Raw genomic sequence first — 57,252 nt, forward strand, 5'->3', positions numbered from 1 at the left:
CTGCTTTATCAAACATTAGGTCTTTAATAAAGCAGTCACTAACCATGGGCTTTGAATACATTCTTAATTAGGGAACACTTATGACATCTTTAACCAACGCAAAAGCATTATCTACCTTTGCTGTTTTAGGCTTATTTGCACTACCTACAGTCGCCATGGCAGATATGACAGAAGGGCTATATGGCACGGCACAACTGGGCTATAGTATTGCGGACACTGATTCAAAAGCTTACGGTAATAACATTGCAACCGATGACGATTTTCCAAGTTCATTTGAAGCTGATAATAGTATGGTCGGCGGTATAGGATTGGGTTATCAGTTTAACCGGAACCTACGTATAGAAGGTCGATTGGCAAAACGTAGCTTTGATATTGATGACTCACGCTACGGTACAGGCGCTCGTGATGGCGAGCAATACATTTTAGACGGTGAGTTTGAAAGCTTAACGATGACTCTTGAAGGGTTTTATGATTTCCCTATTAGTGCCTCATTTACCCCTTACGCTAAGGCAGGTATTGGACTCTCAAAAAATGACTATTCTGCTCGTTTGGGCGGAACTGGCGTAGCAGGGTTTGACGCATTTGATAGCAAAGCAGATGGCTATTATGACAACTACGCTGATGGCGACTCTAGCGAATTTACATGGAATATCGGAGCAGGTGCGAGCTATGCATTGACCCCAAGTACCCATTTATATGGAGAGTATCAATACATCGATTTTGGCGGCGACGTACAAACAGGGCAAGACGGCTTCAGCGATGGCTTTGAGATCAACGACGCTTCTGCTCATGAATTTAACTTAGGCTTACGCTATCAGTTTTAAGGTTTTGTAATTTATTAACTTATCTTAGGGCGTGTCCTCAATTCAAACGAGTGTCCTCTAAATGGGCTAAAAACAGCTAAATTTTGCCAAGCATCGTCAAATAGTTGGTCAATATCTCGATATTATCTGCACTATTTTCCTCGTTTGACGGCAATTTATCTCATTTTTATCACCATTTTTAAAATGAGGACACGCCCTAGTCTCGATATTTCATCTATATCTAAATACTTAAAACAAATTCTAAATCATCAATCTATCCAAAAGGTATTACTATGAAGATTTCAAAAGCTGCTTTATTAACCACTGTTGTTATTAGTACATTTGCATTGACCGCTTGCAACAACTTACAACCTGCTCATCAAGCTCAAAAGCATACACAGCATAATAGCCATCATCAAGGTGCTGACGTAGTATCAAATGCTAAAGTGATTGAGATTGCCTCTTTCAAACTTAAACCTAGTATCTCTTACGATGATTTTGCCGTTCTTGATCATAGCGTTGAGGTCAATCATGTGGCAAAACAAAAAGGCTTTGTATCTCGTGAGTCAGCAATGGGCGAAAACGGCGAATGGGTGGTTGTGGTGCATTGGGAAACGTTAGCGGATGCGGATGCTTCCATGACAAGTTTTACTAAAACACCTATGGCAGCTGAATTTATGGGCAGTATAGATTTGAAGACGATGGCAATGAATCGCTATACCTTAGTAGATTGATTTGAAATAAACAGCAATTTCAATCAATTGCAAACCAGTAGCTCGATTAGGGTTTATCTATTAACCCTAATCGACGTTCATTCTAGTTAAGAGAATCAAAGAGGTGCACTATGAAAATCGCAGTTACAGCCGCTAATGGAAAACTAGGGTCTGCCATTATTGAGAATCTACTACAGGCGCATGCCGCGACAGACATCGTGGCGCTGGCACGCACTCCTGCCAAAGCTGAGTTTTTGACCAAGCAGTATGGCATAGAGGTCAGAGCAGGTGATTATGATGATGTACAACAGCTTGAGAATTCATTACAAGGTATAGATAGCGTTTTACTGGTGTCTAGTATGGATGAGCCTGCTAAGCGTATTGGTCAGCACCGCAATGTCATTGAGTCTGCGAAAAAAAATGGTGTGACAAAAATCGTGTATACCAGTATTCAGGGTTCTAGTACTCAAACTGCGTTTGCGCCGATTGTTAAGAGTAATCAGCAAACAGAACAAGATATCAAAGATAGTGGTCTCAATTGGGTGATAGGCCGTAATGGTATCTATATCGAGCCTGATGTGGATTATATCGATAGCTATAAGGCGCAGGGTGAGATTGCCAACTGTGCAGGTGAGGGTAAGTGTGGCTATACCACTCATGAAGAATTGGCGGTCGCTTATAGCCAAATGCTAATCAATGCTAAGCACAATGCCAATACTTATAATTTAAATGGTGAATCCATTACCCAGAAGCAGCTCACTCAGTACTTGAATGACAGGTTTGGTACAACGTTTAGTTATCGTCATATGACCGTGGAGGCGTACAAACAAGACCGTATTGATGAACTAGGCGAGTTTATCGGTACAGTGATCGCTGGTATTTACGAGCAAATAGCAATAGGTGCTATGCACAACCAAAGCGATTTTGCCAAGGTAGTGGGGCGCGAACATATGAGCTGGACTGAGTACTTTAATAATTAATAAGACCGCGCATACTCAAGCTAAATATTATTTGAACGCTCTTTGATGTAATGCAAAATGTAAGGAAGACTACTATGCCTATGATTACGCCTACGAATAAATCCGTTACCAAATTCGAAGGTTTACACTTGTATCACGCGCCATTTTCCAACTGTGCTATGCGCGTAAGGATTGCATTAGCGGAGAAGCAGCTAGAGCGGACAAGCCATCTTATTGATCTATCCAAAGGTGAACAGCGTAGCAAGCAATATCTAGGAATCAATCCTAATGGTGTGGTACCAACCTTGGTAGATGAGGGTGTGGTTATTATTGATTCGACCGATATCATTGATTATTTAGACACCACCTATGAACCCAATTCGTTGCGTCCTGATAGTGAAGCTGAAATGCAGGCCATGTATGATTGGATGCATATGGCAAAAGATAATCATCTGTCCATAAAAACTTATATGTATTATAAATTAGGTGCCACGGGTCTTAGCGAAGAAGAGCTAACAGAATATCGCAAAAACCAAACTTACGACAAAGCACTGTTAGCGTTTCACGAGCATCGTAGTACACATGGTTTTAGTCAAGAGGATATTGATAAGGCTACCGCAGTTCTTGATGACTGTTTTGCAAAAATGGACGTGCGTCTCAAAGATCATGATTGGCTAGTTGGCGACGCCTTTTCATTGGCGGATATTACTTGGATTCCGCAATTGGTTGTTTTAGGTAGAGCAGGCTATCCTTTTGCTCAGTATGCACACTTTGAGCGCTGGAAAAATACAATTGTGGCACGCCCTAGTTTTAAACAAGCAGTGACTGATTGGTTGAAGTAGAGATGAGTGACGACAGCAGTAAGACTATAATAAAATGCACTTTAAAAGAGTATCTCAAACTAAAAAAATCACCCTAACTTGAACAGTGAGGGCGATTTTTTTATGTGCATCGACATAAACTTATAACGTCTGTAAATCCATCGAAGCGAGGTGCGTTCATGGTTCTTTGGACTATTAGTAGTAATCATTGCTAAAATATAAATGTGAATTAAGGCATCTATTTGATGAACATAGACATAAATTTATTAAAGACAACTCCATAAGGAGGTTGTAATAAATTCATAGCATTTATTTTGGGCTGGACCAAAATGGGTTTCATATGACTAAAGCGTTCAAAGCCAATCTTACCGTGGTAAGCTCCTATACCGGAATGTCCAACCCCGCCAAAAGGCAATTCATGCTGCAGGGCATGTAATACAATCTCATTAATACAGACACCGCCAGATACCGTATGGGAGCGAATACGCTTAATATCCTTTTCTGAATTTCCGAATATATATAACGCTAATGGTCTAGGGCGTTCATTGATAAATGCGATAGCTTCATCTAACTCTTCATAATGTATGAGTGGTAGTACTGGTGCAAATATTTCATTTTGCATTAATGCACTATCTAATGTAGGTTCAGTTACGATAATAGGAGGCATTAAGCGTGAGTTGATATCTGGTTTCACTTCAGTTGTATGGTGAACATTCTCTTTCGGTATTTCGTCTAGATACTTTTGAACTCTAACAAACTGAGCACTATTGATAATGTGGGTATAGTCCTTGTTTGTCGTGATTTTTGGGTAATGCTTTTGCATCCATTTCTTGGCTAGACTAGTAAACTGCTCATGATACTTGCGATTTAACAGTACATAGTCAGGTGCTATACAAGTTTGTCCAGCATTTAGCGCTTTACCCGTCATGATTCTATTTACAGCACTTTCTAAGTTGGCATTATCTAGTACAATCACCGGAGATTTACCACCGAGCTCAAGAGTAACTGGCGTTAGATTCGGAGCCGCTGCTGCCATGACTTTTTTGCCTACTTCTGTAGAGCCGGTATAAATCAAATGATCGAAAGGAAGCTCACTAAAAGCCACCGCGATATCAACATCACCTACAACAACATTTATCATCTCTGGTGAGAAATGTTTTTCAATAGCTTCAGCAAATGCCTGAGCAAATTTTGGCGCAGCTTCACTCATTTTGACCATAATACGGTTTCCCGCTGTAATAGCATCTATCATTGGACCAATCGCTAAATATAGTGGATAGTTCCAAGGGACCATGATACCCACTACGCCCAATGGTTGCGGTTCTATTTCATTACGAGCTGGCAAGTAAACAGCTGAAACAGGCGCCTTTCGAGTTTTCATCCAAGACTCACCATGTTTCTTTGCATGACTGATACTTGTAAAACTTGAAAATAATTCGGCAAACTTAGTTTCACCTTCACTACGTTGACCAAAATCTGCATTGATAGCACTAGTAAGTTTATCCTTATTTTTACTTAATAAGGTTTCAAGAGTTTCAAGTTGAGATTTTCTAGTATCCCAGTCAGTTATAGGTTCTTTGCGACTCAGTTTTTGCAGTCTCAAAAACTGGGTTTGTAGATCTTTCTTGTTGGTAATGATTGCGGGTGAGCTACTTACCGAAGAGCTGTTATCAATTTGAGTGCTATCCATCGTTTTCATCCTTGAAATGTTTTATGAAATTATCCTAGGAGGATGGCATATAACCATACTCCTAGGATTTTGCGTAATTGAGATATTAATCTGGTAGTACTATTGCAGTAGTCACTATCAATTCAATACGCAACGCTTACATGGCCTTTAGCCACTACCATGTCGGGCATGTTTTCATTTAATTTAACGGAATCTTCAGTTTCAATAGTTGTGCTACCGTGGCTTAGATGAAAACGCTCCATCTTTATTTCCTGAGCAATTTTTTCTGCAATGGCTATCGTTGGAGCGTTAGTATTTGCACTATTAAGGTGAGGCATAATAGAGGCGTCCACAACACGTAGTCCGATTACACCTCTCACTTTGAGATCTAGATCCACCACGGATTCAGCATCTGAGCCCATCCTACACGTGCCTACTGGATGATATATAGTGTCTGACTTATTGCGGATATAACCTAACAAGCCGTCTTTATCCAGTGCGAAAGCTGCATAGTCTTTAGTAATATATTTGGCAATAGGTTGTTCTTGCATGATTTCGCGCGTACGTTGAGCACCTGCCACCATCATTTCCACATCTTTTGGATGGTCTAAATAGTTGGGATCAATTAGTGGCGCGGCATTTGGGTCAGAGGACGCGAGCTTTACGGTGCCACGGCTTTCAGGTCTGAGATAACAGCTATGAATAGATACCGCATATCCCCACTTAACTTGACGGCCATGATCGATGACTCTAGAGATAACAAAGTGAAGCTGGGTATCTGGCCAGTCTTTAGGTGTGGCATTTGTGGCACTAAAAAAAGCAGCTCCTTCAGCAAAATTGGTTGATAGCAGTCCAGTCCCATCCTTTCTCCAATCACGAGCTCCTTTCATGAGACTGATGCCGCCAGCAAAACCTACGCCAAATACGTCTTTTGTGTTCACCTCATAGTCAAACACAACATCAAGGTGATCTTGGAGATTTTCACCAACATTAGGAGAGTCATAGACAACACGAATACCGTGCTTTTCTAACTCTTCTTTAGGACCAATGCCTGATAGCATCAAAATCTTTGGAGAGCCAAAAGCACCAGCACACAGAATGACTTCTGCATTGGCCTTAATGGTATTTTCTTGATTATCTTTGAGGTAAACCATTCCTGATGCTACTCTGTTCTCTATGAGAACGTGAGAAGCAATGGCACCTGTAATAATAGTTAGGTTGGGTCTGTCTTCTACAGGGTGTAGGTAGGCGGCAGCAGCTGAACAACGCTGCCCTTGTTTTTCACCATGGAAATGAGTTAATTGGTAAAGGCCAGCTCCATCCTGCTTATCACCATTGAAGTCGTCATTTCTATCTAAGCCATTCGCGATGCATGCATCGACAAAAGCATTAGTAATAGGCCGAGGGCTAAGAGGGTCGGCAACGTTTAACGGTCCACTGTCGCCATGAAAATGATTTGCACCACGGACATTGTTTTCTGCCTTTTTGAAATATGGTAAGAGTGAATCGTAACCCCAACCGTCACAGCCCTCATCAGCCCAGCGGTCATAATCTTTTGCACTACCACGGGTATAAACCATCGCATTAATAGCTGATGAGCCACCTAAGCACTTGCCACGAGGTTGATATCCAATACGATTGTTTAGGTGTTTTTGGGTCACAGTACTGAGACACCAGTTGTTTATCTTAATGGGCTTGTCTCTCATTTGGGCAATAACTGCCGCAGGTAAACGTACTACTAGATCTTTGCCATCACCCCCTGACTCTAAAAGGCACACTGTGACTTGAGGATCTTCACTTAATCGACTTGCCAACACGGATCCTGCAGATCCACCACCAACGATAATATAATCAAATTCCATGATTAGTTAACTCCTTCCTTGGATTATCCTAGCTACTACTAGGCTTTTTTTGCTAAAGTTAGATATTTAATCTAACGGGTCAAACAGTCAAAACACTGATAAAACTGATCAATATTTTTCATTCATGTACTTTTGTATAACCTACTATCACTTAGAAGTGTTTTAACCGTGCTGCTAAATACACTCCAAAAAGTGAACGGTAGTTTTAAATCAAGTCAAATTCAACACAGAGTAAATCTATGGAACTCAATGAATATACGGTTCATAAGCTGACAGCGCTCTGTTATAGAAAAGCCGTAGCAACATATCTAATACAGATAAATCGCTCATCTGATATACCCAAAATTATGTCACAATTTAGTGATCTCGATGATTTTGAAGGCGATAGAATGCCACTAGCTGTCGTCACGAATGAGTTCAATTTGGCTACCTATTTCTTCCAAGATGATTATATAGGGCTAAAAGTTTTTAACTATATCGAGATTGAGTCTCTTCCTTTTTATAAGGGAATAAGCCAATGTATCACTCCTCTAATAAATGCCAATATTGATATTCCTCTTATTGTTCTCTGCCGTTTGATTTCGCGTTACTTCAAAGTCATGACTGAATCAATCGAGGTTCATTTATTTGAGAGAAAAGATTTAATCCGTCTTGAGTTCAATCCAAGCGTTCCTGAACAGGTTAATAAACATCAAATTGATGGCATTATTTTTTCCGTTTATAAAATTATCTCGACATTTAGCTCCCTCAAACCTGTAGAGCTTACTTTGGCGCATCGGCAGTCTTCCCAAGGGTTTGAGCTATATAAACAGTTCTTAGGTGTTCCAGCAGAAATGTCTAAAACAGTCAATAGTTTAACGTATCGAATCGATAGGGCTGATCACATTTACTACTCATCGGAACACGCAAAAAACACTGTAGGAAGTACATTTTTTATCAACCCTTTGCATCATATGCTTGATAAGAACTTCACCGATACCAGCTATACACAACGTTGTCAGCATATACTCATAACAATCATGGGTCTGCATGAGCCGACTCGTGAGCAAGTTGCTCAGGTGCTCAATATGAGTGTTAGTAGCTTGCAAAGGCGTCTAAGAGAAGAGGGTACTTCTTTTAAAGCGTTGCTATTGGAAGTTCGAAAAAAGTTAGTTTATAAATACTTAATAGAGCAGAGGTTATCAGCTACAGATACGGCATTTTTACTTGGTTATCATTCTAATAGTCAGTTTTTTGGTGCTTTTAAAAGTTGGTTTGGGATGACGCCAAGAGCATATAAAGAATGTTATCTCAGTGACTAACAGCTCGTTATATATATGCTTTGACTATAGCAGCGAGGGCATGATCATCCTTGATTTACTAACTGTATCGTAGGATATCTTTTGAAAGTAGGCATATTCAGGTCAAGGAAAGTTAATACTGTCTTAATTCGGGTCAAGGTTTATATGGTGCTAAAAATTCAGCGATGTCAGACTCTATATAAAGACCGACATATAAAACGGTGATAAGCTATTGAGTACTTTTATGATCAAGTGATTAGCCAGTGCATCTCCCTTTGCTTGAGTTTGATATTAGTGATCAAACATAAAAAAAGCGCCCATTACAGGCGCTATTTTTTATTCTATTTAATAAGCAAAAATCATGATAGCTTTTTGGTAAAAACTATTTTTAGTAGTTGGCTTTGATTTGTGTTTCTAAAAAATTAGCCGCGACGTCATTGTACAGACTACAATAAACTTCTTCGATGTCAGGGTTAGTATTGAAATTCTCTTGGACTCCGCTTTGATTATAGAAAGCATCATATATCAAGCCGTTGTATCTAACAGCTGCCACGATTCCGCCATCTTCATCAGTATATCGAGCAGCTGGTAGCTCGTTGTCGATTCCGATGTTTTCTTTGACAAGATTGATGACAGTGTTATACGTTTTCTCGTTAGCAATCCACTCATCTATAGTCATGCTACCTTCATCTTCGTCTTCAGAAAAGGTGTAGAAATTTTGATTAGGTGTCTCTAGGAATATATAGCATTGAGAGCCATTAGGAAAAACAGGGTTAACACTGCTAGGAAAAGAAGATAAATCAGTGTCAATACCTGTTTTAGCGTTGGATGGCTGTTTGCCTACGCCTTCAAGGTCAAGGGTTACAATGTCATAAGTTGAATTGACGGAAGCATTTCCTGAACGAATATTTAGCTTGAACGTATCACTATCCACAAAGCTAATCTTATAAAACTGACTATCAAAATCCTCAGGAACCGCAATGAACAAATTTTGGCCAGCGTAAAACTCTAATTCAGAGACATCACCTACGCTATCCTGATATGCAGTAGGTGAGCTTCCTACAATAGTAGATATTGTCTGCATTAAGCCGCTATTGCTAAGTCTATAAGCGAGCTTACCCCATGCATTTTTGTACTCTCCATCGTTCACATCGGTAAAAGAGTCAAAGACTGTATAGCTTAGTTCATTATTAACGATAGGACCACCATCGTCTCCATTGCTTGCGACGTACTGACCGTCACTATCTCCACCACATCCTGTAAGTACTAGAGCACTGGCCAATGCGAGGCCCGTATATAATTTATTGATTTGCATATTGTTACCTATCGTTAGCTTCCCGTAAGAAAGTAATCATAGTTAAAGCTATATTAAATTGCAAAACAAAATTTCAGTCTTAACGTTATCGCTACAATTGTAATATATTTTACTTAGTGAGGTTGTCCTGATTATTTATTAAAAATCTACAATTTATAAATTGGGTTACTTGAGCAGCTAATAGCAATGGTCTGATTTATAGCAAGATAAAAAGGCATTGATACAAGTACTATTGATAGGTAAAAAGTGAATGATTATTAATGGAAAAGATTATCGTATCGTTTTTTTAGCTAGCTTTAGGCAGGCTATTTATATTTATCATATGGAATATATTCATAGAAAATGATGAATATTTCTGCTATACCTAGTTATACTAATTAATTTGGTTAGTTTATCTAATTAAATTAATTGGCTATATGGATTTTTAATCTCACGTATCGGAGTTAAGCAAACATAAAGGACGATAACTATGAAATTAGCAAAAGCTGTACTTGCCAGCATCTGTATCTTACCGTTAGCCACCATCGCTTATGCTGAAGACGTTAATACTCAAAACTTACGTATCTCTGAAACCTCAATGATGAGCGTCAATGAAGCAGCACCAGCAACCATGAAAATGCACAATGATAATTATCATACGGGCGAAAAATCGAACGCCATTCAAGACGGCAGCGATGTAGAAGTGGACAAAGAAAGAACGTGGCGCTGGCCTTGGCAGAAGAAAAAAACAGTAGATAGACCTAAGTTTTAAGTGGATATATCAGAAATAAGGCACTATAGAGGAATACCACGATGAAACTATTTAAAGCCATCTTAACCAGTATCTGCATTTTACCGTTAGCTGCTATCGCTTATGCTGAAGACGTTGATACTCAACACTTACGCATCTCTGAAACCTCAATGATGAGTGTCAATCACGCTGCACCCTCAAGTATGCAGCAAAAAGAAGCAACGCAGATCAGTAATCAATCAAGTGCCATTAATAATTCAAATGATGTTGAAGTAGATAACGAAGAGGGATTCAGATGGCCTTGGCAAGGGTTAAGGGAAGCTCTCAAGTTTAGAAAAGACTTTAAGAACCAATCAAGACCCTAAAGAGTCTCGGGCAGATAGTCCGTCATATGGATCATTTGATGGCAAATCTACGTAGATTCTTACAGTGGTTTCAGCTGTTCACAGTGATTTATTGATATTAAATACTTTTACACAAGGATGTATATTATGAATATTTATAAGCAAATAACGATACTGACACTTAGTATGTCTCTAATAGGGCTCAGCCATGCCGCCGATGATATGGCAGGTGCCAAAAGTGGTATTACTTTAACTGAGAATAGTGATGTGAGTATCAGAAACCACAACTGGAGCACAACGAATAGAGAACCTAAGCATAAGCGTAAACGTAGTACCGTTAAAGTGAGTGCACCGATGGAAGAAACCGCCTCGCAAGTAGCTCTTACTAAGTTTGCTGAAGAAAATAACATGATTGAAAAAAGCTATGGCGACGTTTGTGGCGCTTTTATGGAAAGCCAAATGGCAGAGACTAAATCCCAAGGACATCGCTGGGGCAAGTCTGAGTCACATTGGACCAAAAAATCATTTAAGATTTTTAAAGCACGTGAATTTACGAGTGGTGAAGAGGAGCTGGCGCAAAGCGCAGGTCATCTATTTGGTAAAACTATAAAAAAACATAACTGTATTACTACTAAAGTAGGGATCAATGACGAAAACGTTGAACTTGAGTCTATGAAACTAGCAAAATAATTGAGCAATGCTATATATGCTATATATGAGTAGAACAAAGTGACAGTTAAAAATTTAGCTGTCATTTTTTATGTACTAAGCCACATTTTGGAGAGTATTCATGAAAACCTTTTGTTACCTACTGGTGAGTCTGCTTTTTTTGTATTCTGCTCAAGCCAATGCCCTAAATACTAACGAGAAAATGATCAATGAGCTGTATCAGGATACTGAGCTTGATATTGATAATGTAGATGACGTTTTTGCATACGTGTTATCACAGACTGACGATACCCTCACTATTTACCCTTCAGAGGGCTATTATTACTTTAATTTTTACCATCAGGGCAACTTAATAAAAGGCAATATGTTGGTGGGTCATAAGTTAAGACAGCAAGGCAGCTTATCCTTTATATATTTTTATGACATAGCCGGCAAAGAACGGGGTGAGTTTAAAACGCATCATAAACTATATAAGTCATCAGACATATTTAGCCTGAAAGAATATCAACCTAATTTATATCAATTAACTTTCAAAAATATCAAAAAAAACCTTGAGATTAATCAGATAGAGCTGAATGCTGATTTTGTAAAGACGCTTGAGAGTAAAGGTTTTGAAGTCAACCTACCCATGATGGACGATTCGGGAGTCACACTCTATTTGGCATTTCATCCTACTACCAATAACTTCTATTATATTAATCCTTTATCTAGAGATGATGAATTTTACTATCCTTTTAGCGACGTACTTAAAGTGGGTGCTAGGACTCAATTTGTGTACTTGCCTATGGAAAAATTTGCCATATTAGTAGGCGTTGATGCCAATAATGTTTATAAAAATAACTATTACGATGGCCCTTTTGATCAGCTCCCTGATGAGGCATTAGCCAATATAGACTATAAATCTTATTTATATCGAGTAAATCCAAGCTGGAAAGATAAAGTATATGATGACGGCTATTTTATAGATGACCCCGATGCTCGTGTTGCACTGACCAATTATTTTGAATATTTATCACTTGATGAACTCAAAAAAATCCAACCTTGTGCGTCCGATAAAAATCCGCTGCAGTGTTTAGAAGATATTGGGATGCGTTTTTGATTTTGCACGATGCTTTCTTATATAAGAACACTGCCAGTTATCGCCATACGTTGCATCATGATTGATGATAGTAGATCAGGCGAAGATATACTCTATGGGATTTCCATAGTAAAAAACTCAATAGGGCTTAACATTTATTAAAGTTTTTCTAAAGTAGAAATTGATATTATCTTCTCAATATAATAGATCTATTATTTTGTCACTACAATTTTTGAGTGAGTAACGATAAACAGTTATGACATTTAGACAGGTACATACGTATATAGCCTGACCATTACTAACTTTCAAATATCAATCCAAACGAGAGCGTGTTATGACCCTTATAAAAACGGCTCGAGCTTTCAGCTTGCTTGCTATTGTCACTGCCATACAAGTTTCATCACTGACATCTGCCTACGCCCATGATCCTAGTGCACATACCATTGCGGCCAAGGAATGGCAGATCACCGGCCAGCCTAGTGTCGCTGCTGACTTTATCAAATTAGAAGACGATACTGTTTATTTAACAGATAGCCACCATCAGCTACTTTCTTTCAACTTGTCAGACTTTTCAGCCAATGATCAAACCTATATTCTGGAAAAAAACGCACATATTCAAGCGATCAATCAGCTAGCAGTGATTGACAATCTAGTCAGTAGTAATCAATTAACGGCTATCCAAAATCCAAACGATACTACTGTTATCGCTAACGATAATGGAACGGCACTAAATAAAGCTGATGCGGCAACGTCTGCTATAACGGATAACAGTGACACACGCTCTGTTTTATTTTTCTACCTCCTGGGCGGCTTGGTCTTAGCGAGTGGTTTGGTTTGCTTTTATGTTTTGAACATACGCCACAAAAAACACCGACCGTCAAAAATGGCCTATTCAGTTTTTGGTGTAATAGGGGCAACTGCTTTGCTAATCGCCTGTAGCAGTACTGAGACGGCCCAAAATATCGGTGAAAAGACGAAAGAGGCGATTGCTCATTTACCAGTACCAGCCAATGATATTGATTTTATGACGTCAGTATTTGGCTCGTTCGATAACGTCAGTACTCATCATGATGATAAATATCTGTATGTCGAATCAAATGGTATTCCAAGCCACGAAATGATGACAGGTATCACCAGTTGGCAACAGCAAGTACCTATCGACCAGGATTATACCAATGAGAACAGTTGGGTCATTCCCTTGCAGCCTGAGCTTGCCGATGAGCCTCTAATGGCCAAAGACAATTTTATGAAAGGGGCTATCGCTATTGCAGCCAATGGCATTCCTATATTCAACCCATTAAACAATCGTGGTGAGGACGCCAAAGCATTCGGAGAATTAGACAATTGGGGCGGGCATTCTGGACGCGCTGATGACTACCATTATCATCTTGCACCAACCCACCTACAGTCACAAGTTGGTGAAGGTAAGCCCATTGCTTATGCGCTAGACGGCTTTCCTGTCTATGTTGAAACCGATGATGAGCTTGATGAATATTTAGGCAAATTCAATGAAGACGGTAGCTATGAATACCATGCTACCTCAGAGTTTCCGTATTTAATTGCAGGCTTGCGCGGTAAGGTCACTATAAACCCAGATACGACAGCGCCAGAAAATGAAATTTCACCACAAGCACATACTCATGGCGTTCGCCCAGCGCTGACGCCTTTGCGCGGAGCTGAGATCACAGATTACAAAATTATAAGCCCGACTCAATATAGTCTAACGTATACCCATGACGGTCAAGAGCATAAGCTGAATTACGGTTGGGGCGCTACTGAAGCGACTAAAGATACTTATACTTTTGAGTTTATTGATCCAGAGGGTACGACTGTACAGACTTATAAACGCTCTGATGATACACAGAAAAAATAATGTGAATCTAATGATAATGATCAGTTATAGAGACAAATAAGCTGAGTTTTAGACTATCTTATATAATGCTAAGGAATCCTAATGAAACCTATTTTAATACCTGCTTTGCTAACCACGACAATATCTGCTGTATTGCTAGCGGCGTGTAGCCAAACTCAAATAGACTCAGTAGCTACCGATGCCAATGAGCAAACCACAGCATCAATAAGTAGTGCAGATGCCAGCAGCTATACTGGCACCGCTAGCTTAACTCAAGGTCTTGCCCAGACTGATGTGACAAATGCCTATGAATGTGACCACGGTCGTCAAACCACCATCGGTAGTATCCAGTCAACTGACGGTAAAACATGGACAGTACCATCAGCGACCAATTTGCTCAATACAGATTTCCCAGTGGCATCCGACTTAAACAATCCTTGTACGGGCAACGACTATCGCACCGCCAGTGAAGCATTAGATCAACTTGATAGCTCAGACATCATTGAAGTAGATGCAGATGGTGAGGTGTATACCGCTTATATCTTTGCAGATAATTATTTTGAGATGTACGTAAATGGCGTAGCCGTCGGGCGTGACAATGTACCATTTACTCAGTTCAATTCAAACATAGTGCGTTTCAAAGCAAAAGCACCGTTTACCGTTGCTATGCATCTAGTAGATTGGGAAGAAAACTTAGGTATTGGTTCAGAAAGCAATAACGGCTCAGAATTTCATGCAGGAGATGGTGGTCTAGTCGCTGTGATCAAAGATAAAGATAACAACATCATCGCCAAGACCGATGAAAACTGGAAAGCACAAACCTTTTATACCGCGCCGATTAGAGACTTGTCCTGTGTTAGTGAGTCAGGTAGCGAGCGCCTATCTAGCAATTGTGTTACCACAGCTAATGTACAAGACGGTTCGGCAGATTATGGCCTGCATTGGGAATTGCCTACCAACTGGCAACAAGCAGACTTTGATGACTCTAGTTGGCCGAATGCTACCACCTATAGTAACCAAACCATTGGGGTAGACAACAAATCAGCTTATACCAATTTCACAGATATTTTTGATAACGAAAAAGCAAATGCTGAATTCATTTGGTCAACCAATGTAGTACTCGATAATGAAGTTATCGTACGCTATACAGTAAATGGATTATAAAACTTTATTTAGATTGGTCAGCCTTTATGAAAGCTACTAGGTAGTAAAGTTTCAGTTATCAAATGCTTATACTAATAACATCGCCTAGTACAACTGAACTTCATGCCTGAGAACTCTATAATCATAGCTAATAGTGCTCAGGCATTCTTTGCTTTGATTAAAGCGAAGTCGATATATATGACTATTATCGTCAAACACTCTCATCCATCTTTGCTTATTCATATGAAAAACAGGCTTATTACTTAGCAGTAGTAAGCCTGTTTTTGATGTAATGATTCTCGCAAATGCGCTACAAGCAGTTTCAATTTTTGGTCCGGCTGCCGTGCCTTGGGGTAAACCGCATACATGCCCATTTTCTTTCGTGTAAAGCGTTGCAAAATCTGAGTGAGCGTGTTTTGCTGCATCTCTTCATAAACAAGTGCTTGTGGTAAAAAGGCAATACCTAGGTCGCTGAGCGTGGCTTGTTTAATCGCATTAAGATGATTGCTATGAAACCGACCCTGTACAGCAAGCAGTTGCTCCGTGCCATCTATATATAGCGGCCATATACCATTCGCCGTATGATCAAACTTATAGACCAAACACTCATGACTCCGTAATTGTTCAGGGGTTTGAGGTGTGCCGTGTCGCTCTAAATAGTCTGGTGTTGCACATATGACCCATTGGCTATCTATAAGACGTCTTGCAATGAGTGATGAGTCTTCAAGCTCTGCTGTCCTTATCGCCAGATCAAACCCTTCTTCTATCAAATCAACCAATCGATTGGTAATCTGTAAATCTACTGATATTTCTGGGTGTTGTTTACAGAATTCGGCAATGGATTCGCTCAATATTAGATTTGCAGAGACCGCTGGCATGGTTATACGTATGTTGCCTTTCATGTCCTCACCATAGCCTGTAACGGCATTTTCAGCTTCCTGAAAGGCAAATTTAGCGATTTTAGCTTTGTCATAAAGCGTCCTTCCTGCATCGGTTAAGCTTAACTTTCTGGTTGTCCTATACAGTAGCTGTGCATTTAAGCTCTCTTCTAATCTTACAATACGTTTGCTTACCACTGAATTCGTTAATGACAGCTTTTCAGCGACCCGAGAAAATGATCCTTCATCAACCACTTGGACGAATAAAACCATATCGTCAGCTTTGCCCATACTTGTTCCCCAATTGGTGTAATACGTTTTGGATTATAGCAAAAAAAGAAAATAACATTATCCTTTGATGCAATATATCAATGTATCGACAAGGCGTAGAATATTTTAGGGAATTTTGAGCATTTGTTTATTTAACCATTCTATTAATCATGTCACTGACAGAGATTGTCTTCGGCTTCGTCTGACCGACAGCGTGAAGTTATAAAAACAAATGCTTAAATGAAGTTGTTCAAGGAAGATTACACGATAAAAAAAGGACTATGATTTTGAATCAAACAATATATGGACTGTTGGCATTACTGCCAATCGTTCTCTGTGGTATTTTTTTGATAGGCTTGCAATGGTCAGCCAAAAGAACCATGCCAATCGTTCTGGCGGTTACTGCCGCGCTTGCCCTCTTTGTATGGGATATGACGCTTAATCGCGTGTCTTCATCTATTATTCAGGGAATGGTCATTACCGTCTCAGTATTGTGGATCGTATTTGGTGCTATTTTTTTATTGAATACGTTAAAGCATACGGGTGCCATTGCCGTTATCCGTGCTGGGTTTACCAATGTATCGCCAGATAGGCGGGTGCAAGCCATTATTATTGCTTGGTGCTTTGGCTGCTTTCTTGAGGGAGCGGCTGGCTTTGGTACAGCGGCCGCTATTGCCGCGCCTTTACTCGTCGCGATAGGATTTCCAGCGCTAGGTGCCGTGTTAATGGGAATGATGATACAAAGTACGCCTGTGTCATTTGGTGCAGTCGGTACGCCTATCGTTATTGGAGTAAACAAGGGATTAGATACAGTAGCCATTAGCACCCAATTGGCACAACAAGGACTAGAGTGGGGCGATTTTTTACAACTAATTACCAGCCAAGTCGCCATTATGCACGGGGTCATTGGTACGTTTATGCCACTCTTTATGGTAATGATGCTGACTCGATTTTTTGGTAAAAACAAAAGCTGGAATGAAGGTTTTGCGATTTGGCCATTTGCTATTTTTGCAGGTTTGGCATTTACGCTTCCTTATACTTTGACTGGTATCTTTTTAGGACCAGAGTTTCCGTCACTGGTCGGTGGTTTGGTTAGTGTCGCCATCGTTGTTAATGCGGCAAAACGTGGATTTTTAGTGCCAAAAACTACATGGGATTTTGAGCCGCAAAAAAACTGGCCAAGTGAATGGCTTGGTAAATTAGTAGTTAGTAAGGAAGACATCACTCCTGCGTTGAGTGATAAAAAGATGTCCACGGTCATGGCATGGTTCCCTTATTTATTGGTTGCCCTTTTATTGGTGTGTTCTAGAGTATTAACAGGCTTTCAGTCTTTGCTGAACAGCGCGACAGTAGACCTAACCTCGATTTTAAGTGAGGCAGATATCAGTGCCAGTTTTAGTCCTTTATACTTACCAGGCGGCTTGTTATTAATCAGCGCCTTGGTTGCCGCTTTTTTCCAAACCAAAAAGCCAGGTAGTGCACTAAATAGTGCGTTCAAAGAGTCAAGCAAGACGGTATTGAGTGCTGGTTTTGTTCTTATATTTACGATCCCAATGGTCAGGATTTTTATCAATTCAGGCGTCAATCTATCAGATGTGGCAAGTATGCCAGTTGCGAGTGCAGAATTATTTGCAGGTGCTTTTGGTAATGTTTTCCCCTTAATCAGTGCAACGATTGGAGCACTTGGGGCCTTCATCGCAGGTTCTAATACTGTCTCTAATATGATGTTTAGCCAATTTCAGTATGAAGCTGCAATTAGCTTGCGTATTTCACCTTCTATAATCATAGCAGCACAAGCCGTTGGTGCAGCAGCTGGTAATATGATTGCGATACATAATGTGGTGGCTGCCTCAGCAACTGTAGGTTTGCTTGGTATGGAAGGCGCTACCCTCAGGCGCACGATTTTACCTACTTTATACTATGTATTGTTCTGCGGAATAATCGTTATGGCTACCATTTACATTTTCGGTTTTCAAGGTCCTTTAGCACCATGAGTGACACACAATCACCAAATAAAGAGCGTCATATGCCGTCATTAAATAGAGCTTCATCAAACCTTTTCTCATCGAATATAGCGCATCAAGACCAAGACATACTCCGTCCTGAGCAAGTATTAGACAAGCTAACCCATTTACTGGGAGCCAGTAATGTACAGGCTGATCCAGAGAAAAACGAACACTATAGAATGGGGTGGCGCTCTGGTGGCGGCAGCGCTTTGGCTGTTTTGTTTCCGCAAACGTTGCTGGAGATTTGGCGTAGTCTAGAAATATGTGTGGAAGGCGACTGCATTATTATCATGCAAGCAGCAAAAACAGGGCTGACGGAAGGCTCAACCCCGAGCGGTAATGATTACGATAGACCAGTGGTTGTGATCAATACCCTTGCAATGAATCAGTTGTATTTGGTGAATGATAACGAGCAAGTGATTAGCTTACCTGGCGCCACGTTGCACCAATTGCAAAGTCAGCTTAAAGCCGTAAATAGAGCGCCTCATTCGGTCATCGGTTCATCGACGTTGGGTGCGTCAATTATTGGCGGTGTTTCTAACAATTCAGGTGGGGCACTGGTTAAAAGAGGTCCTGCTTATACCGAACTTGCTTTGTTTGCCCAAATAGACAAGCACGGTCAGCTAGTGCTGGTTAATCACCTAGATGTAGAGTTAGGCGACACTCCAGAAGAAATACTCACTAATCTGCAAACAGGTAATTTCGATAAAAGAGCATTACCTGACACTGGTAAGATGGCATCTGACAAAGAATATATCGCCAGAGTAAAAGATGTTGATGCAAGTACGCCAAGTCGTTTTAATGCGGATAAGCGAAGACTGTATGAAGCCAGTGGCTGCGCTGGCAAGCTTGCCGTGTTTGCAGTACGTCTTGATACCTATCCAACGGCTGTAAAAGAGAAAACATTTTATATAGGTACCAATAGTGTGAGTGAGCTTGCACAGCTCAGAAGACAAATATTATCAAGCTTCGATAATATTCCTGAAGTGGGTGAGTATATGCATCGTGATATATTCGATGTATCCGCTAAGTACGGAAAGGACACGTTCCTGAGTATTAAGCATCTCGGTACCAACGCCTTACCTAGATTGTTTTCTATCAAAGGGGCTATGGACGCAAAGTTCCATAAATGGCCATGGATGCCAAAGCATTTCACTGACAAAGTCATGCAGTTCATCGCTAATATATTTCCAAAGCATTTACCGAAGCGAATGCTAGAGTACCGCGACCAATATGAGCATCATCTTATCTTAAAAATGAGTGATGCTGGCATAGCAGAAGCACAGGATTTTCTAAAGGTGTTTTTCGACGCTTCAAATACGGGTAACTATTTTGAATGTAGTCAAGAAGAGTCAGAAAGCGCCTTTTTACATCGCTTTGCCGCTGCAGGTGCCGCACTAAGATATGAAGTCATACATGAAAAAGACGTCGGCGATATATTGGCATTGGATATTGCTATACCACGTAACGAGTTAGAATGGCTCGAAACGTTACCTGAAGACATTGAACAGCATTTGGAAAAGAAACTCTATTATGGACACTTCTTTTGTTATGTATTTCATCAAGACTATATTTTGAAGAAGGGTAGTGATGCACATCTTGTTAAAAAAATGATGCTAGAGCTACTGAGCGCACGCGGAGCCAAATATCCTGCTGAGCATAATGTAGGGCATCTATACGAAGCAGAACCTGATTTGCAAAATTTCTATAAAAGCCTAGACCCAACCAATACCTTTAATCCGGGTATTGGTAAAATGTCGAAAACCAAACGCAATTGCTCGTGTTGTTTATAACTGAACTTTAAAAGTGGCATTGGCCTGATTGTTTATCAGTAGCTAAGTTGCTGAATAGTTCAGTATTTGTCCATTATAGATTGTTCAATACATCCTCAGAAGCACTGCCGATTGGTAGTGCTTTTTTATTATTTCTCGGTAAATGTATCAGCAGCCTCGAGTTCAGAAGCACATTTATTCAAAATGATTTTGTTATCTATTGTTAAATACCAGTCGATGCTATGTATAATGCAGCACTAGCATAGCTTTCACTCATATGCCTTTAATAAGAAGATTACATTATGTCAAACAAGCGTCCTTTATATATTCCTGTTGCTGGACCCGCTCTTTTAGAGACACCTTTATTGAATAAAGGTAGTGCTTTTTCATCAGAAGAACGTAGTAGCTTTAATTTAACGGGGCTATTACCTCACAATATTGAAACGATTGAGGAGCAATCATTACGTGCTTATCATCAACTTAGCTCATTCACTGACGCGATGGATAAGCATATTTACTTGCGTAACATCCAAGATACCAATGAAACCTTATTTCATCATCTCATTGAGCAGCATATCGAGGAAGTGATGCCGCTCATTTATACCCCAACCGTTGGTCAGGCGTGTGAAAAATTCTCGCAAATCTATCGTCGTAAACGGGGTTTGTTTATCTCATATCCTGAGCGTCACAAAATTGACGACATGCTACAAAATGCCACCAAACAAAACGTCAAAGTGATCGTTGTTACTGACGGTGAACGTATCTTGGGCCTAGGGGATCAGGGTATTGGCGGTATGGGCATTCCAATCGGTAAGTTGTCTTTATACACGGCTTGTGGTGGTATTAGCCCAGCCTACTGTCTACCTATTTTGCTGGATGTCGGCACCAATAACCAACAGTTGCTTGATGATCCTATGTATATGGGCTGGAGAAATCCGCGCATCTCTGGCGATGAATATAATGAATTTGTGGACTTATTTATTCAAGCCGTTAAGCGCCGTTGGCCAGAAGTGTTATTGCAATTTGAAGATTTTGCTCAGGAAAACGCGACACCATTATTGAATAAATATCGTGATCAGCTATGCTGCTTTAATGATGATATTCAAGGGACTGCTGCGGTATCGGTTGGTACTCTGATTGCAGCGTGTCTAAATAAAGGTCAAAAACTTAGCCAACAGAATATCGCATTTTTAGGCGCAGGATCTGCAGGTTGCGGTATTGCTGAGCATATTATTCGCCAAATGCAGCGTGAAGGATTGACTGAAGAGCAAGCTCGTAGTCAAGTATTCATGGTTGATCGTTATGGCCTGCTAACAGATGGCATGACAGAACTGCAAAAATTCCAAGAACCATTAGTACAAAAGGAATCAGCTATTGCCAGCTGGGATAAAAGTAAGAAACTCGGCTTAGCGCAAGTGGTTAAACAAGCAAAAATCACCGTATTATTTGGTGTTAGCGGACAAAAAGGTCTGTTCACCCAAGAAGTGATCGAATCGCTATGTGCTAATACTGAGCACCCAATTGTACTACCACTTTCAAATCCAACGTCTCGTGTGGAAGCAACGCCGCAAGAAGTCATGAATTGGAGTAAAGGTAAGGCAATTGTTGCGACGGGTAGTCCGTTTCCTCATACCACTTATAACGGTCAGTCTTTTGAGGTTTCTCAGTGTAATAACAGCTATATTTTCCCTGGTATTGGCCTGGGTGTTTTAGCAGCACGTGCGACAGGTATCAGCGATAATATGCTAACGGCAGCAAGCCAAGCCCTTGCAGATATATCCATGGAATACGAAAAAGCACCTGGTGCCATCCTACCGCCGATCAAAGTTATCAGAGAGATCAGTGAAAAAATAGCGTATGCAGTGGCATTACAAGCGGCTCAAGATAAGCTAGCACTACCTATCACATCGGAGAATTTACAACGCCGATTAAAAGCGAACTTCTGGTTACCTGAATATCGTAACTATCGCCGTACTTCTTTCTAGGTTAGATAGTTAGCTATTATCAATATTGCAAACACCATAAAAAATCACCTTAACTTGAAAAGTTAGGGTGATTTTTTTATCTATGTAGTTATATAAAACTATAAGATCTGTATGGTCGCTTAGCTTGTTTTAGTTATGTGTAAGTCCATGATTTAGACGGTATCTCATTTGGCGGTATTGGTCGATACCGTCAAAAGTAGCCAAGATATGATTTTATTATTCCTTACTAACCTTGCCTATTAACCTTTAAACATAAAAAACCCTTGTAGCACAAGTCTTACAAGGGTTTTTTGATTACTTATAATATTATTTGATGGTGCGCCCACCAGATTCCAAATTGATAATTTAAGCCAATGATTTTTATAGTTTTATTTATTTTATCAATGGCTAATACCTTGATAGATACCTTTATTAAATAAAGTGTCTGCTTTTAATCAGATGGTTCGACTCCTGTTTTTGGATTCGAACCAATGCCAAACATATCATTAATTTTCGATTTTAGCCACTTATTTGGCCGTCCTGCAATATCGGGTTCAGGAAAAGATCCATCATTGCGTTTTCGATGCAGTGTCATGTTTGACCACATAAAGATATTTTCTATATCTTTGGTCGTATAATAAATTCCCGTTACTTCACTCATTTGTCACTCTCCTTATCCAACTCACGGCCGCAAGTCTCACATACGCTTAGCAATCCTAAATCAACTTCTAGCAGCTCCGCGGCTAGGGCAGTCATCTCTTCTTCTGTACGTGCTGTCATGCTGACACCTCAGATTGGTTAGCCGGCTCATCTATCGGCTCGCAAACATCATCAATGTCAACAAAACACTTATTCGCTTCATCGAACTCAACTGATACTATAGATTTTGCCGTGCTCCATATGTCTTGTCTCATTTGGGTATAGAGCATATGGTTTTTGTTCAAAGTAGTAATTAGTTTATTGAAACTGTCTGCGTCTCCAGCACTCATGAGTTCGCTGCGCAGATCACTAAGGTCTTGGTAAGCCTTAGTTTGTTGTTCTGAAAAATTATTGATATGGTCTTTGGTAGCCTGGATGATGTTAGCTAATTGATTTGGGTTATCTGTTACTGGTGCCACGACTACGTTGCCCATGCCACCACTGTCTTTAGCCAAGAATGATGGTTGAGAAACAAAGTTGAGCACTCTGACGGTACCGCCTCGACTATGTTCTTTAGTCATGTAAGCCATCATATCCGCAATCTTATAAGCCTCTCGTTTGCTACCGCCCACCATATCAGGGCGCTTAATGATGTCGTCACCATCTTTATCTTCGGCTGTATGAGCGAGTAGTACGATATCTTTACCCATACAACGCAGTGTTTTGAGCCAGTCTGTGAAAATACTGCCTAACTTACCGTAGCCTTGTTGCGATAACTGTCCGTCCCTTCTTGTATTGTTTTTATCATTCTTTAAGCTATCAGTTATTACATCCAAAGCGCGGCCAGCAGTATCAATAATGATAGTGTCGTAATCCTTTAGATCGTGCGGTGATAAGTTAGCAACCTCATACCACTCATTGACAGGTACCAAATCTTTGCGATTAGGCGCCCTATGACCACCTTTGTCAAAATCAAAGAGAATAGGGCGTTTTGCGGTGAATGCTAACGACGTTTTCCATATACCAGGATCACCATAAATGAGCATGATGATATTGTTTATGGTCAGCGGATCAGTTGATTTAACAATATTAAGTGACATTATTTGTTTCCTCCTAACGTGCTACTGCCTGATAGCTTCCCACTATAAATCGCGTCAAGCTCTGCATCAGTAGGATCAAAAAAGATGATAGATTTTTGGCCAAGGTTGTAAGTTGGCACTGGTTTGATTTGAAGGTCGCTTGCCTTGATTGGTACAAGTGACTGAGTGCCAAGTTTTGCGAGTATCGCCATCGCTGTTCTGTGTCTGAGAGTTTTCATGCTCGGCTCCGCCCCAGTTCGCGGTGGTTGTAACGAGACCTGCCAAATGCTTTACGATCATTTTGATTTGCTGCCCAGGACATACCGCCGATTGGTCTGCTGTTTCTACCAGCCATGTATTTTTTCTTAGCAACATCAAACTGTTTTTGTAGACGCTTGGCTATGTATGGTTCGTCAGCTAAATTAAGACTCAGGATACGTAGTGGGTCTCCAATTAAGCGATATTCAACGATACTCTGACCGTTACCTAAAAGAGAGATAGCATCTTTGGATTCAAAGATTTTGTCGTCTACTTTCAATTTGTGTTTGCCACCGCTATCAGCAATAGCGACAACTGCATCAGTCCACATACCAAACTGTTTGCCGTCTCTGCCTTCAGAGACGTCTTTAGTGAATAGGTGAGCATATGACGATACAAAGCTACGCATTGAACCTGTCAGCTTTTTGGCCAATGCATCATTGACGGTAGCAGTCTGCCAGCGGCCAGCGATGAATTCATGAACATTGCTGCGATCAAGCTCTATCTCAAATGGAGCAGTGCGCTTAACTTTGCAGGCATAGAATGCTTGGTTGTCATCAGCATCCGATGTGATCACTTGAGCGCCAAACGTACCATCAGGAAACTTGCGTACTGAGTTCAGGTTTAGTTTGATGTGTAAGTTCATTGGTTGCCTCCAGCAGCGTATAAGCGCATTTCAGCGAGTTTTTGATTGGCGTAAGCGTTCTGCTTTCTGAACTCTATTAGCTCAGGGCTATCGATTGAGCTCATGCGCGGCTCAAGCGTTGATGTCGCAACGTCTTGTTCGGCTTGGCTGAGCAAATAGCTATTGCAGCCAGTGATGTTGCCGACTATTACAAGCGACATACCTGCTGCTAGGCCTGCAGCGATATGCGCACCGCCTGACTTTATTTGGTTGAGTAGTGCGAAATGTTGTGCCATAATCTTTTCACTCCTTGTTGAGTAAAGCCCCTTTAGATGTCCAGTCGAGAAGGGGCTTTTTATCGTCTAAAAATTGGTGTTACCGCTAACTTGTGATTAGCTGATAAATTAATTATGCATTAATGCATAGTATATTGCAATAGTGGATAGTATAAATTATGCAAATATGAATACTCTAATTTAAATAGTTATAAAAAAACCCGCTCAAGGCGGGCTACAGAATCATAATTGAATTAATTCTCTATAGAAGTGAACATAAGTAAGATAATCGTTGCTAATAAAATAGGGTGGTGATACATTTTAAACTTACGTCGTTACCTATTAAGGCTATTGTTATGAAGCTATTATCAGCGTTTTTCGTATCTATATTAATGATGGCGCCAGTAATGCAGGCGAATGCTCAAAACTATCCTTGTTCTAAGAGCATGGGTGGTGTATCGCATTGCAAAGACGGTAAGTTTGTTTGTAAGAATGGCAAGATTAGCCAGTCTAAGAAAGTTTGTAGTAGCTAAGAGGAACTTAGATATTATGCTAGAAAAAATATGTTGGGCCATGCTATATGGTGTTCGTGGTGCTATTTATGCAGTACCTTTAATGTTGCTTTCGCTTGCATTTACTTTTATCAATAAAAATCTGCTATCACCTACCGAGGGCAGCTCTTTTGCATTCATGATTAATTACTTATCGAATGGTCTTATGTATCTTTCATTGGGCGCGTTGACTGCTGCAGCCATAGTATGGATAGCGACTTGGGTATTAGACTATTGGACAGGATACTTACCGAATTGGATCAGAAGAGAGTTGTACTGAATAACGAAGAACCCGCTCAATGGCGGGTTATTAGCGACAAAAAAATTATTACCAAGTTTGCATATTAAATAAACGTCCAGTTTGGCCATCGTCATGCAAGACTAATACAATTTCGTCTTCGGTCAGAGGGGCAGTAAGCTCTTGCACCTGAGAATTAATTGTAGTAGCAATAATTTGGATGCCAATATCACTATACTCCCTTAAAACTTCAAGTAATAAGTCCTTTTTACGGTTATCTAAGCTGTCAAATACGCCATCAATATATATAAAAGTGGGAAAGTTTCGTCCAAAGTATGCTCGTGTTACTGCTAGGTCAAAAGCTATACATAGAAGCCTTTGATATGTATTACCTTTACTCTCGCTAGTATTTACACCGGAATTATCTTGATATTCGGCTTGAAATTCAAAATTTCCTTCTTTGTTCAAGTAAACATTGATTTCACCACGTTTATTAAGCACTTTACTGATTATCTCATTGAAATATAGGCGGATTTTAGAAAAAGTATTATCTTTAGAGTTGTTGACTTCAGCAACATTATTTTGCATTTTGTCTTCAATATCATCTAGTAATAGTCTTAATGTCCGCTGTTGTTTCTGCAATTCTAAGATTTTCTCTATCTTCTGCTTTTGATGTGTTAAATTAATAATATGAGCTTGGACTTTAGCGATTCTATTGTTACTTTCTTTAAATTTACCTATTAACTCATTTTCTTGCAAGAATTGAAGCTGCTTGGCTCTTTCTTCATTAAGCGCCTTCAATTCTTCTTGAGTACTCGCTAACTCTTGCTGATTTTCAATTAACTCTTGGGTTAGATAAGAGTTTCTTTCCTTTGTGATCGCTCTGTTGAAAGTAATGAGTTGCTCAAAGTCTTTATTTACCTGCTCTGAAAATAACACACTTACTTCATCGAAAAGCTGTCTAACCTCTTTTGGGTCAAATTTAATGTTATCTTCGGAAAAAGACTGCTGAATATGATAGATGCTATTTTTAAGAGAGTATTCTTTCATGTTTAAATGAATAATTTGCTCATCTATATCAGCAACAAGCTGTTCAATAGTCTGCTTATCTATCTCATTGAAATTAAAACCGTTTATGAATTGTTCGAGTTCCATTAGCTCTTGATTGCGTAATAATAACCTACCATCAGTTTTGCTTAGTGCTTCGCTAGCATTTTTTTCATCAAAGTCTTGGTGTTCTTTGATTTCTCTTTTAATATCATCACACTGTTTAGATACTTGATATCTTTGTCTGGCAAGTTCACCATTAAAACCTAGTAAATCCGCCATGTAAGGCTTCCAATCAGCATCTTTACCGCGTTGCTGGCTACTTAGTTGGAATACTTGTCTAAAATCGTCTTGTGTGCGAATAAGATAACTAATGAGTTTGCGATACGGCCAATCTTTAATGGCAGTTAAATTTAATTTACTATCAAGATAAGCTTTTGCTCTATCAAAAGGTAGGTCAAAATGATTCCACTCTCTATCAGGCTTACTAATATAGTTTCGGTTTGCTTCTTGATGAGTGAAAAAACTAATTTTGGAGCTATCTGAAATGCTTCTTCTTATAGTAAGATAATTATTTTCACTTAGACGAACCTCTAGAAAAAAAACAAAACTTTCAAATATATCATAGTTTGCAAACAAGAAACTCTTATTGTTCCTTTTAGCTAATAACATAAAGTCCAAAAGTCTCGCTAGAGTAGTCTTGCCCAAGTTATGAGAGTCTAATTTTCTATTCTCTGGGTATCTAACATCGCCATAGATAAAGTTAAGACCCATATTAAAAAAAATAGGCTTAAATTTTTTATCTTGATTGCTATAAATTTTAGAAAGCTTCATGGCCTATTCTCAATAAATTCTAACATGTCTGTCTTAGGTTGGTATTCGACTAAACCTAATAAGAATAAGAAGTTTAAAGCAGGAGCAAATAAATACTCACCACTTGTAATATTATCTTTAACTAAAGTTAATAGTTTACTATAGGGTACAAGTCGTTTCTTTTTTAATTCCTTGAGCATTAGAAAGCTAGCATATATTACTGTTTTATCAGGATGGCTATGCTTAGTTGGTCGGATTATCATCATTTGATTTTCCTATATCACAATTCCAATACATATAAAAAACTATAATTCTAGTTAATCTTAGGTTTTTTCTTAAGACATAGTCTTTTTCTCTTAAATATTTTACCAGTTCGTTAAATATATCATCAAAATAATCCAATTCACGTTGTTTAGGTATAATGTACTGAAGCTGAAACTCTTCTATAGATTCTTGGTAGCAGTCTTGTAATCGTTTATTTTGTGGATCATTCAGAAAATCTTTAATTTGATAAACATATTTCATGTAATTACGCTCAAGCTGCCTAGCTGTATCATCACGAAGATTGTTTAATATATTTTTTTCTTGGTAACTAGTTCTAACAACAGGTAGAAACTCTTTATGGTAATCTTTATCATTAAAAACGTTAGAAAAGTGACCAATAACTTCAGCTAAATTGTTTAAGTCTAACGCTGGTGCGTGGTTCAATGGTTGTAAATTAACATTGCTCATGTCAACAATATATTGATAGCGAGCTAAGTAATAATCTAAATCATCATTGCCTAACACAGTGATATCATCAATAGCTAAGCCTGTATTGTCAGATATATATTTCTGAATTATAGGCTTTGCCCCGCCTGTCAAGCTTCTGTTTGCAAATAAGATATAGTGGTTTATCTGACTTTTATCTACCATTTCTTTTATTTTTTCGACTTCCTTTGCAAGGATGCAGCTATTATTTCCATGAAAGTCAGAGTCGGTAAAATGCTTATTAACCCCTGTAGTATGCTTTGCTTGTATTATAGTTATACCTTGCCAAGGATTCGATTGACTTGGATGCAAATTAGCTTTCCCATGGAACTCACCATCTTTGCCACCATCAGCTCCTTTAGAAAATCCTTGTACGCCATTACCAAGTATTTCCTTGCAGATAGCGATAGCTAGATTTTCAAACCTACTATCATCCAAATCAAAATATTGATACATTATATCGCCTCTTTGTGATGTCGAAAACAAACTCTTTGTTATTGAATATATATGAACGTTAGTTTTAATTATTCATTTAAAACACGCCTTCAAACCAACCTCTACAGCCTCACTCAAGTCAGCTCCCTTCTTAATGCTATAAGGCACGTTTGGCATCAAGCCGTCTTTCTCCAGAGATTTAGCAGCGGCCTTATTAAGCGGCGTACCAATAGATGAGTCTTTACTATGGCCTGCAGGTTCAAAATATACCTCAGTCCCAAATTCTGGATAATAGACACAAGATATCTCGCCTGATGTCGTAAACGGGTAAGGCGTATTATGATCAGCACCCCAAAATATTTCATGCACGGCAACATCGCCAGAAACAAACTTATGACTATCGTCTTGAGCAGGAGAGCATGCAGCTAACGATAAGACCGCTATGCTAATTAACCACCTGGACATATTGATTCGCATGGTACACCGTCCTTGTCGCGATCTAGTCGTTTATAACCACACTTTAATGCCTGCTTAGCTTGCTCACAGTTCGCCATTTGGCCGCAGGTACTAGGCAATCCTTTGCATTGTGCTCCACCAGTACCTTTGGCAAACAGTGGGTGATCTACTTTGACAGGTTCCTTTAAAACCATATTGCCTTGAAATGGGTTGTCTATCGTAGTAACACCGGCATTGGACAATAAAGCGAGCATAGAGAATGCTGCTGCTAGTATTAATTTTTTCATAGGCGAAGTCTTTTTCTAGAAATTATTTTAATTACTATTCAACATTAGTGACTCCATAAATTCTTCGTAGCTATCAAGAAGTTCAACCTCCTTGATAGCTATAGAGGCACAAGCGTTTTCAATATTATAGCCACCAACAGTTTCAGGGAAAGCATAAGAAAAATCTGACTCAGACAACATTGTTTTTTTGAATTGTTGACTGTTAATAACTTCATCTTTAAAGCCATAATCTACAAGCGCATTGACATAATATGTTTGATCGTCACATGAAATAAACCATTGCTGCTTTGAATAATACAATCCCTTTTTACGAACTGGATTGTTATTTATATACGTATATTGAAAAATGGCAGAAATATACTTAGGCTTATCTTTAGTGCTACTAAAGCTACTGTCTCCATATACCCTAATATTCTGTCTCTTAACTGAGTCATAATCTAAGAATGTTTGCATTTGTTTATCGCCAGACTTACCTAAGTCTATCCATTCAACGGCGCTAGATACCACTGGTAAAGCCAATAAGACTGCTAACAAAACTTTATTCATAATCACATCCTTGTGTTATTCAAAGTCTATTACTTCACGATATACGCACCATCCAAATGGCAGGGTGTCGACTGGCTTGGCCAGCCTTAAGAAATGGCATATCCAATAATACTCATAGGGTTTCATACTGATCTCAGTATCTGCTTACGTTCCACTGCGACGCCGCAAATAGTAAAAGGTACAAAGCGACTATCTATAATTGGATAATTCTCATTAGAAGGTATCAGCTGTGAATACTCCTCACCAGTTTTTTCATCAAAACCACGAGGACGCCACTTTTTGAAAGTTACTTTTTTTTCACCTTTACGTAGTGCGATTACATAATCAGCAGGATTCGGCTGGATGTCTGGATCAATCAGTACTAGCTCACCAGACTTGAAGTCAGGTTCCATACTGTCACCTTCTAAAACTATCCAATATACATTTTTGCCATACCCTTCACCAAAAATTGGTAGAAATTCATCTGAAATTGCATCGTCATGGTATTCACAAAATTCACCAGCTTGAACGAAGTTCAGTAGAGGGACATACCTCACCGTTTCTTTTTTTATTACTTTGAAGTTATCGCCATCGCCTTGTAATTTTTTAATGTTATCTGATAAATCCTTAAATCTTAGATCCGCTTCATCAATATCAAAATACTTGGCGTACTTTAGTACCGTAGTGCTGCTTGGACTTTTAGTATCACCATTGATAATCCTGAATGTTGTTGATTGAGCGATATTTGATTTTTCCTGCAACTGATAAGCATTGATATTATTTTTATCTAATAAATATTGAATATTCTTCGCTAATAAAGACACCTGAAGCCCTCCCACTCAAATTTAGCAACTGCTAATTAAATATATTTTATGCAAAAACGCATATTTATGTAATAGCCTATCCATAAGTGGGTTGATATTATGCATATTTGCATTATAATACAGGTGAGAGTCCATTAAAGGAGTACGTCTCTAATGCAAGCTTCACATCAAATATCTGAACTTATCGAAGCAGGTATGACGCAAGAATTGATTGCTGATAAGGCAAAAATATATCAATCAAAAGTGTCTCGCCTTTCTACCGGTAAAACTAAAAACCCAAGATGGAGCGACGTTGAAGCGATTAAAAAACTTCATCTGTTCGTAGTTATTGAAAACCAAGACTGGGTAGATTTTGATTTAGGGAAATTAACCCATGCTCAACCAGAACCAGCCTAACCCTATATCAAAAGATACAAAAATATAGGGCTCAACAAAACGTTTTTATAGACAGGTGTAACACGATGGACGTAATAGATGCAGCACACAAAACAGTGCACAACACTCAGCATGGTGGTTCAACCGCAATTGCCGCACGCATGGGTATGTCTAGCAATGTACTGAACAGCAAGGTTAATCCTAATTGCGATACTCACCATCTGAGACTAGATGAAGCTATTACGATCATGGAATTCACTGGTGATCATTCAATCATCCAAGCGATGGCCAGCCGATTAGGTGGGGTTTACTGCGAAGTGAATGGGGAAGCGACAAAGGATGAATTGATCATGACGGCATTGTCAGCATCTGCTTGCCAAGGCGATGTCATGACAGAAATGCATAAAGCGCTGGAAGATGGACGCATAAGCTGTAATGAGCTTGACAGCCTACTGCCGAAAATACAGAAAGCGATGTCTTCACTACAGTCGCTCAAGAACCACGTTAAGCGTAAGCATGCTAAAGACAATCCACACTTGCAAAATAATCAAGGCAATAAAAAACCCTAATCAGCTGCAACTGATTAGGGCTTCAATAAAGCTGAACCTGTAATTGGAGTATAGCATTATGAATATCTTAAGGCAAAACGCTGATAAAAAAATGACTAGCCAGCAAATAGCCGACCTGGTTAATAAGCGTCACGATAACGTGAAGCGCACTATTGAATCAGTTGTCAAAACTGGCGTCATTGTCCAACCTCAAATTGAGGATGAACACACTCAGGATACTATGGGCCGTCCTCGTACAACACAGGTTTATGTTTTTACAGGTGATCAAGGTGAGCGCGATAGTCTTGTAGTCGTAGCACAGTTATCACCTGAGTTTACCGGTGCGCTTATAGATAGATGGAGAGAGCTAGAGGCGAAAGCAAATGGGCCAGTGATCCCTCAAAGTTTCGCTGAAGCTCTACAGCTAGCCGCTAACCAAGCGTTACAGATTGAGCAGAATGCGCCAAAAGTTCTGCACTATGACAACGTGGTTGAGCGTAAAGGCCTGCTTAATGCTACCCAAGTCGCTCAAAAGGTGCGTCTATCAGCTGTTGCTATGAATAAGATACTTGATGAGCTTGGTGTCTATAACAGAGCTGTGAAGCGTTCGCGTGTATTTCAGCAATGGTTTATCGATAAAGGCTTGGGTGAAGTTAAGCAGACTGATCAAGGCTACTCGCAAGCACTATTTACCAAGCGCGGTGAAGCATGGATTATCGAGCGTCTAGTAAGTGAAGGGGTGGCCTAATGCATTTCTATATGTTTAATCCTGCTGACTTCAATAACTCAGCACGTCACCTATCATTACCTGAGCGTGCTATCTATCGTGACTTGATAGATATGTACTATCACAGCGAACAAGCTATCGATACCTCAGACATGGATAGATTGGCACGTCGTCTGCTATGTACCACGCCTGAATATCGCACAATGCTTGAATACGTGCTTGATGAATTCTTTGTCAAACGTGGTAAGCGTCACCACCACCATCGTATTGATAGAGAAATCAAAAACTATAAATACCAAAACCGTAACGCCGACAGTAACGGCAAGCGTAACGCTGTAACGAACGATGTAACGCAAGGTGTAACGCCAAGTAACGATGCTTGTAACGTTACATGTAACGCTGATGACACACCAATGACCAGTGCAGAACGCACTCGTAAGTCTCGTCAAGAGCGTAAGTTGATGATTGAAAGCCTTACTAATATAGGCGTGTCGGTTGAGAAAGGTATTAAAGCTGCTGACTTAAAACATCTATATGCAACACATATTGACGATGTAACAAGTAACGTTACAACCGATGTAACGAAATCTGTAACGCACAGTAACGAGCCATGTAACGCTAGTAACGCAAAAAACGACGCTATAACTAGTAACCATGAACTAGAAACCAGTAACCAATTAAATACTCTCAACAACAACAGCGCAGCCGTGAAGGAAAAATTTGATGTTGAGTTTTGGCAACCAATGCTTACTGAGATACAGCCTATAGTATCCGCTGAGGCACCAGCAATGCCTCCAATGAATCAAGTAGATTTCGACAGCCACCTCAAGAAGTTTAGAAACTTCCGTATTGAGGAGAAGGAAAAAGGGAATCCTGTTGTCACTGAGGGTCGTTGTCTAGATATGTTCGTTGACTGGATTAAGCGTGAATATATTCATCAGCAACGATCTAAGTCTAATGCAGCAAAGTCAGCTCCAGACAGTCAAACACCTACTGTAGATTACTCAGCCATTGGTAAGGCTCCTATAGCTGGCGATAGCGATCTACCACATGTCTACCATCCTAGCCACAGTCAACCTGTTACATCAGTCAAACGTGATCCAGAAATATCGGTCATGGTTAATGGACTTTGGAAAGAGCCATTGCCCGGTATGAGCGTTGCTGAAACTTATGAGTATATAGAACAGGAGCACATGCCTGGTGAAATGCAGAATGAGGTATATGACAGGTTGTTAAACCATATGCAGGTGGCGGTATGAGCAAACGCATGTCCATGGGAGATAACTTTGAAACAAGGCTTAGTGCATTACGTCACATAGCTAACAGTCATCCAAAGTGGGTTGGGCGTACAGAGCTATCAAAAACATTAAAAGGAACGGTTAGAACGCATCAGAGGACGTTACAGGAATTGGTTGAACTGGGTTATTTGGAATGTGATAGGTGCAATCCAGCAGGGTATAGATTGGTCAAAGGCAAGTTTAAGGAGTTTCAGGGGTTATGAGTATAGCGAAAATTGGAATCGACACAGGCATTAATACTGGCATAGCTGTTTGGCAAGACGGAAAGCTGCAATCTGTGGAGTCAATGACCATCACGCAAGCCATGAGAAAGATATTAACTGCTTATCCATACCAGCACACCAAGCTCTACATTGAGGATGCAAGGTTATGGGTTGGCTTCCACGGTAAGACCAAACAGTCTGAAGCTAAGCGCCAAGGCGCAGGAAGCGTCAAGCGCGATGCAAAGATTTGGGAAGATTGGTGTAAAGAGCATGATTATGAGGTGGTATTCGTTAAGCCAAGAGGTAAGGGGCTCAAAAAGTCTGCAAAGGATTTTAAACGCATTACAGGTTGGGCAGGTAGAACGAATGGGCACGCAAGGGATGCAGCCATGATTGTGTATGGCAGATAACGCAGTATGAAAAAGTATATCGATGTTTATAAATGTTTATTGAGGATTCCAAATGAGCAACTTACTAGCTAGTAGATTTGCAACGAGTGATCGCCTAGCAATTCATGATATGGAGTGGCTGCAGCAAGGTATGGGCGTCAAGACAGTTAAGTTTGATGTTGGCGTTGGTGGGTTGCCTCCTGAAGTGAACTGGGAAGATAAGGCAGCAGCTATCGCTATGATTGATAATGAGCCAGCCAGATCTCTTGCAAGTATTTTAATATGGAGCACTGATACTAATTGGGATTGGTCACGTCACTTTGATACAGTGACCTGTCATTTAGCAGAAAATATGATACAACGTTGTAATGGAGACGGCCGGAAAGGTCCAAGGGCATGTAAACATACTTTGTCTGAGCTAGCCCAACTAATGGCGCGAATGGTGTTATATTTCGAGTTATACGAACTTTGGGATATTTATACAGTTAAAGGGCGATTAAAATTCAGCAGTATAGAAGTTAATAGTAGCACCTATACGAACATATGGTTGACTTATCAACGTCACATGATAGATGACTTGGTTAGTATGGTTAACAAGATTGATTGTTCAATTGCTCGTTACCGTAAAAATCTAAATTTTGAGAATAGTTAATAGCGCGACACTAAATGTCGTGTATAATTATCGATTACAACATAGTCATGACTATATATTGCATTTATAGCTATATACGCCCATTATATAGCTATAAACTAAATTGATGTTTAATTAGTCTATGGACTTTTATATAAATCCATAGGTTTTCTTGTCTCTAAAATAAGGAGTAGGTTATGGTTAGCGCTATTTCGGTTGCCAACGAATTTATTCGTTTAGGGAAAGAAGAAGAGAACTTTTTCACTCCGATGCAACTCTTGAAATTAGTATATATTGCTCACGGGTGGATGCTTGGTTTCTTCAATAAACCTCTAATTAATGAAGAGGTTGAGGCATGGAAATACGGGCCGGTTATTCCAGAGCTTTATCAAAAAGTGAAAAGCTATGGCAAAGATAAAATTAAGAGCGAAGTGAGTTCTTGGTCTGTTTTTACTCATACTCCATTAAGTGAAGAAGAAAAAAGTGTCATTCATTTTGTATACAAAAAGTATGGAAAGCTAGATGGCATTCGGTTATCAATGATAACTCACCAAAAGAATACGCCTTGGTCGGATATCTTTACCCATGAAGGGTGGGGAGATGTAATCCCTAATGGTTTGATAAGGGATCATTATGCTCATTTAACTAATAAAGTATTAGCTAGCCAATGAGAGTGAGTGAAGAAAATCAGGTAGGTATACCGACTATTACCGTCGCTCGCATTAACGAGCTGGCGGATGACTCAAGCTCTGCCTCAATTGATTTAGATATTGATGAAAATGTTTCTAGTTCAAACGAACAATCTTCATACTGGGCAGAACAAGAGGAAAACTTACTTAGCAAAAAAGATTTAGATAAGGTTAGTAGAGACAATCAACACAAGCGTGATGAAGATTGGAGAACTAAGTTTGATTCTACTTTCAAACGCTTATTTACACTCCTTGCGTTTCTATTTGCTTTTATGGTTACTGCATTAGTTCTGCACTGGATTATACCTGAATCATGGCAATGGTTATCAGAAAGCCAAGCAGGTCGTCTAGAGACGGTAGTGCTAGCTGTATTGGTCTCTAAGGCTGCGACAGTAATGCAAGCTAAAATTCAATAAAATGACAATTAGCTTGACCTATGCCGCCTAATCGGGTAGTATTTTGCCATAATGGCGTAATTTTTAGATAAAGCCAATCGATTCAAGCGTTTAGTTAATTCTAAGCGCTTTTTTTATGTTGTTTTTTGCCTATCAGAATAATTTAATTCTTCTAAAACAATACGTTGCATCTTCTTTAGATCTGATCTATGCTATCCCTATACAGATAGGGAGATATTGATGAATAGTATTCAGAGATTTAATTTTGACATATTTTTTACTAAAACTTTGTTCTTTATCTTGCTAATTGTTTTGCCAGGCTTAATACCTATTATGACCTATTCAAATGGTAAAACAACTGTATACATGGCTTTCGCTGCGCTTTCGTGGTCTATTTTAGGATCTCTGTACTGGATAGCTAGTGAAACTAACAATTTTAATAGTCGTATTAAAAACGTACAGCTGCATTTAGTAGGTATTGTTCTTTTGTTATCAATTATTTTACAGTTGATTTGGCACTTTACGTCTTAGCTTTTTAATTTAAAAAGTATTTTTTTTATAGAAACCACCTATTGAGGTGGTTTTTTTACGTCCAAAATTTAGCAGGGATGCTAACTATGTGTGATCTAACTAACCAGCAAGCCTATGATTATTATCATGAGGTGAAAGAGTCGTGCGCTAAGAGTTATTGGCTACAGTTTCTAAAGGATCGAGCCAATAGAGGCGTAGTAGGCGCTCAAGGTTTCGTAGATAAGATTGAGTTTTATGCTAGTTAATTTATCTAATAGAGTTTTTGGAGTTAGAGGCTTTAGTCATCAGTTCAGTTAACTCTTGAGCATATGTATTAGCTTCTTTCAGAGAAGGAAAAATAGTTCTGCACTTTATAGATCTAGCTGAATCTAATAAATTTATAGTTACTTCACAGTTACCTTCCAAATCGTTGTTCGATCCTGATGAGATAGAAATTTCTTCAGGTAGACAACTTTCGTATTTATTAACTTTATCGATAGCGAAAACGTTATAATTTTCATCGATTCTAATGTCATCAAAATAATTTTTTTCAATAGGTAGCATGATTATGACTCTCGGTTAGTTAGTTCATTGAGAATACTACCTTGTAGTTACAATAAAGTCTATTTTGGATAAAATTAAGCTACTTGATAAGTGTCACCATTAGTAGTAATTTAACTGCATACGAATCTGTAATTTGAGATTTGTAAAAATTTTCCTTGACGAAAATTATAATCTTTCTTGTTTTTTGTGTAATACCCTCGAGTTACTTACCGTTAGTATGGGCTTGTATTAGTAACATGTTAGTGGTTGAGTCTGTGTATAACAAAATGAAAGCCCGTAGTAATAGGGTAATCGTATTGCCAAAGCTTAAAACAAACAGGAGTAAATGTATGAAGCAACTATTAAGGGTCTACGGTGGGATTGCAGAGTTCTGGGGGTTACCGCTAAGATTAGATTATGATGACGTCTTTACACCAGGAGGAGAACCTGCTTAAGGTCGTACCTTAGACTCCCACCAAATATCAGTAGTTAAAACCGTCTGCAATAGGGCGGTTTTTTATTGTTCAAAATAAGTGCTTATAACTTAGTTTGTCAGAACGTAGGACTTATAATTCTCAAGTCGCAGGTTCAAATACTGCCGTCTCGTAGAGGTTTACATGTAGTGAAGCAAAGGTTTTGACATGCCCCTAAATACAAGCGCTCATGTACTACCTATCAGATTTAGCCACTGGTAGCACATGCTATAGAGAAACCCGCGAGCAGATGGCAACTGCAATATACGATGAGTTATCAACCACCATATTATTTGCATGTGATGAGGATGCTAGTTGATGACGTACTATTTACTAAGTATGGATGAAACCAATAGGTGTACGTTCTTCATCAGGATGTTGTTTCATAACAGCTTGTAGTAAAAAATTCAGTTGATTGCAATGTTGGATTAGTCGGGTAAGCCCTCCATCGGTAGTTGTTCCATGAAAGATAATAAGCGATGGTTCGTTAAATTCTATCGAGTCAACGTAGAAAGTGATAGAGCTACCAAACGAGGCAGCCATAACCATTACTTCTTGTTCTTCATTAAGACTAGATTCGAATTCTCTAACATGACGCTCTAAAGATTCTCTAATTTTAATAACAGGGTTTTTATCTTTTCTTGCTTCTTCTATAGCTTTAGCATTCAATCTATCCATTTTGTCAGTCAAATCTCTGAGTGGATCAATCATTTTGATTGGACCAGTTAATCCGTAGTCGATCATAGGGTTACCTTTTAGGTGATAAATTAGGCGTACATCTTATAGCGAATATGTAAGAAAATGGAAGGAATATATGCCACAACAAAGACCAATGCCACCAACAAATGATTTACGCCCACTAATGGCTGCACCTGAGATACATGAGTGGCTGCACGCAACCATACTTAACCCTGATCATGAATGGTTTAACGAAGACCATAGACACCTAATGGAATACTCAGTAACTGAAATAGCATTTATGTGGGCCCAAGGTGAATACGTTAAAGCTGGCAAACAAGTATTAGGCCAGTGCGAAAAAGTAATGATGATGGTTGGGGGTTGGAAGAAGACACGTCAGGAAATGTGGTTTGAAGACACGTTGGGTGATGTGCCTGAGTATTTGGTCACGCTTGATGCTAATTATTGCCGCGATTGTACAGACGCTGAGTTTGCCACACTGGTTGAGCATAAGATTTACCATATGAGGCATAAGCCGGATATGTTTGGTGACCCATCATTTAAAGCTGACGGCAGACCACAACTTGAGTTGATTACTCATGACGTTGAAGAGTTCTTTGGTGTGGTCAGGAGATATGGCGGCGATGAAGCGGTTAGACGAATGGCTGAGTTGCAAGATTGTGGGCCGCAAATAAAATACTGATTACCTTTACCTAGCGATACGAGAGAGCATTTATGGCGACCCTTAACAATAAGGTTAAGGCCTTTATTGTACAAGGGCTTGCTACCTATATGACACCTACAGAAGTAGTGGAGGCCGTCAAACAAGAATTTAGTATCGAAATTAAACGGCAACAAGTCTCATGTTACGACCCAAATCTAGCAGCCGGCATTAATTTATCGCAAAAGTGGAAGGACCTATTCAAGCAATTCCGTGATGATTTTAATAACGATATTCAGGCGATACCGATTGCTAACAAGGCTTATCGATTGAACATGCTTGACCGCATGGCGCGTGATGCTGAGAAGTCAAAGAATAGGCCATTAGCGGCAAGCTTACTCGAGCAAGCAGCTAAGGACGTGGGCGAGGTCTATACCAATAAACAAAAAGTCGATAACACATCGAGTGATGGATCAATGGCGACTAAGCCTAATGTTATTCGTTTAGTGGCTCCAAAGGTAGATGAAAATGGGCGAGTTATTAAATGAAGGTGATGAGGTTTATGCCGATGTAGTCATACCCGACAAGCTTATACCAGTATTTGAATCTAAGTCTCGCTACAAAGGCGCTTATGGTGGCCGTGGTAGTGCCAAGACACGAACATTCGCATTGATGACAGCCGTAGAGGGTTATCGACTAGCCGAAGCAGGTGCTAGCGGCATAATCCTATGCGGCCGTGAGTACATGAACTCACTTGAAGAATCGTCGCTTGAAGAGATTAAACAGGCGATACGTTCAGTTGATTGGCTTAATGATTACTATGAGATTGGCGAGAAATACGTTCGCACTAAGAATAGGCGTGTTGCTTACGCCTTTACTGGCCTGCGTCATAACTTAGATAGCATCAAAGGTAAGTCACGCATACTGCTCGCTTGGGTAGATGAAGCTGAGAACGTCAGTGAAGCTGCATGGCGCAAACTACTACCAACCGTACGTGAAGATGATTCAGAGGTTTGGATAACTTGGAACCCTGAAAACAAGGATAGTGCAACAGACAAGCGCTTCAGACAGGTTAAGCACGAGTTCATCGTAGAGATGAATTATAACGACAACCCATTCTTCCCTGATGTGCTTGAGCAAGAGCGACTTAATGATCAAGCTAACCTCGACGATGCGACATATCGTTGGATTTGGGAAGGTGCTTATCTCGAAGCGTCAGATGCTCAGATATTTAACGGTAAGTTTATTGTTAAAGAGTTCGAAAGACACCCAACATGGAATGGGCCATACAACGGCTTAGACTTTGGTTTCTCTACGGATCCAACAGGCGCCACAAACTCATGGGAACATGACGGCATACTCTATATCGAATATGAGGCATGCAAGATTGGTCTTGAGATTGACGATACGCCAGACTATTTGAAAGACAATATACCAGGTATAGAAAACTACGAGGTAATAGCTGATAACGCTCGGCCTGAATCAATTAGCTACCTGAAGCGTAACGGCATACCGAAAATCAAGGCATGCGTTAAAGGTAAGGGTAGTGTTGAGGATGGTATTGCTCATCTAAAAGGTTACAAGCAGATTGTCATTCACCCAAGGTGCACGGCAACCGCCAAAGAGTTCAGATTGTACAGCTACAAGACGGATCGATTAAGCGGTGAGATATTGCCTGATATTAGCGATAAGCATAACCATTTGATTGACTCACTGAGATATGCACATGAGCGCACTATGAAGCGCGGTGCTAACACTAAACGACATAGAGCCACTGCTGGCAAACGGACGTATAGATGAATGATATAACTGAAAAGCCGCGTTACCGTGTCACAGCAGGTAAGGCGCTAAGCCAAGAGCAAGCAACTGACCTACGAGGTAAGACTTTTTACCGTTACCTGATCCGTACTGACACTGACGAAATACTGAAAAAAGCTGGTATCAGTCGTCATGCACTTAAAACGTTGCTCACTGATCCAGACATTGACCAAGCGATTGATAGACGTGAAGAAGAATTAAGCAATGCTACTTATACGATTACGCCAAGCGAGGGTGCTGTTGCTGATTTTATCTATGGGCAGTTAGACCTGCATCTTGAGACGATATTACAAGGCTCATCGCTTAGTAAGTGGTACGGCTATGATGTGATTGAAATGCTTTGGGGTAAAGATAGTAATGGGCGTAATGCAGTCAGCTCGATGATGTCAAAACCTATTCAGTGGTTTGAGCCATTATCTGGTGGTGCACTACAGTGGTTTCCGAACGATGGTAGTCAGCCGGTCATGATTAGTGATCAAGCTGACTTTTACTATCGCTATCTATACCAACAGCATAAGCCGACCTATCTAAACCCTAAAGGCAAATCATTATTAAGCCGTGTTTACTGGCTGCATTACTTCAAAACCAATGGCTGGCGTTTTTGGTCTAAGTTCTTGGAGCGTTTCGGCTCACCATTATTGATTGGTAAGACTGACGCAACCAGTGATGCTGACGCACAGGACTTTGCTAATGCGCTACTAGCAGCGCATAACTCAGGTGTCGTGACTATCGGCGTTGATGAGGATGTGACAGCGGTAACTGGTGGCAGTAATGGCGAGGCATTTGTTAGCTATGATTCAGTGGTTAAGCAAAGCATCACTACTTACTTGCTAGGTCAGACGCTTACCAGTGGTACGGATAAAGGCGGTACTTACGGTCAAGGTGTCGTGCACCAAGAGCAGCAAGAGATTATCTTTAGCAGCGACCGTAAGCATGCGCTTAAAGCCGTTCAACGATTCATCGATGTCATCTGTACGGCTAATGGTTTTGAAGCGCCTGAGTTTAAATGGGTGGCTAAGAAGTTTATTAATCAAGACCAGTTAGACGCTGACAAGAAAGCACATGATATGGGTGTTCGTTTTACCAAGTCTTATTTTGTTGATGAGCATGGCTATAACGAGCAGCATATTGCTCATATGGATTACGGTGATAAACAAGGTGCTGTCAACTTGCCAACGTCAGCACAAGCCAATCGTTATACGTCAATGGCTAGCAAAATATGGCTGCCATTTAAAGCAGCTGACGGCGATAGTCAATTTACTGAGGAACAGCAAGAGCTTGAGCAAGTGGCAGATGATGCGTTGGAATTGAGCGTACAGCCGTTTGAAACTAAGGCGGTGATATCGGCTATAAGCAATGCTACTGACGCTGACAGCCTACGTGAGTCGCTATTTAATCTATGTGGTGAAGGGTTGGCTGATAGCGAGTTTACTCAGTTGGTTAATACCTCGTTAGCGGTCGCTGATTTACATGGTTTTGCTGATGAATCGAGAGAGATGTGAGTATAAAAGTAGCCTTCTGTTATCTATCATACTTGTCAGATAGGATGTGTAGACGTGCGTTACTAATTTGTTATTGAAGTGCGTTTTAATTATCTTTTGAATACTGATATGCAGAACGTTTAATGGATCAATATCCCAATAATTCAATAAGCAAAGTCAATAATTTGCAAGAATGACATCATTTGTATCTTGAAGAACTGATTCAAGGTTTACCTTAGATAACTTATAAGATAGTATTGTGTAACATCAATACTAACATTTGTTCTTCTTAGGTTTTTTATGAAAAATGTAGTATTGCTAAATTAACATTAAGGTCAAATAATATGGACTCTATTTATGCTTTATCTATAGCGACTTTTGGGTCGCTAATTTTGAGCACACAAGCTTACGCCCAAGATAAACTGATGCATATTGATGAATTGAGTAATTATCCATCACAAATACAGTCAGAACTGAATGAACTTGAGACAGCATGTGGAGAACTTAATTTTGACTATAATGCTGACAGTCCTAACTATCAAGCTGATACAGCAAGTTATCATGGAGAGTTTGTTCCATTATATGTAGAACCAGGTTTTATATCGAAAGCCGATATTACTGGAGATGGAATTGACGACTACATACTTGATGTAGCGAAACAAAACTGTGAATATTCTGCCTCCATGTGGGGAAACTGGCCTTATTTCAAGGTTTATCAAGGTATGCGTAACAATGGGGCTATTCTTATTCATGAGGGAGCTAGCTTCGCTTATTTTGAAGAGTCTATTTATCCTAGATTTGTATCAAACAACAAAGGTTTTTTCGATATTCAGTTTGTTGGTACGGGTGGGCAGTGTGGGCAGGAAGGAGACTATAGTTTTGCTGGTATGGAAGCATGCGAAATTACAGAACGTTGGAGTAGAAAGTATAAGGGAATGGATCTAGTGTCTGTCACAAGCATAAACAATCTCTAGCCAATGTCAGAGGTGTTTTCTAACTATTTCACCACCAGAATAAATTCAGAAAAACTAATTCAAGCAGTCTGAAAATTGATTGCTGGTATTGAGAATAAAATGCAAAAATTTGAAAGCTCATTCTAACGGATGAGCTTTTTTATTATCCAAAATAAGGTGAGCAATCAATGGCAACGATAACAGCAGCATTTGACGTAAAGTTTATCGAAGCTATTGCTTACGCGCTTAATCGTAACGTGGTACTTCCTGATGAATACTACGACCGCATGACACCTATTCAGCGTCAGCAAGCGGTTTCTATTGCAGGATTAGGGCAGACTGAGCAGATCAAGCACGTTATGGGCTTGGTTAATGACCAACTCGATAGTGGCGGTACATTCGCAGACTTTCAAAAGGCAGTGAAGGACGGTGATATTGATATTAATTTACCAAGGCATCGGCTCGATAATATCTTTAGAACGAATATCCAAGGCGCATACGGTCGTGGTCGATGGTACCAACAACAGCAGAACAAAGATGAACGCCCGTATTTGATGCGTGACGGCATCAATGACATTAGACAGCGCCCAGCTCACAAGGTGCTAGATGGCGTGGTCAGACATATTGATGATCCATTCTGGCAACAGCACTATGCTCCTGATGGGTATCGTTGTCGTTGTATTATGCGTTCGCTTACCGAGTCTCAGGCTCAAGCCAAAGGTATTACCGATGATGGTGACTTGCCCAATGTGCCAAATGATAAAGATTGGATTGGTGGTACTCCTGCACAGTACACGGGCAACATGAATAAGCTAGTCAATGACAAAATAGCCGAGCTCGCTATCACGTACTACAAGCAGTCAGATGCGATATTGGCAGCAAGACAGCGCATTGAAGCAGCAATTACAGTGATGTTGGCACAGCCAGTGCCAGAGCTTGCTTTGATGATTGACGAGGCTAAAGAGCTGATTGAGGAAGAGAGCGAATGAACAAATCAAGAATACTCAGAGCTGTTGTACTGTTGATAGATATAGCATTGGTCACGTACTCAAAAAGACGTAAAAGAAAATAACCAATAAGCCGCCGATTAGGGCGGTTTTTTAATGGGTGAAATATGAACTTACAAGCAAAGATTAAGCGCGATATTGACAGTCATGCGCTCATGAGCTGCACAGGGCTTGAGCATCAGCTTGCGTCTATCGACTTCAAAGCGCTATCACGCTATGACGACGATGATAGTGAGGCGGCTTATACGGTTGAGAATGGTGTAGCAACTATCGATGTACGTGGCTTGCTAGTACCTGAAACCTCAAGTGACTATCGTTCATGGGGCGTCACAGGCTATGCAAACTTAGCTGACTACATACAGCAAGCAAATGACGATTACACAGTAACTAGCATTGTCTTAGATATTGATAGTGGCGGTGGTTATGTCGCAGGCCTTGACGGTATCACTGAGACTATCTACCAGTCTGCAAAGCCGATTGAAACGTTTGTTAGTGGTGATATGTATTCAGCCGCTTACTGGTTAGGTGCTAGCACAAGCAAGATTACAGCGTCTAAGCAATCAGGCATTGGCAGCATCGGTGTTTATGTGGTCCACACCGAAGAGAGTGGATGGCTTGAACGCTATGGCGAAAAGGTTTCATTGTTCCGATCAGGCAAGTGGAAGGCGGCGTTCAACTCATTCATGCCACTGACAGACGATGAAAAGCAGCGCCTACAAGAAGGCGTCGATGAATCAGCCAGTGTCTTTTTTAATCATGTAGCAGCACAGCGTAATGTTGATGCTAAAACAGTTAAAGGCTGGGAAGGTGATGTTTTCACCGCCGTTAAAGCCAAAGAATTAGGTCTAATTGATGCAATTGCCGATAGCGTAGCAGTGTCAAGCAGCACCAATCAGAGCAATACAAATCCAAAAACCGAGGGGGAATCAATGGATTTACAAGAGGCGCAAGCCAAAATCAAAGAGCTAGAGGCGTCTGAGGCCAAAGCTTTACAAGAAGCTGCTGACGCAAAAGCTGATGCACTTGCTGCACAGAATAAATTAGCAGAGTCGCAAGCATCAACACGCCAAGCCGCTATCGATAAGCTAGCCGCCGATACTGGTCGTGATTTTAGTGAAACTGATATCACGGCATTCAAAGCAATGGATGAAGCGCAGTTTGCTACTTCAGTTGCATTGGCCACACCAGTTGCACCTAAAGCGCCTGAGCTGCCAGATGGTTTGGATAAAGCTCAAGCAACCAATGGCCGCGAAGGTGGCGAAAGTAAAATTCTAGCAGCTGTTGAAGCAGCTAAAGCACAAGGAGCTAAATAATGGTTGATTTCAACTATACAACTGAACAGCCGTTAACGGTCGATGTCACACCTATCACTGATAGCGTAGTGCCTACCACTGCTACAGCGTACAAACGCGGTGATTTGCTAGTAATTGCTGCTGGTACCAACGTAGCGACTCACAGTAATACTGAAACAGGCGCACAAGCTGATTGGCATGTCATCTGTCTTGCTGACGTAACCGCGGAGCAAGCAACTGCAAAGGTAGCTGCAGGTGTTGAAATGCCTGTATATGTTGCGGGTAAATTTGATGTTGATCAGGTCAAGCTGAACGGCGTGGCGCTCAATGCGACTCAGAAACTAGCGGCGCGTGCATACGCTAATCGCTCAACTAAAATCACGCTTAGCGTAGTTAAATAAGGATAAATATTTATGGCTACTTTTAATATTGAAGGCGTTGAAATTGAAACAGCATCTTTTGAAGAACTTGCCGCGGTTTATGATCTAAGCAAGCCGGTCGATACTTTTTTACGTGACCGCTACTTTAGCGATGAAGAATACTTAAACAACGAAGACCATGTACCAGTAGGTGATATCAAAACCTATATTCCGCTAGCACCTGCTGTGGTGCCAACAGCTCAAGGCCGCGTGATCAAAGATAAGGTCGTATTGAATGTTAAGCACATTCCAGCACCTTACTTTAAGCCAGCATGTGTTGTAGAGCCTAGTAGCAAAATTAAAGCGAAAATGCTCAAGCTATTGCAGAGCATGCGTGTGATTGCTACTAATGCTGCAGGTGTACCACCTACCATGCAAGATGAATGGGAAATGGCTGCTGCTGTATCGTACTGGACTATCCGCGAATCACTATCTGCTCGTATCGCTATTATGTGCCGTGATGCTTTGCTGTATGGCAAGGTTGTTGTAGAAGGTGATGACAATGCAGGTGTGACGGTTGATTATGAGCGTCATAGTGATTTGACGTTTAGTCCGCTTATTGCATGGGACCAAACAGGTGCTACACCGTATGAAGATATTCGCGGCATGGTGAAAGACTTAGTTAAGCACGGTAAGCGTCGCCCAGTTGATGCATTGATGTCCAGCCGTGTTTTCGATGCGATGGCTGACAACGAAACCTTCAATGACAAGTTCACAGCATCAAAAGACAGCACTGCTACTCGTGTGTTTGATGGCGCCTTTGGCGGTGAAACCGAAGCGACCTTACGCGGTACTTTAGATGGTATTGAGTTTTGGACGTATGACGTTGAGTTTGAAAAAGCAGATGGCACAAGCGAGCTAATGATCCCTGAAGATGGTTTCTGGTTAATCTCTGAGCGTGCTAATAAGCTGTACTTCTGCATGATTAAGCATCGTAAGAACCCTGCTAAATTAGCAATGGAATTGATGCCGTACCATGTATTTAGTGATGATCCCTCAGTTGATAAATTCATCGCTGATTCTAGCCCATTGCCTGTACCAATCAATAAAAATGGTGCGTGTGGCGGTACTGGTTTTATCACTCTTTAATATCAACTAACTTTAATAGCCCTGTCTAATCGCAGGGTTTTTTTTGGAGCAAATTATGTCTAAGTATATTGCAAAACAATCGGTAGGCCGTTTTAAGACTGGTGAAGTGGTTGAAGGCTTGACCGAAAAGCGTGCCAAATTCTTACTTGAACAAGGCGCTATCGTAGAAGCTGAAGCCGTTGAAGGCGAAGATGTTGATACTGGCGAAGGTGGTGAAGTGGTCGAACTCGACACACTCACCAACAAAGAGCTAAAAGCTTTACTTGATGAAGAAGGTATCGAGTACAACGCATCTGATGATAAGAAAACGCTAATTGCTCTATTTCCGAAGGACTGATTATGTACGCGACTCGTGATGATTTGATTAGTCACTTTAGTGAATTAGAAATTGGTCAGCTTGAGTCGTTGCATGAGGACCCTTTAGCTGCAACTGCTAAAGCACTAAAAAGCGCAAGTGGCAAAATGGATAGTTTCTTATCTACCCGTTACAACACACCCATCGCCAAAACGGATAACTTGGAGCTAGTTTGCTGCAATATCGCAAGATACTTGCTGTATAAGAACGACGCAACAGGCGAACCAGAAGACCGCTACAAAGAAGAAATTGCTTGGCTAAAGGATGTTAGTGCTGGTCGCGCCAACGTCACTTTTGCTGAGCCATTGACCGCCGATGAGCAGCAAAGCACTTACGTTAAGCCTGCTGTACCAATTGGCAGTAGTTACCCTGGTCAAATATTTGGTGATGACGTGTTTGCCAAGATGCCAGGCATTAAGTGAGGTGAGTCATGTTTGATGCAGAGCTATCAGGTGGCGATGAGATTATCAGACGGCTAGGCGACTTGTATTTTGATAGTAAAAAAATGCAGAAGTTTAGTCGTTTGGCTGGTGCCGAGATGGTCCATCAGACTGAAGAGCGTTTTGCTAATCAGCATGATCTACAGCGTCAACCGTGGCTGCCGTCTCAACGTGCAATCAGAGAGCGTGGTCAGACCTTGCGTGATACTGGTCGCTTAATGGCTTCATTAACTTGGGTAGCGCTACCTGATGGCGTGAAGTGGGGCACAGACGTTATCTATGCTCGCATGATGCACTATGGCGGTAAAAAGGCGTTATTCCCTCACTTGTGGGGCGATATATCTGCTAGACCGTTCTTAGGTATGAACGAGGATGACCGCGCATCAGTGCTGAACATTATTAATCGAATTATGGACGTGGACTTATGAGTAATTATTTCGCAGTAGGTCTTGGCCTAATCGAGCACTTAGAGGCGAAAGCCGACGAGTGGGGTGTTAAGCACATCGGTACGGTTGCAGACATCAGCAAGATTAATAAGCAGATCACACCTGCGCTCTATGTCGTCAATACAAGCAATAATCCAAACGCTATCGGCTCGATAGATAGCCGCGATATACAACAGTGGACAGTCGTTGTCGCTGTCAGCAATCAAGCTGCGCAGACAGATGTTAAAGCGCTCATGGAGTCATCAGGCGAGCTTGTGAGCAAAGTTATTAATCATGTGCAGGGTTATGAGCTAGACGACTATCACGATCCGCTAGAACGCACATCGACAAGCGGGCGCCCTGATTACTTTAGTACGTTTGCACTATATCCACTCACTTTTCAGACAACCATTACGCCATAGGAGACAGTAACATGGCAGAGAAACAACAGTCACACGCATTTATCGGTAACGGTAAGGTGTATTTAACCGCAGTCAAAGGCGGTGTAGAAGGCAAGCCCTTTTGGGTTGGTGTAGCAAATGCTGCTGCTTTTAGTCACTCAGTGGAGGATGAAAAAGAGCTGATCGAATACCATTCTGGTAAAAACCAAGTATGGGACAAAGACGATGGCAGAAAGGCTACAACATTTAGCTTAACGCTTAATGAGCGTCGTCCAAAAGCAATGCAAGCAGCGTTACAAGCAACGGTCACGGAAGTTGCGACAGGAACAGTCGCAGCAGAAGGGCACGAAATTGATGCTATTGGCGATATCATATTTTTGAAACATAAGAACGTCAGCGATGTTGTTATCACCGACAGTACGCCTACGCCATTAGCGTTGGTCGAAGGTATTGACTACACGATTGATGAAAAGTACGGCACTCTTGAAATGACGCACGTACAGACCATCACATCACCGATCAAAGTTGCTTACAGCTACGGCACTGCTACGGTTATGAAGCCCATGACTGATGATGTTGATTATTATCGAATCCGTGTCGATGGACTAAACAAAGTTGGCCAAAAAGATAAGCAGGTGGTCACAGCTTATCGTGCCAAGCTATCACCTGCTGATACGCTTGATCTAATCAGTGATGACTTTAGTGAAATGACGCTCGAAGCTGATTTGCTATATGACGAAGCAGAAGAAGCAACTTACGAGATTGTGAAGTTGTAAATTAGCTGAAAATACTAAATAGAAGCACCTATAGATAAAACAAAAGCTCATTTTAACCGGTGAGCTTTTTTATTTAAGTAAATTATTACGCTGTGATTATTTACTTAAATAAAAAGGATTAATTATGCGTACTAATGCACAAACCAAGCTGACGAATACAGCGACCAATGAGGTTATCGTCTTATCTGATAGTCTTTATCCTGAAGGTGAACATGACTGGTCAGCTATCGTATCAAATACCAAGTACGCGTTAGATGGCACGATGATAGTTGAACAATCAGAGCGACTATCTGGTAGACCGTACACGATGCAAGCACCTAGCGGTCATGGCGTACTGTCACGAGCAACGGTTAATGCGCTCAAATCTGAGCGTGACAAGCTAGGAGCTACCTTTTGGCTAGATTATCTAGCAGATGGGGCGGTTAGGCGTGTAAAGGTCATATTTGACACTACAGGTGAAGCGATTGAAGCCAAGCCAGTAAAGAACACGACCAGCCCAGAGCTGACCGATTATTACAACGTAACGCTTAGGTTTTTAGAGATACCGAGCGTGTAAGTTACTGGAATAGCTGAGAGGGGTAGTTAGTCATGAGTGATAAAGATAAAACCCTTGCGGATAAGCTAAGAGAAAAGGACTTCAGGGTTCTTATCCTGCTTTATGTCATGGCGATAATTCTCGGCATCAACATGATTTTCGAGGCTATACAAGCCTATAAGAATATATAGAATCTACAAGCAAAACCACAGCCCACTCATTGTAGTGGGTTTTTTAATGCCTAAAATTTGACGGATGACAATAATGGCGATTACTCAAAATGATTTAGAAATTTTAAAGTCTGAGAATATGGTTGACACGCCTGATGGTGGTGGTCTGCCAACTGGTGTCGCTGTCATTGATGGCGTATCTAATAACTTATTTCCTGATGTATCAGATATTGACCGCTTAATTGGTCGTGTACGCTTGCGTAAAGTATCACTGGCAGTTAAAACGGCTGATGCTGAGCTATTGCAAGCACCTCGTATGCTATTTACTGAGTTACCTGATAACGAAAACATCAGCGTGTTTGCATTTAAAGCAACCTCATTTGCTGATAGACGCGCCGATGCTCAAAACAAAATCGAGTCTTATCTTGCTTTTGGTACAAAATGGGCAGGTCACTTGCTTGAGACACAGCTTGCAGGTCAGCGCGTTATTCAAGTATCTCTTGATACTGGCGATCAGATACCGGCAGTCGGTCAGCCACTTGTGCTTGTACAAAACGAGGGGCAGTCTGACGAGTTTTATCAATATATCCGACCGCTTAAAGTTGACACGGTAGAACGTCGTTTTCAGAAGTCAGCAAGTGAAACTGTAACGCGTATAGTCGCAACTATTGAGTTTGGCGATACGCTAAGCAAGTCTTTCAACGGCTTGACAGTCCAAGAGTTTTACTTAAACACCCCAACGACTAGACGCGCTATCTTGCGTGAAGCTCGTGTTGCTGATGCTGCTAAGTATTACAGCGCATCACGCTTGGCTGAGCCAGTAGTAGCTATGCAGAGTCGTCAGGTGAAAGTGAACTCTATCTACACGCAAGTTGTGCCAAGTACGCAAGTTGAGACACCTATTTTGCAACGTGATCCAGCCAACCAAGTTGCTACTCAAGCGCGTGGTGATGGTGTGATTAATATCAGCCAGTCGGTTAATGTGGCCCCTAACACTGCCTTTAGCTTACCAAGCGGCGTTTCAGTAGGTACGTTGAGCATGACGGTTGGTGGCCGTTCATTAACGGATAGAGACGGCCAATTGGTAGATAGTAGTAGCGTGGCATACGCCTCCATTAAGTACGGTATTGGTCAAATTACTTGGTACAGCTTGCTCAATCTTGGACAAACGACAATCACTGGTAGCTATAAACCTGCTAGTGAGTTTACCCGTGTAGCGCAGACTGATTATCAGATTGTTGGCGATAATGCAGGTTATAACTATGTGCGTGAGCTTGGGGCAGAGCCTCTACCTAACAGCCTAAAAATCGCATATACAGTAGGCGGTAACAACTACCTCGTACATGACGATGGTCGCGGCAATCTAGTTGATGATGATGGTAATGGTCGTGGCACAGTACAAGGTAAGACAGTATTGCTTACGACTGCCGCCATACCTGATGCAGAAAGTTACATTATTTACTCGTTTGGCGTCGATTTAGAGACCGTTAAGTATGCCGATCAAGCATTACCCGCTGCCTATCATGTTATTAATATCACAGACAAAGTAAGTGGTTCTATAACTGTCACATGGGCAACTGATAAAACAGCAACAGTCAGTAATGGCGTTGTCACAGGTGATGCAACAGGTACTTTCATTGATGGAAAATTGAATATCGCGCCCAATGTAACAGTGGCTAAGAATACAGCTTTCAATTTGTCTTATCAGCGTATACTGCCAGCCAATACAATAAAAATCCAAAGCTCACCTGTAGTTGATTCGACCAACGGAGAGTTTGAGACGTCTGTTGATTTTTCAGCGTCAGTAACGGACGCTAGTATTAGCTTAGTCATGGGCCTTAATAATATCTACGATGTAAAAGTTGTACTAGGTATTGATGCTAATGGCACAAAACTGATAATCAAAGACGTACTGCGCCCTGTATACCTTAGTAGTGCTGACGGCGTGGTAATTAGTGGCGGTGGTAGCGGTCAAGGGGTTGTTTCGCCCGAAGTAATTACTACGTGGCAGCCGATTACAGGGGCTACTGAAGAGCTGCGAGCATGGTCTGCTGAACTATTAAGCAGTACCGTTAATAAAACCTCTGGCACTGTGAGCTTAAAAGTAAAAATCACTCGTAAACAAAGCGGTGTGGAAGTGCTGACTCGCCCAGGCGTTTCACCAGTTTTTAAGGCAACAATGCAGACAGTGCCAATGCAGATTGACAGAGTATTTGTCAGCGCGGAAGGTTTAAAGTCAGCATCAACCGAGGCGGCAACCGCTAGCGGATCCGCGGCCACATTAAACGTCCCTTTGCCACAAGATACAGCGGCACCAGTTGTCAATGGATCACTATTTATTGATGTGCTCGGTATATCTTTAGCTGACAAAGACACCAAAATTAAGAGTGGCGAGGCTGTGGTAGGGGCGATTGATTACAGTGCTGGATTTGTGACTTTAACAACGTGGGATGTCGCTAAAGCCAACACGGTGAACCTTAAATCAATGCTACGTGAGAACGACCCAGTGCCGCTCGCTAACTTGATATTTAGAACACCAGTTGCGCCGCTTAAAGAAGCGTCTTTACAGATCAGCGCAGAGCTTGCAGACGGTACGCCTATATCGCTATCGACTGACGAGCAGGGCAGTATCACTGGTCATAGTTTTGCACATGGTACGGTTGACTTCAAAGCAGGTGTGGTTGCCTTGTACTTCTACGAACGATTAGGTGTGACAGCAAACCCTGAGATTGTTGACGAACCATGGTATGACGCAAACAACATCTATAACGATGGCGGTACAAACTACATCAATAAGCCTGTTTATGTGAAGCCTGATTCAATCCGCTACAACGCTATCGCTTACAGCTATTTGCCGCTTGATAAAGAGCTTATTGGCCTTGATCCAGTGCGCTTACCTAGTGATGGTCGTGTGCCGTTTGTGCGTAAAGGTGACAGCATTGCTATTACTGAGCTTAAGACAATGCAGCTACCGACCAATGAGCCAAACGATACGTTTGATTTAGGGTTCGAGCGACTGTCTGACGTATCAGTTGCTGATGCTAACGGCTTAAAAGTTAACACCGATTACCTTGATGTCGATTTAGATGCAGGTACTTTGCAGCTAAATGGTATGTTTGATATGTCGTTCTATACCGCGCCATTGACTGTTAAATACCGCATTATGGATATTGCATTGGTGATTGAAACGGATATATCAGGCCGTGTGACACTCTCAACGGTCATCACTCATGACTACAGCACAGCAGCAGTGTTTAGCTCGATGCTGCTCGCAGGTGATATGCAAGCGCGTGCGTATAACGTGTTTAGTCAAAAGTCATGGACCAATATATTTAGTGACAGCTTGATAGGCGACAAGGCAACGTCACAGTTGCAAGTAACTAACAACCCTATCGTGGTGACTAATCGTGATGCTATCGAGGAGCGTTGGGCACTGGTATTTACGAGTGCCACATCGTTTCGGATTATCGGCGAGACAGTTGGTGAGATTGGCTCAGGTTCAACGACCACGCTCACAATGCCTATCAACCCGATGACTGGTTACGCTTACTTCACGATACCAAGCGCAGCATGGGGTATTGGTTGGGCAGCCAATAATGTAGTCAGGATTAACACAGCAGCAGCTAAATATCCTGTATGGATAGGTAATGCTATTCAGCAGCACCAAGGCAGCAGCAGTGATAATTATGATTTCACGATTGGCTATCACGCGAACATTGACCGAGAGCGAGGTAATTCATGATATTAAGCGTCGATGCTAAAAATGCAGCTTTGCAGGGTATTGCTAATAAATTAAATGAGGGCACCAATTCGGTGCTCTCTTTGTTTATCGGCGAAACGTTAGCTGCTGAGATTGCGCTGCTTAATCCTGTGCAAGCCTCTATTGCTAATGCTGTTATGACGTTTAAGGTGCCGCCTAAAGCGCTAGCAATCGCTTCAGGCGTACCAACAGCAGCTAAGATTTTAGATGCGAGCGGCACTCTGATAGCGACACTTGATGTGGCAACCGAGCTAACACTCGATAAGGCGCAGATATATCAAGGCGGATATGTGACGCTAACGGCGTTAACTATGGGTGTGTGATATGGCAACAATCAACGGTAGGGCTAAGCGATTTAACGGTACAGCTATTGATTACGTGCTGTTGTTCGCTTGGAAAACAGGCAAATGCCTCGGAAAGTCGATACCAAATACAGCAGGAAATTGGTCGTTCGATTATACGGAAAATATGATAGTCGGCATCACTTACGTGGCAGATGGCTGCGAACCCATTACACATGGCCCATACGAATTTGTATTAAATAAATAAGGATAATTATGAGCTTTTTAAATCCAGTAAGCGAGCCTGTAAGACGCTTTAAAAGTACCGATGCAAGCGCACCCCAGATTAACTATAACGCTCGGGTAGCAGGTGATGTTTACGCAATACTAAAAGCATGCCTAGTAAACGGCTATGGTTCGGTCGCTAGCGCAGGCTGGACAGTGACTAATGAAACTGCTAATGCAGGTGAGTTTGTCAGCCCTAGCACCTCAATGAGTAGTTATAAAATAGGTATTTCTGACACAAGTGCCACCGCCACAACTTGGTATTATAAATATTTAGATGTGAGAACAGACCCAACCAACAACTCAGGTAAAAAGGTTTTTAGCTATATAGACAAGACAAGTGGTAGCAATGGCTGGCAATTACTTGTTACTGGTCGCGGCTTTTTCTTTATTGAATCAATGTATCAATCCGATATAGGCGCAATGGTTGCAAGGGTTACATATTTTGGCAGGGTTAAATCCGCAATCACAACAACTAGCGGTAAGAATATTGCTTATTGGTCTGTTGGTCACGGCGCAAGCTATCAACCCTATCAGCTGTACTCAACAACATCAGCATCACATTTCAACTTAGAGTCTTACACCAACTTAACCTTTTCGTCGGCAAATATATCAGGGATAACAGCTGGAGCGAAAACTTATGGAACGTCGGAGGCCGATGTTGTCTCTAAGTTATATCTATACAGTGGCTCTGTTTTTGCTGCGGAGCATCCTGGATTCATGGCGGTTGATAGCGCCAAGTCCGCAAACTTATTTGGCATTAGAGATACAGTGGATGATAACAATAGACCAATGATTTACGTCTGCATGGGCAGAGAGGTTAGTTCGTCAAATGTAGAAGGTAGCGCTAGGGGTGTTCTTGTGTATTTAGATTATTGGGAGTATTGAATATGTATTCAAAATCATACACTCAGATAAATACCAACTACACCGGATATATTGCTGGTCGCGATGACGGGATTGTTACCGCTACTGGTAAACCAGCGTCCAGACATATCTACCTGTTTAATGCCGATACTTTGCAAGTCATACAGCGTGTGACTTCACTTGATAACGGTCATTATATTTTTATGGGCCTTAACACATCGCAAGAGGTTTTGGTTATGGTACGTGACCACAAGCGAGAGCTTGAACCTTTTGCTTGGGATTACGTTGCCCCTGCCAATGATTTGTCACTTGATGAGCAACAAGCACTGTGGCGGTCATGGCAAACATAAGATAATACGAGGTAATTATGTCTGATGCGCTTCGCCTCATGCTTGACCGTTATATATCAGTGCAACCCAAAGCGAATAAATTGAGTTTGCCGCTTGATCGTAATCTTGGTGATATAACCCGCTACACCTATGTGTTTGCTGACTCATTACCGTTGCGTATGGAGCGTTTAGCTGTTGTTCGGCCAAGCGCTAACGTATTGACTTTATCCATAAGGCAGCCGTTAGGGACTGTAGCCCCAAAACTGTATTTTATATCAAGCAGCTTGCCACTGCCTTTGTCTGTATTATTTAGCGATCAGCCTGCACCAAACGAACTGCCACTCAATATGAGTCGTAGGCTTGGCACAGTGGTTGGAGTGCCAATAGCACCGCCTGTAGATAATGAAGACGTAGCACTAGCAGTTAATGCTACAGCAGATATGTCGCCTACAGCATCCGCTGCTGTGACAATAGATGCGGACAATGATGTAGGTGTAGCAATTGTAGCAGTCGCAAATATGGCGCCTACAGCAAGCGCTTTAATATCTGCCGAACAGATTGCTGTTGCAATTGAAATTGCTGCAACAGCGACCTTAAACCCTACAGCGAGCGCTACAGCAAGCTACGACTCTAATAACCCTAGTGTCGGTATGTTGAACGTATCTAGTAATATACAGGACGCAAAATTACAAGGTGTTGGTAGGCAGTCAGGTTTTGAGAATAACGCTAATTTAGCAAAGTCAGTTAGTGCTGATTGGCAGCAATCAAAGATAATTAGCACAAATAACCAAGCGCAATTTGAATCTAACGAGCAGTTGATATCGAGTAGGCAGCTATCATTTGAGCAATCAAAGCTGATAGGTGATAGCAGCAAGCAAGGCGCTGAATATCAAACATTTATTGCCAGTAAATCTACGCTAAAAACCGAGAACGCAAAGCGCATTAGTCATAGTAATTGGTATAGCTTTGAGGCAATGGCTAAGCGCCAGATTGATCGAACGCTGGGCGCTGAATACGCTGAGTTGATAACAGACAGGCTTGATACGTCTAGCGACTACAATCGACTGACTGCACTTAGCTATGATCTGCGTCATGAGTTTGCTCGGTTGCCGTACTCCAAACTGCGCTATGTGCCGCCGCCATTATCGCAGACCGTCATCTTAAAAGAACAAGTTATTGAGGGCTGGGAGTGCGGAACAGGCGCATTACGCCACTATGTTTACAATGATGAGCTTGCGCTACCCATGCACAGACGTATCGCTGATAGGGGCATATCTAGCAGTTTAGCTATGCCGTTATCAATGCCTCGTGGTGTTCTTGAGTTATCAGCTGAAGATGCTGATGCAATGGAAACGAGGCCATGCAAACGCAAGACACTAGGCGTCAATACTACGCTCGATGTCGTTACGTGCAAACCTAAAATGTTTGGCAAGGCGTCATCGGTTGCAGTAAACGCACAATCAATGATCAACGCGACTGCATGGCTAGAGTTACTAATTGGCGAGAAAGGCGAAGCCTA

The 57,252-nt window shown here is 41.0% G+C and carries 66 protein-coding genes (1 of these 66 running past the window's edge); 47 read left to right on the plus strand and 19 right to left on the minus strand.

Going from position 1 to position 57,252, the window contains the following annotated elements:
- Positions 1–80: 80 nt before the first annotated feature.
- From B2863_RS00695 to B2863_RS00710, 4 genes are all read left to right on the plus strand, one after another.
- On the plus strand, positions 81–824 hold the full coding sequence (locus B2863_RS00695) for an outer membrane protein (RefSeq protein WP_296206808.1): 744 nt from the start codon (positions 81–83) through the stop codon (positions 822–824).
- 272 nt (positions 825–1,096) lie between these two features.
- Entirely contained in the window at positions 1,097–1,537 is a 441-nt protein-coding gene (locus tag B2863_RS00700; RefSeq protein ID WP_296206809.1) for an antibiotic biosynthesis monooxygenase family protein, read from the plus strand.
- A 110-nt stretch (positions 1,538–1,647) separates the two neighbouring features.
- Positions 1,648–2,496, plus strand: a complete 849-nt coding sequence (locus tag B2863_RS00705) for an NAD(P)H-binding protein (RefSeq protein WP_296206810.1) — start codon at positions 1,648–1,650, stop codon at positions 2,494–2,496.
- Between the two features lie 74 nt (positions 2,497–2,570).
- A complete protein-coding gene (locus B2863_RS00710) occupies positions 2,571–3,317 on the plus strand; it encodes a glutathione S-transferase family protein (protein ID WP_296206811.1) in 747 nt (248 codons plus the stop codon).
- 217 nt (positions 3,318–3,534) lie between these two features.
- Here the strand turns inward: B2863_RS00710 and B2863_RS00715 are convergent, their stop codons facing one another.
- Both B2863_RS00715 and B2863_RS00720 read right to left on the minus strand, forming a co-directional pair.
- Positions 3,535–4,986: a coniferyl aldehyde dehydrogenase gene (locus tag B2863_RS00715; protein ID WP_296206812.1), complete on the minus strand. Its 1,452-nt coding sequence runs from the start codon at positions 4,984–4,986 to the stop codon at positions 3,535–3,537.
- A 122-nt stretch (positions 4,987–5,108) separates the two neighbouring features.
- The gene (locus tag B2863_RS00720; protein WP_296206813.1) at positions 5,109–6,827 is read right to left on the minus strand and encodes a GMC family oxidoreductase; all 1,719 of its coding nucleotides are present in this window, start codon (positions 6,825–6,827) and stop codon (positions 5,109–5,111) included.
- Between the two features lie 239 nt (positions 6,828–7,066).
- Here B2863_RS00720 and B2863_RS00725 point away from each other — a divergent pair, with 239 nt between their 5' ends.
- Positions 7,067–8,128: a helix-turn-helix transcriptional regulator gene (locus B2863_RS00725; protein WP_296206814.1), complete on the plus strand. Its 1,062-nt coding sequence runs from the start codon at positions 7,067–7,069 to the stop codon at positions 8,126–8,128.
- 367 nt (positions 8,129–8,495) lie between these two features.
- On the opposite strand, the gene B2863_RS00730 is transcribed toward B2863_RS00725, so the two are convergent.
- Positions 8,496–9,422, minus strand: a complete 927-nt coding sequence (locus B2863_RS00730) for a hypothetical protein (RefSeq protein WP_296206815.1) — start codon at positions 9,420–9,422, stop codon at positions 8,496–8,498.
- 469 nt (positions 9,423–9,891) lie between these two features.
- On the opposite strand from B2863_RS00730, the gene B2863_RS00735 reads away from it, so the two are divergent.
- The 6 genes from B2863_RS00735 (at position 9,892) to B2863_RS00760 (ending at position 15,259) form a co-directional block, all read left to right on the plus strand.
- A complete protein-coding gene (locus B2863_RS00735; protein WP_296206816.1) occupies positions 9,892–10,173 on the plus strand; it encodes a hypothetical protein in 282 nt (93 codons plus the stop codon).
- 41 nt (positions 10,174–10,214) lie between these two features.
- Complete coding sequence (locus B2863_RS00740; RefSeq protein WP_296206817.1) at positions 10,215–10,517, plus strand: hypothetical protein; 303 nt, start codon at positions 10,215–10,217, stop codon at positions 10,515–10,517.
- Positions 10,518–10,643: 126 nt separating this feature from the next.
- Entirely contained in the window at positions 10,644–11,186 is a 543-nt protein-coding gene (locus B2863_RS00745; protein WP_296206818.1) for a hypothetical protein, read from the plus strand.
- Positions 11,187–11,286: 100 nt separating this feature from the next.
- Positions 11,287–12,264 carry a hypothetical protein gene (locus B2863_RS00750; protein ID WP_296206819.1) on the plus strand — a complete coding sequence of 326 codons (978 nt, stop codon included), beginning with the start codon at positions 11,287–11,289 and terminating at the stop codon, positions 12,262–12,264.
- Between the two features lie 313 nt (positions 12,265–12,577).
- Positions 12,578–14,116 (plus strand): YHYH protein, encoded by a 1,539-nt coding sequence (locus B2863_RS00755; protein ID WP_296206820.1) that lies wholly within the window; start codon positions 12,578–12,580, stop codon positions 14,114–14,116.
- Between the two features lie 81 nt (positions 14,117–14,197).
- A complete protein-coding gene (locus B2863_RS00760; RefSeq protein ID WP_296206821.1) occupies positions 14,198–15,259 on the plus strand; it encodes a hypothetical protein in 1,062 nt (353 codons plus the stop codon).
- A gap of 242 nt (positions 15,260–15,501) precedes the next feature.
- Here B2863_RS00760 and B2863_RS00765 read toward each other — a convergent pair whose 3' ends face one another.
- Positions 15,502–16,407 carry a LysR family transcriptional regulator gene (locus B2863_RS00765; protein ID WP_296206822.1) on the minus strand — a complete coding sequence of 302 codons (906 nt, stop codon included), beginning with the start codon at positions 16,405–16,407 and terminating at the stop codon, positions 15,502–15,504.
- Between the two features lie 266 nt (positions 16,408–16,673).
- Between B2863_RS00765 and B2863_RS00770 the strand changes: the two genes are divergently transcribed.
- From B2863_RS00770 to B2863_RS00780, 3 genes are all read left to right on the plus strand, one after another.
- Entirely contained in the window at positions 16,674–18,380 is a 1,707-nt protein-coding gene (locus tag B2863_RS00770) for an L-lactate permease (protein WP_296206823.1), read from the plus strand.
- On the plus strand, positions 18,377–20,185 hold the full coding sequence (gene dld, locus B2863_RS00775) for a D-lactate dehydrogenase (protein ID WP_296206824.1): 1,809 nt from the start codon (positions 18,377–18,379) through the stop codon (positions 20,183–20,185). The genes B2863_RS00770 and dld overlap by 4 nt, the downstream gene beginning before the upstream one ends.
- Positions 20,186–20,466: 281 nt before the next feature.
- Positions 20,467–22,149 carry an NAD-dependent malic enzyme gene (locus tag B2863_RS00780; RefSeq protein ID WP_101205849.1) on the plus strand — a complete coding sequence of 561 codons (1,683 nt, stop codon included), beginning with the start codon at positions 20,467–20,469 and terminating at the stop codon, positions 22,147–22,149.
- A gap of 430 nt (positions 22,150–22,579) precedes the next feature.
- Here B2863_RS00780 and B2863_RS00785 read toward each other — a convergent pair whose 3' ends face one another.
- Genes B2863_RS00785 through B2863_RS00810 form a run of 6 tightly spaced genes read right to left on the minus strand, consistent with a single transcriptional unit; the run spans position 22,580 to position 25,025 of the window.
- Positions 22,580–22,789, minus strand: coding sequence for a hypothetical protein (locus B2863_RS00785; protein ID WP_296206825.1), 210 nt, complete (start codon positions 22,787–22,789; stop codon positions 22,580–22,582).
- Positions 22,786–22,908: a hypothetical protein gene (locus tag B2863_RS00790; protein WP_296206826.1), complete on the minus strand. Its 123-nt coding sequence runs from the start codon at positions 22,906–22,908 to the stop codon at positions 22,786–22,788. The genes B2863_RS00785 and B2863_RS00790 overlap by 4 nt, the downstream gene beginning before the upstream one ends.
- Positions 22,905–23,867, minus strand: a complete 963-nt coding sequence (locus tag B2863_RS00795; protein ID WP_296206827.1) for an ATP-binding protein — start codon at positions 23,865–23,867, stop codon at positions 22,905–22,907. The genes B2863_RS00790 and B2863_RS00795 overlap by 4 nt, the downstream gene beginning before the upstream one ends.
- On the minus strand, positions 23,867–24,085 hold the full coding sequence (locus B2863_RS00800) for a hypothetical protein (protein ID WP_296206828.1): 219 nt from the start codon (positions 24,083–24,085) through the stop codon (positions 23,867–23,869). The genes B2863_RS00795 and B2863_RS00800 overlap by 1 nt, the downstream gene beginning before the upstream one ends.
- The gene (locus B2863_RS00805; protein ID WP_296206829.1) at positions 24,082–24,750 is read right to left on the minus strand and encodes a hypothetical protein; all 669 of its coding nucleotides are present in this window, start codon (positions 24,748–24,750) and stop codon (positions 24,082–24,084) included. Before B2863_RS00805 ends, B2863_RS00800 begins: the two co-directional genes overlap by 4 nt.
- Positions 24,747–25,025, minus strand: a complete 279-nt coding sequence (locus B2863_RS00810; RefSeq protein ID WP_296206830.1) for a hypothetical protein — start codon at positions 25,023–25,025, stop codon at positions 24,747–24,749. Before B2863_RS00810 ends, B2863_RS00805 begins: the two co-directional genes overlap by 4 nt.
- A 335-nt stretch (positions 25,026–25,360) precedes the next feature.
- On the opposite strand from B2863_RS00810, the gene B2863_RS00815 reads away from it, so the two are divergent.
- Together B2863_RS00815 and B2863_RS00820 are read left to right on the plus strand one after the other, a co-directional pair.
- Positions 25,361–25,537 carry a hypothetical protein gene (locus B2863_RS00815; RefSeq protein WP_296207057.1) on the plus strand — a complete coding sequence of 59 codons (177 nt, stop codon included), beginning with the start codon at positions 25,361–25,363 and terminating at the stop codon, positions 25,535–25,537.
- A 16-nt stretch (positions 25,538–25,553) separates the two neighbouring features.
- A complete protein-coding gene (locus tag B2863_RS00820; RefSeq protein ID WP_296206831.1) occupies positions 25,554–25,835 on the plus strand; it encodes a hypothetical protein in 282 nt (93 codons plus the stop codon).
- Positions 25,836–25,883: 48 nt separating this feature from the next.
- Here the strand turns inward: B2863_RS00820 and B2863_RS00825 are convergent, their stop codons facing one another.
- From B2863_RS00825 to B2863_RS00850, 7 genes are all read right to left on the minus strand, one after another.
- Positions 25,884–27,674 (minus strand): DUF2326 domain-containing protein, encoded by a 1,791-nt coding sequence (locus B2863_RS00825; RefSeq protein WP_296206832.1) that lies wholly within the window; start codon positions 27,672–27,674, stop codon positions 25,884–25,886.
- Positions 27,671–27,919 carry an ABC-three component system middle component 8 gene (locus B2863_RS14625; RefSeq protein ID WP_349678894.1) on the minus strand — a complete coding sequence of 83 codons (249 nt, stop codon included), beginning with the start codon at positions 27,917–27,919 and terminating at the stop codon, positions 27,671–27,673. The genes B2863_RS00825 and B2863_RS14625 overlap by 4 nt, the downstream gene beginning before the upstream one ends.
- On the minus strand, positions 27,897–28,859 hold the full coding sequence (locus tag B2863_RS00830; protein ID WP_296206833.1) for an ABC-three component system protein: 963 nt from the start codon (positions 28,857–28,859) through the stop codon (positions 27,897–27,899). The genes B2863_RS14625 and B2863_RS00830 overlap by 23 nt, the downstream gene beginning before the upstream one ends.
- Positions 28,860–28,931: 72 nt before the next feature.
- The gene (locus tag B2863_RS00835) at positions 28,932–29,315 is read right to left on the minus strand and encodes a hypothetical protein (RefSeq protein WP_296206834.1); all 384 of its coding nucleotides are present in this window, start codon (positions 29,313–29,315) and stop codon (positions 28,932–28,934) included.
- Entirely contained in the window at positions 29,288–29,581 is a 294-nt protein-coding gene (locus tag B2863_RS00840; RefSeq protein WP_296206835.1) for an excalibur calcium-binding domain-containing protein, read from the minus strand. Before B2863_RS00840 ends, B2863_RS00835 begins: the two co-directional genes overlap by 28 nt.
- A gap of 27 nt (positions 29,582–29,608) precedes the next feature.
- On the minus strand, positions 29,609–30,127 hold the full coding sequence (locus B2863_RS00845) for a hypothetical protein (RefSeq protein ID WP_296206836.1): 519 nt from the start codon (positions 30,125–30,127) through the stop codon (positions 29,609–29,611).
- Between the two features lie 122 nt (positions 30,128–30,249).
- On the minus strand, positions 30,250–30,930 hold the full coding sequence (locus tag B2863_RS00850) for a S24 family peptidase (RefSeq protein ID WP_296206837.1): 681 nt from the start codon (positions 30,928–30,930) through the stop codon (positions 30,250–30,252).
- 153 nt (positions 30,931–31,083) lie between these two features.
- On the opposite strand from B2863_RS00850, the gene B2863_RS00855 reads away from it, so the two are divergent.
- The 9 genes from B2863_RS00855 (at position 31,084) to B2863_RS00895 (ending at position 36,961) form a co-directional block, all read left to right on the plus strand.
- The gene (locus tag B2863_RS00855; protein WP_296206838.1) at positions 31,084–31,326 is read left to right on the plus strand and encodes a hypothetical protein; all 243 of its coding nucleotides are present in this window, start codon (positions 31,084–31,086) and stop codon (positions 31,324–31,326) included.
- Positions 31,327–31,391: 65 nt separating this feature from the next.
- A complete protein-coding gene (locus B2863_RS00860) occupies positions 31,392–31,874 on the plus strand; it encodes a phage regulatory CII family protein (protein ID WP_296206839.1) in 483 nt (160 codons plus the stop codon).
- A gap of 58 nt (positions 31,875–31,932) precedes the next feature.
- Positions 31,933–32,601: a phage antirepressor KilAC domain-containing protein gene (locus B2863_RS00865; RefSeq protein ID WP_296206840.1), complete on the plus strand. Its 669-nt coding sequence runs from the start codon at positions 31,933–31,935 to the stop codon at positions 32,599–32,601.
- 11 nt (positions 32,602–32,612) lie between these two features.
- Positions 32,613–33,839, plus strand: coding sequence for a YdaU family protein (locus B2863_RS00870; RefSeq protein WP_296206841.1), 1,227 nt, complete (start codon positions 32,613–32,615; stop codon positions 33,837–33,839).
- A gap of 238 nt (positions 33,840–34,077) precedes the next feature.
- Positions 34,078–34,491 (plus strand): hypothetical protein, encoded by a 414-nt coding sequence (locus B2863_RS00875; RefSeq protein WP_296206843.1) that lies wholly within the window; start codon positions 34,078–34,080, stop codon positions 34,489–34,491.
- 52 nt (positions 34,492–34,543) lie between these two features.
- Positions 34,544–35,122: a hypothetical protein gene (locus B2863_RS00880; RefSeq protein ID WP_296206845.1), complete on the plus strand. Its 579-nt coding sequence runs from the start codon at positions 34,544–34,546 to the stop codon at positions 35,120–35,122.
- 176 nt (positions 35,123–35,298) lie between these two features.
- A complete protein-coding gene (locus tag B2863_RS00885; RefSeq protein ID WP_296206847.1) occupies positions 35,299–35,772 on the plus strand; it encodes a Panacea domain-containing protein in 474 nt (157 codons plus the stop codon).
- Between the two features lie 2 nt (positions 35,773–35,774).
- Positions 35,775–36,206 (plus strand): hypothetical protein, encoded by a 432-nt coding sequence (locus tag B2863_RS00890; protein ID WP_296206849.1) that lies wholly within the window; start codon positions 35,775–35,777, stop codon positions 36,204–36,206.
- Positions 36,207–36,802: 596 nt separating this feature from the next.
- The gene (locus tag B2863_RS00895; protein ID WP_296206851.1) at positions 36,803–36,961 is read left to right on the plus strand and encodes a hypothetical protein; all 159 of its coding nucleotides are present in this window, start codon (positions 36,803–36,805) and stop codon (positions 36,959–36,961) included.
- 1 nt (position 36,962) lies between these two features.
- On the opposite strand, the gene B2863_RS00900 is transcribed toward B2863_RS00895, so the two are convergent.
- Together B2863_RS00900 and B2863_RS00905 are read right to left on the minus strand one after the other, a co-directional pair.
- A complete protein-coding gene (locus B2863_RS00900) occupies positions 36,963–37,259 on the minus strand; it encodes a hypothetical protein (protein WP_296206853.1) in 297 nt (98 codons plus the stop codon).
- Between the two features lie 785 nt (positions 37,260–38,044).
- Positions 38,045–38,455: a DUF6173 family protein gene (locus tag B2863_RS00905; RefSeq protein ID WP_296206855.1), complete on the minus strand. Its 411-nt coding sequence runs from the start codon at positions 38,453–38,455 to the stop codon at positions 38,045–38,047.
- A 70-nt stretch (positions 38,456–38,525) separates the two neighbouring features.
- Between B2863_RS00905 and B2863_RS00910 the strand changes: the two genes are divergently transcribed.
- The 22 genes from B2863_RS00910 to B2863_RS01015 all read left to right on the plus strand — a co-directional run.
- Positions 38,526–39,092, plus strand: a complete 567-nt coding sequence (locus B2863_RS00910; protein ID WP_296206857.1) for a putative metallopeptidase — start codon at positions 38,526–38,528, stop codon at positions 39,090–39,092.
- Positions 39,093–39,124: 32 nt separating this feature from the next.
- Positions 39,125–39,598, plus strand: a complete 474-nt coding sequence (locus tag B2863_RS00915; protein ID WP_296206859.1) for a DUF2280 domain-containing protein — start codon at positions 39,125–39,127, stop codon at positions 39,596–39,598.
- Positions 39,579–40,850, plus strand: a complete 1,272-nt coding sequence (locus B2863_RS00920) for a PBSX family phage terminase large subunit (protein ID WP_296206861.1) — start codon at positions 39,579–39,581, stop codon at positions 40,848–40,850. Before B2863_RS00915 ends, B2863_RS00920 begins: the two co-directional genes overlap by 20 nt.
- On the plus strand, positions 40,847–42,370 hold the full coding sequence (locus B2863_RS00925; protein WP_296206863.1) for a phage portal protein family protein: 1,524 nt from the start codon (positions 40,847–40,849) through the stop codon (positions 42,368–42,370). Before B2863_RS00920 ends, B2863_RS00925 begins: the two co-directional genes overlap by 4 nt.
- A 323-nt stretch (positions 42,371–42,693) precedes the next feature.
- Positions 42,694–43,323: a hypothetical protein gene (locus B2863_RS00930; protein WP_296206865.1), complete on the plus strand. Its 630-nt coding sequence runs from the start codon at positions 42,694–42,696 to the stop codon at positions 43,321–43,323.
- A 167-nt stretch (positions 43,324–43,490) separates the two neighbouring features.
- A complete protein-coding gene (locus B2863_RS00935; protein ID WP_296206867.1) occupies positions 43,491–44,291 on the plus strand; it encodes a phage minor head protein in 801 nt (266 codons plus the stop codon).
- 125 nt (positions 44,292–44,416) lie between these two features.
- Entirely contained in the window at positions 44,417–45,622 is a 1,206-nt protein-coding gene (locus tag B2863_RS00940; protein ID WP_296206868.1) for a S49 family peptidase, read from the plus strand.
- Positions 45,622–46,002 carry a hypothetical protein gene (locus B2863_RS00945; protein WP_296206870.1) on the plus strand — a complete coding sequence of 127 codons (381 nt, stop codon included), beginning with the start codon at positions 45,622–45,624 and terminating at the stop codon, positions 46,000–46,002. The genes B2863_RS00940 and B2863_RS00945 overlap by 1 nt, the downstream gene beginning before the upstream one ends.
- 12 nt (positions 46,003–46,014) lie before the next feature.
- Positions 46,015–47,109, plus strand: a complete 1,095-nt coding sequence (locus tag B2863_RS00950) for a major capsid protein (RefSeq protein ID WP_296206872.1) — start codon at positions 46,015–46,017, stop codon at positions 47,107–47,109.
- A 55-nt stretch (positions 47,110–47,164) separates the two neighbouring features.
- Positions 47,165–47,446 (plus strand): hypothetical protein, encoded by a 282-nt coding sequence (locus B2863_RS00955; protein ID WP_296206874.1) that lies wholly within the window; start codon positions 47,165–47,167, stop codon positions 47,444–47,446.
- Positions 47,447–47,448: 2 nt separating this feature from the next.
- Complete coding sequence (locus B2863_RS00960) at positions 47,449–47,886, plus strand: phage protein Gp36 family protein (protein ID WP_296206875.1); 438 nt, start codon at positions 47,449–47,451, stop codon at positions 47,884–47,886.
- 8 nt (positions 47,887–47,894) lie between these two features.
- Positions 47,895–48,332 carry a phage virion morphogenesis protein gene (locus tag B2863_RS00965; protein WP_296206877.1) on the plus strand — a complete coding sequence of 146 codons (438 nt, stop codon included), beginning with the start codon at positions 47,895–47,897 and terminating at the stop codon, positions 48,330–48,332.
- Positions 48,329–48,751 carry a phage tail terminator protein gene (locus B2863_RS00970; protein ID WP_296206879.1) on the plus strand — a complete coding sequence of 141 codons (423 nt, stop codon included), beginning with the start codon at positions 48,329–48,331 and terminating at the stop codon, positions 48,749–48,751. The genes B2863_RS00965 and B2863_RS00970 overlap by 4 nt, the downstream gene beginning before the upstream one ends.
- A gap of 11 nt (positions 48,752–48,762) precedes the next feature.
- Positions 48,763–49,506 (plus strand): hypothetical protein, encoded by a 744-nt coding sequence (locus B2863_RS00975; RefSeq protein WP_296206881.1) that lies wholly within the window; start codon positions 48,763–48,765, stop codon positions 49,504–49,506.
- 124 nt (positions 49,507–49,630) lie between these two features.
- Complete coding sequence (locus B2863_RS00980) at positions 49,631–50,062, plus strand: hypothetical protein (RefSeq protein WP_296206882.1); 432 nt, start codon at positions 49,631–49,633, stop codon at positions 50,060–50,062.
- A gap of 32 nt (positions 50,063–50,094) precedes the next feature.
- Positions 50,095–50,232 carry a hypothetical protein gene (locus B2863_RS00985; RefSeq protein WP_296206883.1) on the plus strand — a complete coding sequence of 46 codons (138 nt, stop codon included), beginning with the start codon at positions 50,095–50,097 and terminating at the stop codon, positions 50,230–50,232.
- Between the two features lie 73 nt (positions 50,233–50,305).
- Positions 50,306–53,953, plus strand: a complete 3,648-nt coding sequence (locus tag B2863_RS00990) for a hypothetical protein (protein ID WP_296206885.1) — start codon at positions 50,306–50,308, stop codon at positions 53,951–53,953.
- Positions 53,950–54,294, plus strand: a complete 345-nt coding sequence (locus B2863_RS00995) for a hypothetical protein (protein WP_296206886.1) — start codon at positions 53,950–53,952, stop codon at positions 54,292–54,294. The genes B2863_RS00990 and B2863_RS00995 overlap by 4 nt, the downstream gene beginning before the upstream one ends.
- A 1-nt stretch (position 54,295) precedes the next feature.
- Positions 54,296–54,520, plus strand: a complete 225-nt coding sequence (locus B2863_RS01000) for a hypothetical protein (protein WP_296206889.1) — start codon at positions 54,296–54,298, stop codon at positions 54,518–54,520.
- 8 nt (positions 54,521–54,528) lie between these two features.
- Entirely contained in the window at positions 54,529–55,425 is an 897-nt protein-coding gene (locus B2863_RS01005) for a hypothetical protein (RefSeq protein WP_296206892.1), read from the plus strand.
- Positions 55,426–55,427: 2 nt separating this feature from the next.
- Positions 55,428–55,754 carry a hypothetical protein gene (locus tag B2863_RS01010; protein WP_296206894.1) on the plus strand — a complete coding sequence of 109 codons (327 nt, stop codon included), beginning with the start codon at positions 55,428–55,430 and terminating at the stop codon, positions 55,752–55,754.
- A gap of 17 nt (positions 55,755–55,771) precedes the next feature.
- Positions 55,772–57,252, plus strand: partial view of a hypothetical protein gene (locus B2863_RS01015; RefSeq protein WP_296206896.1) — the 5' portion only. Its footprint extends 1,045 nt past the window's final position; 1,481 of the gene's 2,526 nt are visible here — the first part of the coding sequence; it begins with the start codon at positions 55,772–55,774; its stop codon lies off the right edge, out of view.

This window comes from Psychrobacter sp. UBA3480 (assembly GCF_002377945.1).
GTDB lineage: Bacteria > Pseudomonadota > Gammaproteobacteria > Pseudomonadales > Moraxellaceae > Psychrobacter.

Coding starts and splice junctions, on each gene's coding strand:
- B2863_RS00695 (WP_296206808.1), top strand. CDS start 81: ATGACATCTTTAACCAACGCAAAAGCATTATCTACCTTTGCTGTTTTA.
- B2863_RS00700 (WP_296206809.1), top strand. CDS start 1,097: ATGAAGATTTCAAAAGCTGCTTTATTAACCACTGTTGTTATTAGTACA.
- B2863_RS00705 (WP_296206810.1), top strand. CDS start 1,648: ATGAAAATCGCAGTTACAGCCGCTAATGGAAAACTAGGGTCTGCCATT.
- B2863_RS00710 (WP_296206811.1), top strand. CDS start 2,571: ATGCCTATGATTACGCCTACGAATAAATCCGTTACCAAATTCGAAGGT.
- B2863_RS00715 (WP_296206812.1), bottom strand. CDS start 4,986: ATGGATAGCACTCAAATTGATAACAGCTCTTCGGTAAGTAGCTCACCC.
- B2863_RS00720 (WP_296206813.1), bottom strand. CDS start 6,827: ATGGAATTTGATTATATTATCGTTGGTGGTGGATCTGCAGGATCCGTG.
- B2863_RS00725 (WP_296206814.1), top strand. CDS start 7,067: ATGGAACTCAATGAATATACGGTTCATAAGCTGACAGCGCTCTGTTAT.
- B2863_RS00730 (WP_296206815.1), bottom strand. CDS start 9,422: ATGCAAATCAATAAATTATATACGGGCCTCGCATTGGCCAGTGCTCTA.
- B2863_RS00735 (WP_296206816.1), top strand. CDS start 9,892: ATGAAATTAGCAAAAGCTGTACTTGCCAGCATCTGTATCTTACCGTTA.
- B2863_RS00740 (WP_296206817.1), top strand. CDS start 10,215: ATGAAACTATTTAAAGCCATCTTAACCAGTATCTGCATTTTACCGTTA.
- B2863_RS00745 (WP_296206818.1), top strand. CDS start 10,644: ATGAATATTTATAAGCAAATAACGATACTGACACTTAGTATGTCTCTA.
- B2863_RS00750 (WP_296206819.1), top strand. CDS start 11,287: ATGAAAACCTTTTGTTACCTACTGGTGAGTCTGCTTTTTTTGTATTCT.
- B2863_RS00755 (WP_296206820.1), top strand. CDS start 12,578: ATGACCCTTATAAAAACGGCTCGAGCTTTCAGCTTGCTTGCTATTGTC.
- B2863_RS00760 (WP_296206821.1), top strand. CDS start 14,198: ATGAAACCTATTTTAATACCTGCTTTGCTAACCACGACAATATCTGCT.
- B2863_RS00765 (WP_296206822.1), bottom strand. CDS start 16,407: ATGGGCAAAGCTGACGATATGGTTTTATTCGTCCAAGTGGTTGATGAA.
- dld (WP_296206824.1), top strand. CDS start 18,377: ATGAGTGACACACAATCACCAAATAAAGAGCGTCATATGCCGTCATTA.
- B2863_RS00780 (WP_101205849.1), top strand. CDS start 20,467: ATGTCAAACAAGCGTCCTTTATATATTCCTGTTGCTGGACCCGCTCTT.
- B2863_RS00785 (WP_296206825.1), bottom strand. CDS start 22,789: ATGAGTGAAGTAACGGGAATTTATTATACGACCAAAGATATAGAAAAT.
- B2863_RS00790 (WP_296206826.1), bottom strand. CDS start 22,908: ATGACAGCACGTACAGAAGAAGAGATGACTGCCCTAGCCGCGGAGCTG.
- B2863_RS00795 (WP_296206827.1), bottom strand. CDS start 23,867: ATGTCACTTAATATTGTTAAATCAACTGATCCGCTGACCATAAACAAT.
- B2863_RS00800 (WP_296206828.1), bottom strand. CDS start 24,085: ATGAAAACTCTCAGACACAGAACAGCGATGGCGATACTCGCAAAACTT.
- B2863_RS00805 (WP_296206829.1), bottom strand. CDS start 24,750: ATGAACTTACACATCAAACTAAACCTGAACTCAGTACGCAAGTTTCCT.
- B2863_RS00810 (WP_296206830.1), bottom strand. CDS start 25,025: ATGGCACAACATTTCGCACTACTCAACCAAATAAAGTCAGGCGGTGCG.
- B2863_RS00815 (WP_296207057.1), top strand. CDS start 25,361: ATGAAGCTATTATCAGCGTTTTTCGTATCTATATTAATGATGGCGCCA.
- B2863_RS00820 (WP_296206831.1), top strand. CDS start 25,554: ATGCTAGAAAAAATATGTTGGGCCATGCTATATGGTGTTCGTGGTGCT.
- B2863_RS00825 (WP_296206832.1), bottom strand. CDS start 27,674: ATGAAGCTTTCTAAAATTTATAGCAATCAAGATAAAAAATTTAAGCCT.
- B2863_RS14625 (WP_349678894.1), bottom strand. CDS start 27,919: ATGATGATAATCCGACCAACTAAGCATAGCCATCCTGATAAAACAGTA.
- B2863_RS00830 (WP_296206833.1), bottom strand. CDS start 28,859: ATGTATCAATATTTTGATTTGGATGATAGTAGGTTTGAAAATCTAGCT.
- B2863_RS00835 (WP_296206834.1), bottom strand. CDS start 29,315: ATGCGAATCAATATGTCCAGGTGGTTAATTAGCATAGCGGTCTTATCG.
- B2863_RS00840 (WP_296206835.1), bottom strand. CDS start 29,581: ATGAAAAAATTAATACTAGCAGCAGCATTCTCTATGCTCGCTTTATTG.
- B2863_RS00845 (WP_296206836.1), bottom strand. CDS start 30,127: ATGAATAAAGTTTTGTTAGCAGTCTTATTGGCTTTACCAGTGGTATCT.
- B2863_RS00855 (WP_296206838.1), top strand. CDS start 31,084: ATGCAAGCTTCACATCAAATATCTGAACTTATCGAAGCAGGTATGACG.
- B2863_RS00860 (WP_296206839.1), top strand. CDS start 31,392: ATGGACGTAATAGATGCAGCACACAAAACAGTGCACAACACTCAGCAT.
- B2863_RS00865 (WP_296206840.1), top strand. CDS start 31,933: ATGAATATCTTAAGGCAAAACGCTGATAAAAAAATGACTAGCCAGCAA.
- B2863_RS00870 (WP_296206841.1), top strand. CDS start 32,613: ATGTTTAATCCTGCTGACTTCAATAACTCAGCACGTCACCTATCATTA.
- B2863_RS00875 (WP_296206843.1), top strand. CDS start 34,078: ATGAGTATAGCGAAAATTGGAATCGACACAGGCATTAATACTGGCATA.
- B2863_RS00880 (WP_296206845.1), top strand. CDS start 34,544: ATGAGCAACTTACTAGCTAGTAGATTTGCAACGAGTGATCGCCTAGCA.
- B2863_RS00885 (WP_296206847.1), top strand. CDS start 35,299: ATGGTTAGCGCTATTTCGGTTGCCAACGAATTTATTCGTTTAGGGAAA.
- B2863_RS00895 (WP_296206851.1), top strand. CDS start 36,803: ATGTGTGATCTAACTAACCAGCAAGCCTATGATTATTATCATGAGGTG.
- B2863_RS00900 (WP_296206853.1), bottom strand. CDS start 37,259: ATGCTACCTATTGAAAAAAATTATTTTGATGACATTAGAATCGATGAA.
- B2863_RS00905 (WP_296206855.1), bottom strand. CDS start 38,455: ATGATCGACTACGGATTAACTGGTCCAATCAAAATGATTGATCCACTC.
- B2863_RS00910 (WP_296206857.1), top strand. CDS start 38,526: ATGCCACAACAAAGACCAATGCCACCAACAAATGATTTACGCCCACTA.
- B2863_RS00915 (WP_296206859.1), top strand. CDS start 39,125: ATGGCGACCCTTAACAATAAGGTTAAGGCCTTTATTGTACAAGGGCTT.
- B2863_RS00920 (WP_296206861.1), top strand. CDS start 39,579: ATGGGCGAGTTATTAAATGAAGGTGATGAGGTTTATGCCGATGTAGTC.
- B2863_RS00925 (WP_296206863.1), top strand. CDS start 40,847: ATGAATGATATAACTGAAAAGCCGCGTTACCGTGTCACAGCAGGTAAG.
- B2863_RS00930 (WP_296206865.1), top strand. CDS start 42,694: ATGGACTCTATTTATGCTTTATCTATAGCGACTTTTGGGTCGCTAATT.
- B2863_RS00935 (WP_296206867.1), top strand. CDS start 43,491: ATGGCAACGATAACAGCAGCATTTGACGTAAAGTTTATCGAAGCTATT.
- B2863_RS00940 (WP_296206868.1), top strand. CDS start 44,417: ATGAACTTACAAGCAAAGATTAAGCGCGATATTGACAGTCATGCGCTC.
- B2863_RS00945 (WP_296206870.1), top strand. CDS start 45,622: ATGGTTGATTTCAACTATACAACTGAACAGCCGTTAACGGTCGATGTC.
- B2863_RS00950 (WP_296206872.1), top strand. CDS start 46,015: ATGGCTACTTTTAATATTGAAGGCGTTGAAATTGAAACAGCATCTTTT.
- B2863_RS00955 (WP_296206874.1), top strand. CDS start 47,165: ATGTCTAAGTATATTGCAAAACAATCGGTAGGCCGTTTTAAGACTGGT.
- B2863_RS00960 (WP_296206875.1), top strand. CDS start 47,449: ATGTACGCGACTCGTGATGATTTGATTAGTCACTTTAGTGAATTAGAA.
- B2863_RS00965 (WP_296206877.1), top strand. CDS start 47,895: ATGTTTGATGCAGAGCTATCAGGTGGCGATGAGATTATCAGACGGCTA.
- B2863_RS00970 (WP_296206879.1), top strand. CDS start 48,329: ATGAGTAATTATTTCGCAGTAGGTCTTGGCCTAATCGAGCACTTAGAG.
- B2863_RS00975 (WP_296206881.1), top strand. CDS start 48,763: ATGGCAGAGAAACAACAGTCACACGCATTTATCGGTAACGGTAAGGTG.
- B2863_RS00980 (WP_296206882.1), top strand. CDS start 49,631: ATGCGTACTAATGCACAAACCAAGCTGACGAATACAGCGACCAATGAG.
- B2863_RS00985 (WP_296206883.1), top strand. CDS start 50,095: ATGAGTGATAAAGATAAAACCCTTGCGGATAAGCTAAGAGAAAAGGAC.
- B2863_RS00990 (WP_296206885.1), top strand. CDS start 50,306: ATGGCGATTACTCAAAATGATTTAGAAATTTTAAAGTCTGAGAATATG.
- B2863_RS00995 (WP_296206886.1), top strand. CDS start 53,950: ATGATATTAAGCGTCGATGCTAAAAATGCAGCTTTGCAGGGTATTGCT.
- B2863_RS01000 (WP_296206889.1), top strand. CDS start 54,296: ATGGCAACAATCAACGGTAGGGCTAAGCGATTTAACGGTACAGCTATT.
- B2863_RS01005 (WP_296206892.1), top strand. CDS start 54,529: ATGAGCTTTTTAAATCCAGTAAGCGAGCCTGTAAGACGCTTTAAAAGT.
- B2863_RS01010 (WP_296206894.1), top strand. CDS start 55,428: ATGTATTCAAAATCATACACTCAGATAAATACCAACTACACCGGATAT.